Source organism: Pseudoalteromonas sp. EB27, from assembly GCF_001974875.1.
Lineage (GTDB): Bacteria > Pseudomonadota > Gammaproteobacteria > Enterobacterales > Alteromonadaceae > Pseudoalteromonas.
On sequence record NZ_MTQD01000011.1, the window covers coordinates 1 to 57,671 of the forward strand.

The window sequence follows — 57,671 nt, forward strand, 5'->3', positions numbered from 1 at the left end:
CGGATAAAGTACCGTCTCTTCATTGGCTGTACTATAGTTTAGCGAAATTGGGAGGGTGGTATGACAGTAAAAGAAATGGTCGAGTTGGCGTAAAAGCACTCTGGAAGGGGTGGTTGAAATTAGCAGAAATGGTCGAATCTGCCGAATTGTTAATATCAATTCAGCAGACAGAAAAGTTGTGATCAAGAGACAGGGTTGTAGGTAAGGGGCGTGAGCAGGACGCGGAAGCTTTGCTCGGTTTTTACTTATTCTTAAATGGATGTAAGCCAGTAGAATAACGCAGGAGCAGTTATCGAGCCCACTAGGTTACAAACCTCACGCCGCGATTAAATCGCCCCTAGATTGAATAAATTTCAATCCACAAAAATCAACACGCCCTAGGTTTATTCCTACTCAAAGCACTTACTACTAGCCCAATTCCCATCCCAAGCGCTGGCCATACTACCCAGATATAACTAGGCGAAGTTAGTAAATTTATAACGCTTAGCAAAGTTAAAATAAGTAAATATGCTTTAACTTTTTTGCCTATTGTAATTGTATTGCTCATTTATATTCTCCAAGTAATGTATGTCGCTATTATTGTTTTAATAAGCAACGTACACACCTGCCAAATGTCACTAAGTGATCTGACATTAGTCATTATTTTTCATTTAATTACATAGTTATTTATTACGTATAAAAACATAAAAAACAATACTTTAATCTATTTGTGTTAGAATCTAATCTCAACTAACCTAAACAAATATGCATAAGAGGATGAGCTAAATGAGCGAAAAATCAAAAGATTGCGAAAAAGTGACGTGTAGTAACTGTGCTGACGCTAACGATCTCGAATTTGATTTTTCTATGGCTTTTCAACCGATTATAAACTGTAAAACTAATCTCATTTACGGCTATGAAGCGCTGGTTAGAGGTTTAAATGGCGAGTCTGCCTATTCAATTATTTCAAAAGTGAATGAAGACAACCGCTATGCATTTGATCAGCTTTGCCGTATTAAGGCCATTCAACTAGCTTCAAAGCTAGGCATAACATCAATGCTAAGTATTAATTTTTTACCTAATGCTATTTATAAACCAGAGCGATGTATACGCACCACACTAGAAGCTGCAAAAAAGTATAACTTTCCAATTCAAAATATTATGTTTGAATTTACTGAAGTAGAAAAAATAGAAGACACCGCACACATTAAACGCGTTATTGATTACTACCAGTCTCTCGGATTTAAAACGGCTACCGATGACTTTGGTGCAGGTTATTCTGGTTTAAATCTACTGGCTGACTTTCAAACAGATATTATCAAGCTTGATATGGCGCTAATACGCGATATAAGCAACGATAAAAAGCGCCAATTAATAGTAACTCATTGCTTAAATATGTTTCGCGACTTAAACATTACCGCACTGGCTGAAGGAATTGAAACAGTAGAAGAATATACATGGCTAAAGAACGCAGGTGTTGAGCTTATGCAAGGGTATTTATTTGCCAAACCAATCTTTGAAAACTTGCCCGAAGTAAATTTTGAGGACATAGGTGCTGATTAATGCCCAACACCTATTATTTATATCTTATTGAATCTAAGTAATGCTAAAACTACATATTACCCAGCTCTATCATCATAGCTGTATACATACGCAAATTAAGCTCTAGTTGCTCAAGTGTCATAAATTCATGCTCTGAGTGACCTGTGTAGCGCTTACCTGGCATTGAAGGACCAAACGATACCGCGTTATCAAAAAGCTTTGCGTTAGTGCCACCACCAATCGATACAAAGTCAGCTTTTTCGTCACCCGTAAAATGCTTGAAAATATCAAGTAGCTTTTGCGCATGTGGCGCGCCATCAAGTAGCATAGGTGTGCCAATAATTGTTTCTATGTTAGCAAGCGTTACATTGTTAGCAGCCTGCCAATTCGCGAGTGCATCATCAATTTGCTTTTGCAGTACAGCTTCGTCTTTACCCATAGGGCGACGTGCATTTACAGCAAGTGTTAGCGCATTACCATCGCGCTCAATAACTGTTGGTGCAACCGTCATCGGGCCCATAAAGTCGTGCTTATAGGCTATTTCGCCAAATTGTTTACCGTGAATGTCTAACCCAATTAACTGGTTTACAAAGTCGATTAGCTCGCCGTCGCTATTATTTTCAAGCTCCACGCCTTTAAATAATTCAGCCAAATACGCAATGGCATTTATACCTGACTCTGGCTCTGATGAATGTGCCGACATACCTTTAACACTTATTGCTAAGCCATTGCTTTTTTCACTAAAGTTAAATTCAACTTTATCTAATCTTTTAGCTTTTGCCTTTAATGTATCAATAAGTACCGCGTCTGCATTGTGCAGAACTAAGCTTGCGTCTTCTGGAATTTGGCTTCTAAACGCACCACCAGTAACATCACTTACATACACACCCGATTGTGGCGATGTTGCATTAAAGGTAGGCGCAATTAAACTCCAGCCTTTCTCAGCAACCACTACAGGGTATGATGCATCAATCGTAACTGCATATTTTGGCTGCTCGTACTTTTTCATAAACTCTGTAAGCGGACCCCAATCAGACTCCTCAGCAAGATAAATCATTAGCTCAATACGATTATTAAGCGTTATGCCTTTATCTTTAATTGCTTTCATGGCGTAAAGCGCTGTCGCTATTGCGCCTTTGTCGTCCTCAGTACCACGGCCAACTAATTTACCTGGCTCAGACGTATCAATAATAAAAGGACTTTGTTTCCATTTGCTGGCATTAGCCGGTTGCACGTCGCCGTGCGTTACTACCGTTACTTTTTCGCTTTGCTCGCCCATACCTATTAATACGGTGTAACCTAAATCTTGATAGTCAAAACCAAGCTCTGCGGCTTTCATTTTTAACAGTGCTTTAAAGCCAATAAAATCGGGATTTTGAGGAGCTGTAATGTCGCTTTTATTAACCGTCGGAAAAGCCACTAAGTTAGTTAGTGTGTGTATTTGAGCATTTTGGTAGGTATTTACTGCGTAATCGGCAACGCTATCAATATTTTTATTTAACTGCGCATGAGCACCAAACGCAAATAAAGCAATACTGGCTAAAGCTAACTTTTTCAAAACAATTCCCATTTAATTAATAACTAAGAGCGGTAATTATAACGCTATGAAGCGCTTACTTATAGCTCTTTACGCTAAACACACAGGTAACTTAAGCTGAATATTTATATAGCAGCTTTTATAGGGTGGTTGTATAATGCGCGACTTAAAATTAACAGGGCATTTAATTGTGAACCGTCGTAAAAAAATCGTCACTAAATTTCAAAAGAAAGATAAACGCACTAACGCTAAACTACACAAAAGCAACAAACCTGGTTATGTGTCAAAAGCTGAGCGCGAAAAACTAGCTGAGCAAGAAAATAATGAGCCACAGGTAATCCAAGAGTAACTTTACGTTACCTGTTGCTTTGATAATTTAAAGTGGCAAAAGTACCGACCACTTACATAACATACCACTGCCGTGGCAACTATAAGTTCAAACGTAGCTAAGTAATTAACTGTATCTACATATGGCATTGCGAGGTTTATACTTTGCATCCAGTCTTTCATTTTAAATAATGCAGTTGCCCCAATAACCATTGGAAATGTAAAAGCAGCGTAGCTCGGCGTAAAAGGTCTGCGTAATAACTTTATAAATAACACATAAACAATCAGTGTTTTTATTATCGCTAATATAAATAATGCGCCCACTATAACAAGTGATGGATTAGCTACAATATGAAAATACCCCGCTAATGTTAAACTGGCAGGCGCCGCTAAAATGGCAAGTGTAGGCTGTATTTCGTAGTCACTTTTTAAGGCTAATAAAAAACGATAAAACATAATTGGCAGCATTATGGCGTACGTTGATATACCAATAACTAACGCACTATAAGCTAACCATGCTAATGTCGGATTACCCGAAAAAGTAACATCTGCAATAATTATCCCCACTGGTGGCACAAACCAGCTAGGTGCCATATCTTCAAAATCAAACTTTTTTGCCCGCTGGTATAAAAAGCTCACCAAAAATGTGAGATGCAGCACAAAAGCTAAAACCCACATAATATCACCAGCTAATGGGTTGAATTGCCCAACTGAGTTTGAAATAACAAGATTAGCCATTGCAAATGTAGGGATCACACTTCCTGCAACTGGGTGTGCTAAATCGGCTTTTAATAAATGAGGGTGTAGTAAAAACTTAGCAGCCAAAAGTAAAACTAATACGCCAGCTAGTACCGCTCCCAAAAATTGCCCTTGGGAGTTTAAATTAAAAACGTTTTCCCATGTCCATCCCATACTAGCAATACCTAAAGCTAAACCGGCCATGGCTGTTGGCGCACCCATCACTTTATTTTTAAATTGCTTAAACACTGTATTTCCTAATCATTGGGTGATGAACAAGTTACTGCTTTTTACAGCATTGCCTTATAGTAACGCTGTAAAATTAGTATAAGCGTGCTTAATAGAACGCTTTTTGCGTACAAACATTTCATAAAATAAGTTTACGGCTTACGTATTAGTTATTAGTTATTAGTTATTAGTTATTAGTTATTAGTTATTAGTTATTAGTTATTAAAGCGCAAAAAAAGCCATAACGTGGTTATGGCTTTTGCTTTATTTTAAATTTGAATATGACGTTAATTAAAACGCGTAACTAACACTTACATTAAATGAACGCCCCTGCCCTGCAAGTTGTTCAAACCCGCTGCTACTACCTTGCTTAAGTGCCGCAATACTTACACCACCGAGTGGGAGTTGGTAATACTCATCAAACACATTACTCACTTCTGCGCTTAGCGTTAATGCATCCCATGTGGCTTTAGAGCTTAAATTAACCAAGCTGTAGCTGTCTGTTTGGTTTTCAAAACGATTATTATCTACACGGCTTTTAGTATCTACCCACTGCCAAGATAATGCATTTTCAAATCGACCTAGTTGCTGGCTAATACCTAGCTGGGTTTGCAGTGGTTTAATTTGATAAAGCGGCTGGTTAGTATCGTCGCGCTTGCCTCTAGTGTTAGTAACATTGGCGCGTAACTGCCAGTTACCTAAATCCTTAGATTCATAAATGTTGGCTGTTAAATCTATTTTTGCACCATACAAAATGGCATCTACATTAGTGAACTGAAAAATGTTACGCGCCGTGTTGTCCAAGTCATAACTATTGAAGCTTCTTACAATATCAGCATCAATATAGTCGCTCACATCGGTATACCACACATTGGTACTTAATCGCCAACGGTCATCTTTAGCCGATTTAATATAAGTAGCACTTATTGTATGCGCAGTTTCAACGTCTAAATCAGGGTTACCAATATAGCCATTACCATCGCCATACCAACCAATCATGGTGGTTGCCATGGTGCTTACACCCCAACTGTATCGCTCGTATAAATTAGGCGCGCGGTTTTTACGGGCAAGACCAAATTGCAGCTCATCATAATTTGTTATTTGGTAGTTAATTAATAAGTTAGCATCAACTATGGTGTCGGTTTTATCTCTGTCTCCAGCATTAAATGTCTTAGCTGCAACAGCATTATTTATAGAAGTATCCATAACCATACCGCCCATGCTCATCATACTCATACCATCGTTGTATGATTGAACCTCTCCAACGTGGGTATTAATACTTTCAATACGTATACCTGCGTTTAACCATAACTTTGTATTTACTTGGCTCTCAAATTCTGCAAATGCCGCTATCCGCTCTCGTTTACCGTTATTTATATTTATGTAATCGTTGGGGCCCATCATGGTTGAGCCTTCAATACCTGGCCACCAATCATCAATGCTGTAATTGTAATATTCTTGACCGATTAAAATGCTGCTGTTTTTATCAAGCGCGATACGCCATTTTAGCTGCGTACTTATATCTTGTGCATCAGTTTTCATTGGCATCATGCCTGTTTTTTCTTCACTGAAAAAACCCATTTCGTGCTTTACGCTATGCCAGTTAACTTGCCCTTCAAGCTCGCTGTTTTCAAAGAAGCGCTTGTATTGAGCTATTGCACCGTAACTGGTGTTATCGGTCATATCCATATACTGATTTGCAAATCCCTGATACGGGATTTTTTGATGGGTTAGCTTTATAACTAATTGCTGTTTATCATCGCGTATAGCTGCGGTTAAACTGTGATTTTGTGCTCGGTACAATGTATCAAGTACTACGTCGCCGTTACCGTCTTCATAGCTATCTGCGTCACTAAACGAACCTTGATAATTAAGGCTAAACGTATCACTTGCTAAACGTGCACCCACGCCAAGTTTACGTCCGTTATCAACGCTACTGTACTTTGCTGACACATAACCTGAGTGCCAACCTAATTCATTGCTATCGCTATACTGTGGTGAAATAGAATTAACGCTTATTACACCGGCAATATTATCTCCGCCCGCGCTTACTGGTGACACGCCTGCAACCACATTGTAAGACGTAATTTGATTAGCCGAGATATACGAAAGTGGGGGGTTCATATGATTAGCGCATGCAGCGGTTACATCTGCACCATCAATTAACACTTTAACTCTGTCGCCCATTAAACCATTTAAAATAGGTAGATTAGATACGCCGCCCGCTGCTGAAAAGTCGACACCTAAATCACTTAATAACGATTCTGACGAACCAAGTGCTAAATGCTTATTTTGAGCATGTCCGTGTACTTCAATTACTTCTAAAGGCGTATCGTCGGCAAATGCAAAAGGAGATAGCACACCGCTAATAAAAAGTGCGACAGGGGAAAGTAAGTAAGTTTTTTGAGTTTTGCTTTTATAAACCATTGTTAATTTATGCCACTGTAATAATTGGCGTAATTATAGTGTGAACTGCAAAAGCAAAAGCGCGACATATTGTCGCACTTTATCAATTTAGAACGTTGTTAGGTGTGTTTTATCTAAAGGTCATACAATAAATTAAGCATTTAACTTAGCGACTGTTTGAGAAACTATATCAGCTCCGCGCTCAATCTCTTTAATAACCTCAGATACATTAGCAATAAGCTCTCGCCCTTGCTCTGAAGAGTCTGAAACTGACGTTATTTGCTTTGATATATCGTTGGTTAACTCTTGGTTATTTTTAACAACCGTTGCTATTTCATTAGTTGAACTACTCGTACTAGCTGCCAGCTGCCTTACTTCATCAGCTACTACGGCAAAACCTCGGCCATAGTCACCAGCACGCGCTGCTTCTATTGCGGCATTAAGAGCCAGTAAATTAGTTTGATCGGCAATGCTGCTAATTGTAGAAACAATGGAACCTATTACAGCGGATTGTTCATTAAGGTTTTTAATTAAATCTACCGATTTAAGTACTTGGCTTACAATCGCGTCGGAGTTTGAGACAGAGCTTTGTAATATTTCAGAGCCTTTTTTAGCAGTTTGCGCAGTAGATACCGCCGATTCATATGCTATTGCAGCAGCTTCAGTTACAGCACTATTATTTTTAATACGGGCAGTGATATTCGACGCAAACTTAATTATTTTAATTACATTACCTTTGCTATCTAAAATTGGGTTATAAGTTGCTTCTAACCAAATTTCTGAACCATCGGCGGCAATACGTTTAAACTTTCCTGACTTAAATTGCCCCTGTGCCAACTCATTCCAAAAGTGTGGGTTTTTCTCATAAAATACTTCAGTACAAAACATTTTATGATGCTTACCTACAATATCTTTTAAGCTGTAACCTACTGTTGCTAAAAAGTTTTGGTTCGCCTTTAAAATATTACCTTCAGGGGTAAACTCTATGGTGGCTAATGCTTTATCGAGTGCGTTTGCAATAGCTTCTTGCGCTTTTCTTTGTATGTAACTATTTGTAATATCAGAGGCTATTTTAATAACTTTGGTAACGACGCCGCGCTCTTCTACCGGGAAGTAAGTTGCTTCAAGCCAAAGTTTATCGCCATTCGCTTTATATCTTAGAAACGCTCCTGCTTTAGAGTCACCAGCCTTTAATTCTTGCCAAAACTTACTGTATTCGTGTGAGCTGGCATACTCACTTTCGCAAAACATACGATGATGCTTACCTATTATTTTCTCTTTACTGTAACCAATGGTTTTTAAAAACAATTGGTTTGCGTCTAATATTATTCCTTCAGGTGTAAATTCTATATAAGCTACATGCTTATTAATTGCAGATAATACAGACTGCTTTTGAATTAATTGAAGCTCCATTTCTTCAATTTTTGCGTTTCTTTTAGAAATACCAAACATATAAAAACCTTAAGGAGTAAATTAGTACAAACATTAGCAAATCAATGTGATATCAATATGTAACTATACTGTAAATATAAGCTTTAAATAGCCTTTCTGCTAATATTTAATACCTTATAGGCACCTGCTTTATAAATAGTTTTTTTATTTTATAAATATTAAGTAGTGTTTTCTTCTAATTAACATTTTAAAAACCTAACAAAACCACTAATTTATGCATGACTCTGTACTTTTTTTAACTTAAAATAACGCTCTCACAGACTACCCTCTCACACCAAAATTTAAGCATACATATAATATTTTCTATTCAGAATTTATTGTGCAGTTTTATTTTTAAATTAAACCTAAGGGATCATCTATGACATCAGATGTAACGTCGGCATCTAGTCAACTTAACAGAACTGCTATTTTACTCGTATTAGCGCTTGGCACATTTATTTTAGGATTATCTGAATTTTCGATGATGCCTATGCTGCCATTAATTAGCGAAACATTTGGCTCAACGCCATCACAAAGTGGTTATGCAATTAGTGCTTATGCCATTGGTGTTGTAGTGGGGGCGCCTATTTTAATGCTAACAACTGCTAATATGAGAAAGCGCAAAGCATTGCTCATTTTTATAAGCTTAATGTTTGTCTCAAATGGGCTCAGTGCAATGGCAACCTCGCTTGAGCAGTTGGTTATATTTAGATTTTTAAGTGGCTTACCTCATGGTGCATATTTTGGCGCGGCTATTTTATTAGCATCTGATATTGCCCCAAAAGGTAAACGTGCTAGCTTTATGTCAAAGGTGTTTATGGGTTTAACTGTGGCTACTATTGTTGGCGTGCCTATAGTCACACTTGTAGGTCAAAATTTAAGTTGGCGTTATTGTTTAGCTGGCGCTGCAGTACTGGCCTTTATTGCTTTTGTTTTTGTTTATAAAGTAGTGCCTAGTATCGATAACGCTAAGCCTTCTAACTTACTAAACGAGTTTGGCGTACTTAAAAATAAACTGGTTTGGTCCATTTTGGGTATTGTAATTATTGGCTTTGGCGGAGTGTTTTGTATTTATACTTACATTGCCGACACCATATTAGTGGTAACAAAAACAGCTCCGTATACTATTTCTATCGCAATGGTAATGTTTGGTATCGGTTGTACACTCGGTAACTATGTACTGGGTAAAGCTGCCGATAAATCAGCAATTAAAACGACTGGCCTTGCGCTTGTATGTACTATTGTATTTGCCTTTGCATATGTAACGGCAAGCCATAATATTTGGGCTCTTTACGCGGTGATCTTCTTTATTGGTTGCAGTGTGGGCTTGGCTACGCTGATTCAAACGCTTTTAATGGACGTTGCGCCCGAAGGCCACGCTATGATTGGTGCCTTAGTACAGTGCGCATTTAATACTGCCAATGCTATAGGTCCTTGGGTTGGCGGAATAGCAATAGCGCAAGGTGCTGCACCTAATCAAACAGGTTACGTAGCAGCTGCATTGTTTTTAGGTGGTTTGGGTATGTGGCTATTAAGTTACTTACAACTAAACAAACAGCAACCAACAGCGCAAGCTACTAATTAACTGAGTTCGAGTTAATTTAAAATACAAAAAGAGCCGCTAATTAGCGGCTCTTTTATTTTTAATTTACCTAGTAAATTAAGCGTTTAACGATGCCATATCAATAACAAAGCGGTATCGTACGTCAGATTTTTCCATACGCTCGTATGCCGTGTTAATTTCGTCAATGTTGATCATTTCGCACTCAGGTAGCACGTTGTTTTCACCACAAAAGTCGAGCATTTGTTGTGTTTCTGCAATACCACCAATAAGTGAACCTGCAATACGACGGCGACCCATTAATAATGGCACCGTGCTTAGCTCATCTACAGGACCAACTTGGCCAACAATAACTAATGTACCATCTACATCAAGTAGCGGTGTGTAAATAGATAAATCATGTTTTACAGGGACTGTATCTATAATGACGTCAAAGGCAGATTGCGAGTCTTTCATTTCGTCATCATTAGATGACACTAAATAGTGCTGAGCGCCTAATTTAACCGCATCATCTTTTTTAGACTCACTACGGCCAATTACCGTAACGCTTGCGCCCATTGCAACTGCATTTTTAACGGCCATGTGACCAAGCCCACCTAGACCAACAACACCAACACGGCTACCTTTTTGTACTCCCCACTTATGAAGTGGCGAATACGTAGTAATACCTGCACAAAGTAGCGGTGCAACGCGTGAAAGGTCTAAATTTTCTGGTACAGAAAGTACAAATTCTTCGCGTACAACAACATGCTTAGAATATCCACCTTGGGTCATTTCACCACTAACGCGGTCTTTGCCTGCGTACGTACCAACCATGCCTTCGCGGCAAAATTGCTCTTCGTCGTTATCACATTGATCGCAACTTTGGCACGAATCAACCATACAACCCACAGCAACTGTGTCGCCTTGCTTATATTTTTTAACGTCGCTACCTACCGACATAACTTTACCAACAATTTCGTGCCCAGGTACTAGCGGGTAGTCACTGCCACCCCAATCATTTCGTACGGCGTGTAAATCTGAATGGCACACACCACAGTATAAAATTTCAATTTCTACATCGTTATTTCGCAAATCGCGGCGCTCAAAAGAAAACTCTGTCAATTCAGAACCTTGGCTTTTTGCTGCATATCCTACTGTTTTCATAATAACTCCATAGTGGTTAAAAATTTAAATCATCAACAGCATAGTCCATAGCCCGTGAATAGAACCTGACAATATAAAATAGGCACAAAAAAGCCCAAACAGTGTTTGGGCTCAATCGTTAGTACTAGGGCGCTAAATTTAATTATTTTGCAAGTAAGCTGTTTAGTTCATTAATAATTGAATGAATGCGCTCTGCATTTTTTCCTAAATCACTACGCCCTACTCGCGATTTACTACGAATATCAACAAAACGCTGGCTGCCTTCATCTTTAATACGAATTACCACATCGTCTTTAAAACCAAACCATGTGGTTGTATCAGTAGCTTCTACAATACCTGTAGCCGTGTTTGCACTTACCACTGCAAAACCAAGATTTTTAACTGCTTGTTCGCTTGCTGCCATCAAATCGGCTTTAGATTGTGCAAAGCTTAACGTTGCCAGTTCAGGGTATGCTTTGCGTTGCTGTACTGCCGTTTCTTCACCTGCGTACTCTACTGGATTTGGTGCTTCAACACGCAGTGGCGCAATTGCTACAAATTTTGGTGGGTTAACTAAATCTGTTGAAATATCATGAATTGCCGGTACGCTTTTAGCTTTGTTCATCATGTTAAGTGGCATAGCAATAGCCACAACCGAAAACACAAGCGCAATAACACCACTGCTTAGCGTTAACGTTTTACGCATAAATAACGCTTGTACTATAAGTAGCACCAATGCAGCGCCACCAGCGTAAACACCAAATTTAAAACCAGCAAACGCAGTTCCTAGCTCTACAATACCAAATTTATACAAAGGCCCCGGCAGTATGACGAGTAAAAAGGCGATTAGACTAACTAAGCTCACTAAAACTTTCATTTTATGATTCCTATATTGTGTGATTTTTTATTATTAAAACAATTAAGCACTATTAAACAGTAGCTTATACTACTAACAAGCGCTTTTAGATTACTATTAGCGACTAATTACACAAAAAAGTCCAATGTTGTGTGATCAAAGTTACTCAAGTTTGGAAAAATATCAACAAGCTCAGAGCTTGGCACACCAAACCACTGAGCCAATGTGGCAAAGTACTGCTCATTAGCAACACTTGGAATTAAACGCCCGCCACCGGTATCTTGTGCGCCATCCAAATGTTGAGTTAATAGCTCGCCATATATATTGCCGCCTTTTACTGCGCCGCCCATTACTATTTGGTTCCCTGCCCAACCATGGTCAGTGCCATCGCCATTTGAGGTCAACGTGCGACCAAAATCAGACATAGTAAACGTAGTCACTTTATCAGCCATATCAAGCTCTTTCATCGCACTATCAAATTCACTTAACCCTTGAGCTAACGTATTTAATAAAGCAGGGTGCGTTGTTAATTGGTTGTCGTGGGTATCATACCCCCCCATAGAAACAAAAAACACTTGGCGTTGAGTACTCAACTTTGCCTGTACGCTAATTGTTTTAGCGACTGCGGCAAATTGCTCACTAAGGCTATTATCGCTAAATGGGGTAATAAGTGCAGGCGCGCTTTCTAACGCGCTGTTCATTGCTTGAGTGTTATTTATCGCACTTGTTAAGCCATTGGCATAAGCAGTACTTAACGGATGGCTCGTATTGCCTAGTAAGCGGTTCATAATAGCGGTTACGTGCTCGCTACGAGGTTGATACCCTCCAAACGCGTTAATACTACTAATGCCGCTTTTGTTAAGCGCAAATGCATTGCTAGCACTTCCCGTTTGCCATAAATTAGTACCGTCGAGTGATACATTAGCTGCAAACTCATCTTGTAACTCTAAACGCTCTAAAAGTCGTGCGCCCCACCCGCTATTAAGTGATTGTTTTTCTCGACCATACATCCACGCAGCTTGCTGATCGTTATGCGAAAACAAATGCTTAGGCAAACCTATTGTTTTATTTTTATAGTCATTCAATGTTGTGGGAGCGAGTAAAGTACCTACCCCGCCTATAAATGCTAAATTTTGAGATTCAAACACATTTTGTATCGGTTCAAGTGAAGGATGAATACCTACGCCACCTGCAAACTGGCTTTTAATGCTTAGCTCAAGTGGGCTCTCTACCGCTAGGTTTTGCCTGCTTTGCTTGTACAAACTCCGTTGCTCGCCTTCAAGCGGAACGAGCATATTTAACGAATCATTCCCCCCGTATAAATACACACACACTAATGCTTTATAATCACCTAGCTCAACGGCATTAGTCGCTCCAGTTAATGCTTGTAATTGCAGGCTCGTTAACGCGGCAGCCGATACGCTGCCTTTTACACATAACGACAAAAACTCTCTTCTATTAATGCTCATTATGCGCTCCTAATACTGCACGTTAAATTCAGGTGAAATAGCAATCATATATAATAAATACGAAACCCGTTCACGGTATTGCTCTTCATTAAAGTAGGCATCTAAATCAAGTAATGCTTGGCGTGTGCCACTGCTCATTGCGCCTGCAAAATATAACGTGTTGTACTGAGTTAATAGCGCACTAACACCGTTTTTCTCTAAAACATTCATGTCGTCTTGAATATAAACATAAATACCATTTGAATTTAAATCACTGTGTGCTTCAGCGGTACTCCACACTAAACTTGCGTAAAGCGCGTTCATGGTGCCAATCAGTGTCGCATCGTTTGCTATTTGTAACTCTGGCGCAACAATACCTTCATTTCGCAAAGCTGCGGTTTGATAATCAGGCCTAAAAAAGTTAAATACCGAAGCCGACTGCATGGGTCCTTGCCCGTAGCTATTTATTAAATTCCATGTTTTATAGTAACCAGCCAAAGATTTAGCATCGAGATTTCGCCAAAACTGTACGGTTTTTAAAATAGGCTCTTTAATTTTACCTTGATAGTTAAGCACTGAGCCAAAATGCCGTGCTTCATCATCTAAATATATAGCCTTTACTACAGCCGCTAAATCGCCGCGTACACCGGCGCCATTATCAATAAATACATTAGCTACTCGTTCAACGTATTGGGGGGTTGGATTTGACGTAATTAATCGCTGAATAAGTTGCTTAGTAATAAATGGCGCAACATTTTGATGGTTAAATAAATTATCGAGCGCTATTTGCAATGACTCTTCTGCTGTATAACCTTGTGGTATAACCTCGCCATTTAGTAAGGTTTTTTGTTTACTAGAATGGTACTCGTCAAATGCTTCCATTGGTTTAATATAGTCACGACTTTTACGCTTAAATGTTTCACTATCGGCAAACGTCCAACCAGTAAATACGCGTGCAAAACCCTCTATTTCGACCTGTCCGTAAGTAGCAATAGTATTACCTTGTGCATCAAGCTTGGCGCTGCCATCTAGGTTTAGCTCTTCAAGGCCAATAGTAAATAACTGCATTACTTCACGTGCGTAATTTTCATCTGGGCGAATATTAAGTGCATCGTCTGCTTTTTCGTTACCCAAATGGCTTAAGTAAGTTCCCATAATAGGCGAAAGCGTGACCTCTTCGAGTAAGTCACGATAATTACCAAAGGCATGCTTTAGTAGCAAATCGTAATAAGTGATCATGCCCTCAGGTTGGCCTCTTAAGGCACTGTTTTCATCCGACACTACTAATATTTCACTTAACGCAAATGCAACACGTTGACGAAGTTGATCGTCACTTTGCATTACTGCCTTCCACCATGCGTCTATGCGGCTTATGTATTTAAAGTCATCATCGTCATTTAACTTTACTAAATAATCACGGTGATAATTAATAGGTAGCGCTATTTGTTTATCAAGCCATTGCTGCTCGCTTAAACCTTGTGCGTTTTGTATTTCACTAAGCTTAGGTCCCATTGTTGCTTGGTGTAGTAACCGTGCGGCGCTAATGTCATCCATATTATTACGTGCAGTAAAGCTTAGCGTTTTTACACTGCTTGCCCCTTCGTTATCGGTTGCTGTTACCGAAAAAGCATAATCAACAGGCTTGTAACTTTGCGCATTTAGCAGTGTTACTGAAGTAGTTGTTGCCTCTAAAGGCCCACTAATTAGTTCAGGCCCTTGCGTTTGTTGCCACACAACAGATGTAATAGTGCCGTCTTTATCACTGGCTGTTGCTGTTAGCTCAATTGTTTGGCCTTTACTTAATTCACTAGGAATATCAGCGACTGACAAAATGGGGATTTTATTTCCGTTAACGGTTGGCGTATCATCGGAGCCTGAACCACCGCAAGCGCTTAGTATAAAAACCGAGCTTGCGATAAGGGCAAATTTATAATGCATGTAAAGTCGTCATCATTTGTTAATTAAAGTACGTTAGTGTGTACCGAGTTTAATGCATTTATTGAAACACAAAATTTACAATTTAACTCTTTATTTTTTGTAACCGAATCATGAACGCCCCATTAATAATGCGCTAGCAGCTGGGGTAAACAGCCAGAGCTTTATTATTTATGAAAACAGAAATTCGCTATTGTTTTGAATCTTCACAAGTTGCTAACCGATTTTTACACGAGCTCAAAGACTGGCCGGTTAACGATGTAAAAACACGACTTTTTAATGGCGGCGATAGTGTAAAAGTGATATACGAATACGACGAAAGTGGTTTTGATTACACCTCAGCAGAGCTCGACGACCTAGCAGAAAAGCATGGCGGTAAAGAAGTTTAAATTAAGTGATAACAATAACTAAAGGCAATCTAATGAAAAATAAAATGTTAAGTTTATTTACAATAATATGTTTAGCTTTTAGCTTATTAAGCCATGCAGAACCGATTAAAACAAAACCTTTTAGTATTGGTGAAACCTTTACCTTTAAATCAACCACGCTTGAGCAGCAACGCACTATAAACGTTTACTTACCTAATAGTTATGAGCAATCAAGCGATAAGCATTACCCTGTTATTTACTTACTCGATGGCTCAAAAGATGAAGACTTTATTCATATTGCAGGGCTTGTACAATTTGCTTCTTTTCCGTGGATAAACCATATACCCGAAGCCATCGTTGTGGGTATAGCAAATATCGATCGTAAACACGATTTTACATCACCGAGTAATAATGCCCTCGATTTAAAAGACTTGCCAACGCACGGTGGCTCAAAAAAGTTCATTAGTTCTATAAACGACGAACTACGCCCACTGATCAATAAAACTTACCGTACCAACTCAACAAGCACTTTAATTGGTCAGTCGTTAGGTGGCCTATTAGCTACCGATATTTTGTTTAATCACCCTGCAATGTTTAATCATTACGTAATAATTAGCCCAAGCCTATGGTGGGCCGATAATGAATTACTAAATGGCCCTTTTGAGCCAACTGCCTTTCCTCAATCGGTTTATATTGGTGTAGGTAAAGAAGGTGAGCTAATGGAAGGTTTAGCAAAGCAATTACATAAAAAAGTCACGCCTATTCTTAGTAGTAAAAGCCAAGTACAATTTGGCTATTTTGAAAACCTAGATCACACTGAAACACTACATTTAGCTGTATACGACGCTTTTAAAAAAATGAACTATCATCCCGAATAGTTAAATATAAATAATTTCATATAAAAACGCCAATAATGCACTGCATCATTGGCGTAAAATTATATTGTAACTAACAAAATAATTTTACTCTTCTACAGAAAATTCAACTTTTGATGGAGACGAACTCGCAAGATCCAGTACTTCGTAATAATTTAAACCATCTATTTTTTTGCCAATAATAAAGTAATTCATTTCCCCCATCATGGTCGGGTCGCCTATTATATCTTCTGCGCTTTGCACGTCAGAAAACTGAATTGCGATTAAAGCGCCTAAAAAACGCATGGAATCTTGAGGCTTTAATGCTTTTAAAACTTTATTAACTCCCACTTGAGTTGTCTCTGGTGTGGAGCCATCAAATCTAAAATCATTTTTTGTGCTAACGCATGCACTGAGCATTAATATTGATAATGCGATAAGTAAATGTTTCATATATATCCTTATTTGTTATTCGTGATACTTGCGGATCATCGCCACTTTACCGTTTTCAACTTCTATTACTTCCATCATTGTGGAGGTGTATTCTATTGGCTGCTTACTTTGCGGATGAATACCTTTTACATAGTTTTTATAACGAATAGCAAAGCCTGTATTGTTAAACACAAATGTATTAAGCAGTGTGCTCTCAAACAACGTGTGCGCACCTAAGTAAAAACTCATACCTTTGCGCATCTGCTCTTTGCCATCAGGAGTACGTGAGTCATCCGGTTGATACGGAATATGCTGATTGCCAATATCATCGGTTAACAATGCAAGATAAGCCTCAAGCTCTTTAGCACCTGCGTTAGGTGCTTGTGTGGCGGTCATTGTTTTATAGTATTGCTGCGCAAATGCATTTAAGTCGAGTGGCTTTTCAGCATAAGCCGAAAAAGCAGTTACTAGAGCCAAACCTAACGTTAAAAGTAACCTCATTGACTATTCCCTGTAGTTAAAAATATTTTATAGGTACATTACCTTAGTAAGTTCAATAATCAAACAAAATCAGTTTTAAGTAAATTAACACCTACATTTTGCTCTTTACTCTATTTGTTGCAACGCTGTTGGCTGGGTCGTCTGGCCAAAAATGTTTAGGGTAGCGGCCTTTCATTTCCTTTTGCACATCGCGGTAACTGCTAGCCCAAAAGTGGGCTAAATCTTGAGTAAGTTGCAATGAACGTTTACCTGGCGATAGCAGCTCCATAAGCAATGGCAATTTACCATTGGCAAGCATAGGCGTACTGGTCAAGCCATAAACTTCTTGCATACGCACGCTTAGCTTTGCGGGGCCATCAAGTTGGTATTCTATTTTTATATTTGAGCCACTGGGCACCGTTAAGCGCAAAGGTAACAAAGCTTTTAACGTGGTTTGTTGTTGCCAATCAAAGCAGTTTTGTAATGCTTCAAAGTAGTTAAACTTTTTAAGCTGCGTGAGCGTTTTAATATCTTCTAAAAACACGCCTAGCCACTGCGCTGCATTTTGAATAAGTTGTTGCTCGTTTATTTGCGGGAATTTATCGGGCATTAAATTACTTGCTAGGCTCATACGTATCAGCAATTGTTGCGCATCAGGTTGCTCGTTAAATAAATCAAAACCGTGTTTAGTAAATAAGCTAAGCCACGCTTTAGCACGCTCGCTCTTATCTAGTTTTTGTTTACTAGGCTGGCTGCTGAGCGTTATAGCCCCGAGTTTCACTTCATCTTGATGAATAAAGCGCGCTGATTTTTCATCAAACTCACAACGAGTAAGTTCACTAAATAAATGCGGTAAAAATTCTTGTAACTCAAATGGGTTAAGTGCGGTGGCTGCAAATATACGCCCACCTTTGTGCCCGCCCATGGTTGCTATGGCTAAGTAATCGTCGTTGTGCCAGTAATCTGCATTTAACTCAGCACCTGCACCATTGGCAAGTAAATAACCATTACCGCGTTTTTTAGCGATGCGATCGGGGTAAGCGAGTGCCACAAGCAAACTTATATAATGCGTATTTAATTTTCTGGTTTCGTCTTTTACTTTTAAGCGGCTTTGCCAATATTTTAACTGTTGTTTAAATACCGGATGCGGACGTTGCTGCTGGCTATGCAGCGCTAAACTCAACTCGTTTGCACTATTTACTCGGCTCTCAAGTAATGCCACTAAATAAATAGCGAGCCTAAAAATACCAGGGAGTTGGTCATCAAGTATTTGTGCTTTTAATAGCATATGCGCCAAACGAATATCAGCACCAAAACCTAACATTTTACTGCCAAGCGGTGTGAGCTTACCTTTGCTATCAATAGCTTCAAGCATATTAAGCAAATTACTTGCTTGCTCGCCTTGTTGCTCAGTGGGCTTATCAAGTAGGGTTAACTCATCAATACTGGCTCCCCACTGCTTTGCCTCAAGCATAAGTTGGCTTATGTCTGATGTGAGTATTTCGGGATTGTCGTGGCTATTACGTCGCTCAAAGGTTTGCTTTGAGCCAAGCCTATATACAATACCCGGCTCTATTCGCCCCGCACGCCCAGCACGCTGCACAGCAGACGAGCGCGATATACTTTGTGTTGTGAGCTCAGTAACCCCTGTTTTTAAATTAAAGGTAGCTGCACGGCGCTTGCCGCTGTCAATTACAATGCGTATGCCTTCAATAGTTAAACTGGTTTCGGCTACATTGGTGGTAAGCACTACTTTGCGCATACCGTTTGGTGCAGGGGCAATAGCAGCTTGCTGATTAGCTTTATCTTGCTCGCCAAATAGCGTGGCAACTAGGCAGTTACTAGGTAAGTCGGTGAGTGCTTGTTGCACGCGTAGTATCTCAAATTGCCCAGGTAAAAATACCAATGCACTACCTGTTTGCTCATTAAGTGCTTGTTTTATTATGGTAGGGATTGCATCAAGCCAGCGGCTTTCATCTTTTATGGGTATGTATACTTCGTCTATTGGGTAGCTGCGACCATTTGATTGAATTACAGGGCAATCAAAAAATGCTGTGTAACGCTCAGTATCTAGCGTTGCCGACATAAGCATGATGGTTAAATCTTCGCGCAGCGCACTTTGGGTCTCTAAAGCAAAGGCAAGTGAAGTATCGGCTGCAATTGAGCGCTCATGGAATTCATCAAATACTAGTAAATCTATATCGCTTAATTCGGGGTCGTTTTGCAGCATGCGTGTGAGCATGCCTTCGGTGACTATTTCGAGGCGCGTATTAGCGCTTACTTTACTCTCGCCCCTAATCCGCAAACCTACACTTTGCCCAACACTCTCGTTTTGGCACTTTGCTAAATAACTGGCAATATTACGTGCAGCTAAACGGCGAGGCTCTAGCATTACAATACGTTTAAAATGTCCATCGCGCATAAGTTGTAACGGCAACCATGTAGATTTACCCGCACCAGGCGGCGCTTGTAATAACGTAATAGGATTACTTTGTAATGTAGTAACGAGTTGTTGATATATGTCTTGAACCGGCAGCACAGCTATTTACCCTAAATTACTTTGCAGGCATTGTAGCAAAAACCAAGAATAAACGCGCCGCTAAAGCTATGTGGTTATAAAGAGCATCATAATCAGAAATAATTACAGACCGCTCTGTATATTTTTTAAGGATGTGCTCACAGCATTAATCATTACTTGCTCAATAAAAACATAACAATATGATTACAAACGAAAAATGAAAATTTTACTTATTGGTACACGCCTTGCTCCTTTTATACTGAACGTTAATTAAATCTAAGTAAGGAGAAACTTATGAACAGCGATCGTATGAAAGGTAATTGGAACGAACTTAAAGGTAAGGCTCAACAAAAATGGGGCGATCTTACCAACGACGATTTAGACAAAATTGAAGGTAGCCGTACAGAGCTAGTTGGTAAAATCCAACAGCAGTATGGTAAATCTAAAGAAGAAGCAGAGCGTGAAGTTGATGAGTTTGAAAAAACTCACTAATCGCTAACTTCTAAAAAAACCGCCATTTTGGCGGTTTTTTTGTTTAAGCTGTAGGTTATTTAGCTACGCTTTTAATTGGTTACCAATCGGTAACTGCCTAATACGCTTTCCGCACGCTGCAAAAATAGCATTACATAATGCTGGCGCATAAACTGGTGTAGATGGCTCGCCTACCCCTGCTGGTGGTGCATCACTTTGTACTATTTCAACTTCAATCTCAAGAGGTGAGTCGCTCATACGCGGTACGCGATAATCATGAAAGTTACTTTGCTGCACGCGGCCTTTATCAAAGGTAATACCATCGCTGATTGCAGTTGTAATCCCATAAATAGAGCCACCTTGGGTTTGGTTTTTAACGGTGTCGGTGTTTACAACCGTACCCGCATCAATGGCAACCCACGATTTAATTACGTTTAAATCGCCAGCATCCGACACTTCTACTTCAACTACCGTAGCTACGTAAGTTAAAAAGCTTCTGTGTGCTGCTATGCCTAAACCTCGCCCTTTAGGAAGTTCTCGCCCCCATTTACTCATGTCAGCTACTTTTTCAATAACATGGCGCAGTCTGCCAATATCTAAAGGGTAAACCTCTTTATCGCCACCGTAATTATCGTATGTGGCATTTTGCTCAGTTACATCAACAATGCGACTCGGACCTATGGTGTCTAGTAAATAGTCTTTTTGGTCGCGACCGGCTTTGTGCGCCGCTTCGCCAATAAATGACTGAATAGCAAAGGCATGAAAAATATTTGATACAGAGCGCATCCAACCAATTCGTGCTTTGGCTTGCGCATCACCGTTTTCTAACTTCATGTTAGGTGTGTTAATTGGGTTATCGGTAAACCCTAAACGCAGTTCAAAGCTTCCTGGCGTAGTCGCCCCTTCTGAAAAGGTAGACGTAATTGGTGAAAACGCGGTGCGGTGTAAATAAGATTCTATAGCGCCATTTTTATCTAGCGATGCTTCAATATGCTGAGCCGAAACCGCATGGTAAAAACCATGTTGTATGTCATCTTCACGCGTCCATTGCACACGAATAGGTTTGCCTACTTTCATTGAAAGGTAAGCTGCTTCTGCTGAAAAGTCAGGTTTTGACTTACGCCCAAAGCCGCCTCCTAACATGGTAACGTGAACATTAATTTTGCTCTCATCCATGCCAAGCATGGCAGCCACTGTTTTCATATCGGCTTGTGGATTTTGCGTAGCAGCCCATATATCAACACTGTCTTTGTTGTACATAGCTGTTGCACACGGCGGCTCCATTGGTGCTTGAGCAAGATGCGGCGCGTAATAATCAGCTACGAGTTTATTGCTCGATTTAGCCAACACGCCCATGGCATCGCCTTTATCACGTATGTTTGCCTGTGGAGTTTGTACTGTGTTTAGTAATGACTTTTTAAATTCTTCTGAATTGTAATCGCCATTTTTGCCATCATCCCACACGACTTTTAATGCTTTACGCCCTTGCCATGCAGCCCATGTGTTTTTAGCTATAATCGCAATACCGCCTTTTGGCTGAAACTGCGGTGCGCCTTTTGGTGCAGGAATTTCAATAACATCTACAACGCCGTTTATCGCTTTTGTAGCACTGGCATCAAATGACTTAACAACACCGCCTACTACCGGCGGGCGTTCAATTATAGCCACCAGCGCTTTTGGTTCGCGTACATCGGCTGCAAATATTGCTTTACCTGTTACTAAATCGGCTAAATCTATGTGCGCCATGCCAGTATTAATGTAGCGCCATTCTTTGCGTGTTTTAAGTGTTAGTTTGTCAGCTTCTGGTGGCGTTATTGTAAGCGCTAAGTCTATTAAATCTTTATAAGTAAGCGATTTACCTGAGCTGTGTGTAACAACGTGTTGATTGGCTGTACAGGTCTGCGGGTCAACTTTCCAATACTTAGCGGCAGCGTGCTGCATCATGTAACGTACACTTGCGCCCATTTCACGCAGGCGTTGCATGTTGTAGCGAATACTGCGCGAGCCATCGGTATTTTGATCGCCATATTTAGGGTCGCCCTTACCCTGAATAACAATAACCTTATCCCACGCGGCTTCCATTTCATCGGCAACTATTTGTGCAATCGCGGTGCGAATTTGCTGACCCATTTCAGAGCGATGACAGGTTATTTCAACCATGCCGTCTGGGCGCAGTGCAATAAATAAGTTTGCGCGCTTTGCTTGCTCAGATGGCTGCTCTAACACACCCGCGAATGCTCTTGGCGCACTGCCTACAAAATAAGTACCAAGTACCAATGCACCTATTGCACTGGTTTTTAAAAACTTACGGCGGTTTAAATCAAAATATTTGTTATCTTGGCTCATACTTCTTCCCCTTGTTCATTTGGGTCAAAATATTGAACACTCGCCATTGTTTTAGCGGCTGATTTAATTGCTTTATGAATGCGCGGGTATGTACCACAACGGCAAATATTTCCCGACATATTACTTACTATTTCATCGTCAGTTGGGGTTGGGTTTGCTGCTAATAAACTCGCAGCTTGCATCATTTGGCCGCACTGGCAAAAACCACACTGCGGTACTTTATGCTCAACCCATGCTTGTTGCACTGGATGGTCGCCCTGCTCGCTTAGCCCTTCAATTGTCGTAATTGAACGCCCTGCTGCTGCCGCTACAGGTAATACACACGAGCGCTGAGCTACCCCATCAATATGCACGGTACACGCACCGCACTGAGCCATACCACAGCCAAATTTAGGCCCTGTTAAATTCAATTCATCTCGGAGATACCATAATACTGGCGTTGACGGATCGCCAGAAAACTCATGTTTATTACCATTAATGGTAAGCGTGATCATACTAAACTCCTTGGCAAAGCGCTTTACAGGAGGGTTCCTTGTTGCGCGAGAACTATTTTTAATTACTTACTATTTTATACTTACTACTTTTAGCCTACCACTTAGATCTGTTTTATAAAAATACTAATTATTAGAACGTTTTACTGTTAAAAACAGATCTACATTATCAAGCATACTAAAACATACATTAATAAGTGCTCATAACATCTTCAGACAACAATTGCTCATCGTCTTTATAGACTTCAAGCCAACCTGGTGGTGATGTATCACAGCCAATAATGGTTACATGTAGTATGTAACTATAACGTCCATTTTTAAACGTATAATGGTGATTACCGCCAGTGCCACTAACCGTTACATCGCCGTTAAATAAAACCATATCAGGCTTATCCTTTGCTCTTTTATCAATATTCCACACTGCATATCGATAATTATGATCGCCTAAATCATCAACACGAATATGGTAGTTAGCTGTTCTCCAATCGAGTACTGGTTTTTCAAAGTTATTAATACTTGAATGCAAAGATTGCTTATCGTCTTCGATTAAGCTTTTTGCAAGTGTCTGCTCTTTAGATGTTCCGCTATTTATACCGATAATTTTACCATCAGTATCAACCCACATAACGCCGTTATTTAGCATAATGCCGCGCCAACCTACTTTCTCCCAATCAGTTTTAATGTTTGAACTGGCAATAACTGCCGCTAGCTCATCATTAAATACTTCATCAAAGCGGTTAATAAACTCGGCTTCATTTTTAATGTCAGGTATGGGATATCGTCGTTTTAGCGGGTAGCGAATAAGTGCTGCAATCGCAGTTTTATCATGCGCTTTAAAAGCAGCAATAACAGGTAAAACACTCTCGTGATACTTTTGCTCAAGCGCAAATATGTGTGATGTGAAAAGTAGTGATAAGCAAAAGAAGATGAAATTTAGATACTTCATTCTTAGTCCTTTAGTTTTTGATTCGCTATTATTTTCTGCAACTTATCGACCAGATTTTTTATATCAGTAATAGCCTGATATAAATCATGAGGAAGAATATCAATTACCTCATTTTCTTTGGTATACCCATTTCTATGAACAATATCATGCCTTATGTCGATGATTAATTTCACTTTAGAAGTGTCTATATTTATTTTACAACCAAGTACTTTTTTGTACATTTCCATGGTTTTATCAATTTTGTGAAATAATACCTCGCTAACGCACTTAATTGCCAACCCACTTAAATCCATTCCTGATTTAGATAAATCAAATAATGAATATTTCGTATTTCTTATTTGATCCACACGCTCTAACGCATTATTTAGATAGACACTATTTTCAGATATTAAGGCTTTTATTGTGTCCCCTAAAAAAGCTTCAAGAAGTGTTACTGAGTATGAATAACACATTTTAATTATTAAATTTTCATTAAGAGGTATAGGTTCAGAAAGTGAATTTTCAGCAAGTTTTTTGATATTGGTTAACTCAGTCACAAAATTTTGATAGATATCAACTGAGCCATTTTCTTTTAACCATTTTATCTCTGAAATCCATTCATATTCATCATTTAAATAATCTTGATAAGCTGAATAGTCATTGAGTAAACTTTGCCACTCCTCAGATTCAACTGTTAAATTTTGATCAGTAAGCCTTTCGCGAACCCATTTTTCAGCCTGTTTCTCTTGTTCACCAAATAAAACTTCTTTTATAGAGCTCAAAATATTTCCTTATAATTTATGTTTAAATAATGAATATATTAACTATTTTTAATACTTTAAAATTAAGTTTTCTTAATAAAAAATAAAAAACGAGCCAAATTAGGCTCGTTTTTTGTTTTAACTGATAGCTAGAAACTAACCGTTTCGCTTTACTCCGGATCATACCCCAAATTAGGCGATAGCCATCTTTCAGCTTCTGCTAGCGTCATATTAGTTCGTTTAGCGTAGTCTTCTACTTGATCGCGTTGTACCGCTGCTACTGCGTAGTATTTAGCCTCAGGGTGTGAGAAGTACCAACCCGAAACAGCAGCACCTGGCCACATGGCGTACGAGCTGGTTAGCTGCATGCCAATGCGTTTTTCGGTGTCGAGCAACTGCCAAATTTTCTTTTTCTCAGTGTGCTCTGGGCACGCAGGGTAACCTGGCGCTGGACGAATACCTTGGTAGTTTTCGCGTATTAGCTCATCGTTTGCTAGGTTTTCGTCTGGTGCAAAACCCCAATACTCTTTACGTACTTTTTCATGTAAGTATTCTGCAAACGCTTCGGCGAGCCTGTCGGCAACGGCTTTAACCATTATTTTGTTGTAGTCGTCTTGCTGTGCGTCAAACGCATTGGCTAAGTCGTCTTCTTCTAGGCCGCCCGTTACTGCAAACGCGCCAAAGTAATCAGGCGTGCCTTTGGGTGCTATGTAGTCGGCTAGGCAGTAGTTAGCAAAGTCGGTTTTTTCGGTTTGCTGACGTAAATGGCACGAAGTAGTTAATACTTCTTTGCGTGTTTCGTCGGTGTATATTTCTATGTCGTCCCCAACGCGGTTTGCTGGGAATAAACCAATTACGCCAAGTGGTTGCAAACTACCTGCTTTTTCAAGGTCGTCTAACATGTCGTTAGCGTCTTTAAATAAGCTTTGTGCTTGCTCGCCTACTACTTCGTCGTCCATTATGCGTGGGTATTTACCGGCGATTGACCACGTCATAAAGTATGGCGTCCAATCTATGTATTTACGTAAAGTCGCGATGGATACGTTTTTAAATTCAGTCACACCCAGCTTTTTAGGCACTGGTGGCGTGTAGTTGTCCCAATCAAGTTGTGCAGCGTTATCGCGGGCGCGCCCAATGGTAACCGGCTTAGAGCGTGGTTTTTTACGCGCTTGCTGCTCGCGCACTTTTACATATTCAGCTTTAGTTTTAGCTAAAAAGTCAGGTTTAATATCTTTTGATAATAAGTTTGAAACCACACCAACCGCACGACTGGCATTATTTACATACACAACGCCTTTGTCATATTGCGGCTCAATTTTTACTGCGGTATGCGCTTTAGAGGTAGTTGCACCACCAATTAGTAGCGGCAGTTCAAAACCACGGCGTTTCATTTCTTTTGCTACGTGTACCATTTCGTCAAGCGATGGGGTAATTAAGCCCGATAACCCAATAATATCGGCTTTTTCGTCGATGGCGGTTTGTAGTATTTTATCAGCCGGTACCATTACGCCTAAATCGATTACTTCATAGTTATTACATTGCAGTACCACGCCCACAATATTTTTACCTATGTCGTGTACGTCGCCTTTTACGGTCGCCATCACTATTTTACCGTTAGTTGAGCCTTCTTCTTTTTCAAGCTCAATGTATGGGTCTAAGTAGGCTACAGCTCGCTTCATTACGCGCGCCGATTTAACCACTTGTGGTAAAAACATTTTACCTGCGCCAAATAAGTCGCCTACTACGTTCATGCCGTCCATTAACGGCCCTTCAATTACGTGAATAGGTTTATCGGCAGCAGCACGGCATTCTTCGGTATCTTCATCAATAAAGGTAGTAATACCTTTAACAAGCGCGTGCTCAAGGCGTTTTGCCACGGGCCATGTGCGCCACTCTAAATCTTCTACTCGCTCGGCTTGTGCCATGCCCGAATACTTAGGTGCAAGCTCAACTAAGCGCTCACCTGCGCCTGGGTCGGTGTTAAGTATTACGTCGGTAACGGCTTTACGAAGCTCTGCTGGTATATCATCGTAAACGGCGAGTTGCCCCGCATTTACAATACCCATGTCCATACCCGCTTGAATGGCATGATATAAAAACACCGAGTGAATAGCTTCACGTACGGGGTTATTACCCCTAAACGAAAACGATACATTTGATACACCGCCCGACACTTTACAGTGCGGCAAATTTTGCTTAATGCGGCGTGTACCTTCAATAAATTCTACGGCGTAGTTGTCGTGCTCTTCAATACCGGTGGCTACGGCAAAAATATTAGGATCGAAAATAATATCTTCTGGCGCAAAGCCAATGTCTTCTACCAATATTTTATAACTGCGCGCACATATTGCGAACTTTCGGTCGGCGGTATCTGCTTGTCCGTCGGTATCAAACGCCATTACAACAGCGGCTGCACCAAAGCGTTTTATTATTTTAGCCTGGCGAATAAACGGCTCTTCGCCCTCTTTTAACGATATTGAGTTAACAATAGCCTTGCCTTGAATACACTTTAAGCCGGCTTCTATTACTTCCCACTTTGAGGAGTCGACCATAATTGGTACGCGTGAAATATCAGGCTCTGAGGCTATTAAGTTTAAAAACTTAACCATGGCGGCTTTTGAATCCAACATGGCTTCGTCCATGTTTATATCAATAACCTGTGCGCCGTTTTCTACTTGTTCACGTGCAACTGTTAACGCTGCTTCAAAATCTTCTTCCATGATTAGGCGTTTAAACATAGCCGAACCAGTTACATTGGTACGCTCACCAACATTGGTAAATACTGCTATTTGCTGTGTCATGCTGGCTCCTTAATTTAAGTTACAGGCTTCAAGGCCCGATAAACGCATGCGTACTTCAAGCTCTGGCAATTGGCGAGGCTTAACGCCTTCAAGCCCTTTTGCAAACGCGCGAATATGCGCAGGTGTTGTACCGCAGCATCCGCCTACTATATTAATAAAGCCCGATTTACCCCAGTCAATAATCTCGGTTGCCATTTCAGGCGCTTCTAAGTCATATTCACCAAACTCATTAGGCAAGCCCGCATTAGGGTGTACCGATGTAAATGTTTCGCACACGCGTGATAGCTCTTCTACGTATTGACGCAGTAAATCAGGACCAAGCGCACAGTTTAGACCAATCGAAATAGGCTTAATATGGCGAATAGAGTTATAAAATGCTTCGGTTGTTTGCCCTGAAAGCGTACGGCCAGAGGCGTCGGTAATAGTCCCCGAAATCATAACTGGCAATGTGCGCCCTGCTTGCTCAAAAGCTTCTTCTACGCCAAACGAGGCGGCTTTTGCATTAAGGGTGTCGAATATAGTTTCGATTAATATTAAATCGGCGCCGCCTTCCATTAATGCAAGGGTAGACTCCACATACGCAGTAACTAGCTTATCAAAAGTAACATTTCGATAACCCGGATCGTTTACGTCTGGCGAAATTGAGCACGTTTTCGATGTCGGCCCTAAAACACCGGCTACATAGCGCGGTTTTTCTGGCGTTTTAGCCGTAAATTCATCGCAAATTGCGCGTGCTAATTTAGCTGACTCTACGTTTATTTCGCGGCTTAGGCTCGCCATATCGTAATCTTCCATCGAAATAGTGGTCGAGTTAAACGTGTTGGTTTCGATAATATCTGCGCCTGCTGATAAAAAACCACTATGAATATCAGTGATTAAGTCGGGCTTGGTTAGGCTTAATAAATCGTTATTGCCTTTAATTAATACATGCCAGTCTTTAAAACGCTCGCCGCGATAGTCTTCTTCTTCTAGCTTATGATCTTGGATCATTGTGCCCATAGCACCATCTAAAATTAAAATGCGTTCTTTTAATGCTGCACTTATTTCGGCGTGTTTATTATTTGTAGGCGCGTTATTCGGCATAGTTGTTAGTCCTCACATCTTGGCTAACTAAATTAATATCATACGGTGTGGTTTGGTACACGTAGTAATTTAACCAGTTCGAAAAAAGTAAAAAAGCATGGCTTTGCCACGTTTTTGAAGGTTGTTTGGTTGCATCATCATCTGGGAAGTAATTTTCGGGTTTTGGTGCATTAGGACTTTTTTTACAATCGCGCTCGTATTCTGCTTTTAGCGAGTCGGCGTCGTATTCTGGGTGACCAGTTATAAACACTTGGCTACCCGATTTATTTTTAAGTAAGTAAGCCCCTACTCGCTCAGAACCAGCCAGTACAACTAGCTCATCGCAGGCGTTTATTTTATTTATATCAATGTGGCCATAACGTGAGTGCGGTACTAAAAAGGTGTCGTCGAATCCGCGAGTCAGTGCGCCGTGATCAAAGTAACATTGGTGGGTAAATACGCCACACAGTTTGTCGTCTTTTAAATCACGCTTTAAATTGTAACGGTGATATAGCGCTGCATGTGCTGCCCAGCACGAAAATAACGTAGAGGTAACGTGTTGCTCAGCCCAATCAATAATAACCTTTAGCTCATCCCAATACGCTACATCGTCGTATTCTAAATGAGCAAGTGGCGCACCGGTTATAATTAACGCATCGTAATTGTTGTCTTTAACCTCAGAAAAATAACGATAAAAGGTATCAAGGTGTTCTTCTGAATTACTGCTACTGCGGTGAGTGTCGAGGCGCAGTAGCTCTACGTTCACTTGCAAAGGCGAGTTGGCAAGCAAGCGAATAAACTGAACTTCGGTTTCTACTTTATTAGGCATTAAGTTTAAAATAGCCAAACGCATTGGGCGTATTTCTTGCGTTTTTGCACGTGTTTTTGGCATTACAAATACGTTTTCTTGACGTAAACGTGCAATGGCCGGCAACTCGTCTTTTACTGTAATTGGCATACTTTACTCCTGCTCATAAAAACCGAAGGTTAATTATGAACTGAAAGTAAAAAATATCAACCTCTAGATGTATAGATGTCTAAATGAAATTTATTCATTCTATTAAATTAGGATTTACTGAGGTGGTATGTATGAGGAAAAACGTCTTTATTATAAAATAACCTGTTTTAATATTTTGAAGTAGCGCTACTAAAAACGAGTAGCGCATATGCAGTTAAAAACGGTAAATCACAGATAAATTAAGTGCGTAAATATCGCCTTGGTCTGCATCAAAATATTGATATTCTGCACTTAATTGCCAGCGTTGAGTTAGCCTAAAGTCAACGCCAGTTCCGTACGTTACGCCGCCTTCGTCGTAGTTTTGCTCCGTTATTAGCGTAGAGTTTGTATCTGTACCAGTTATTGATTCTGCCAGGTTTTTTAAGTCGCCTTCATTGTAACTTAATTTATTTCTACCATAGCCACCAAATAAAAACACATCAGCGCGAGATGAAATTGGATAATTAGCTTTTACAAATATACTTGTTTGCAAATCAAGGCTTGAATCGATTTCGCTCTTAATGAATTCTGAGCTAAGCGAACCGTCCTGTGGGTTCTGAGTGTAAACAATTCCGTTTAGAGGAGTTGACTCATCATTTAACCCAAAACCTATACGCCCTTCTAATGCAAAGTATCGCGAAAACTGATACCCAAACCGGCCGTAAAGCGTTGTAAACTGTATGCTATCACTCTCGTATACATCAATTTGCGTAGACCCTATCCCTACTCCTTGGTAATAACCATTTACGTGGAGTATGTCTGCTTCGCTCGAAAATGAGTATAAACCTAAAAGTAATGCCCCTAACTTTGTAACTATTTTCATGTTCATTCCTTTAAACCTTTGTAATATTAACAATATGATGTCTAACAACAAACTAAGTGTGGCCTGCCTATATAATTTACTTATACTTTGCAGCTTGTAAATATTCTGTACCACTTTTGTTAAAAATGGAATGTATTTGAACAATATAAAACAATAGATTACAGAATTTTACACAATAGAAATCCTGTAATAATAGTGTTTAAACGAGCAATCAAAACAAAGTACCGCTTAGGTAAGCGTATTGTTCTATTCAGCATTCGTTGACTGTTTAACCCCTCAACAACTACAATACAACATTGAAATTTTTATTATTATTTGAAGGCTTTCCTCCATGGTTTTACCTGATAAATTTATATTCTCGATGAGTCGAGTATCTAAGGTTGTGCCACCTAAGCGCACTATCTTAAAAGATATTTCGTTACACTTTTTCCCTGGCGCTAAAATTGGTGTGCTTGGTTTAAACGGTTCTGGTAAATCTACGTTACTACGTATTATGGCCGGTGTTGACCAAGATTTTGAAGGTGATGCACATCCTCAGCCTGGTACAAAAATTGGTTATTTACCGCAAGAGCCTGTTTTAGACGAAAGTAAAACAGTTCGTGAAATTGTTGAAGAAGCTGTTGGCGAAGTTAAACACGCACTTAAACGTCTTGACGAAGTGTATAACGAATACGCCATGGAAGACGCTGACTTTGACGCACTTGCAAAAGAGCAAGGCGAGCTTGAAGCTGTTATTCAAGCGCACGATGGACACAACATTGATAACGTTTTAGAACGTGCTGCTGATGCACTTCGCCTGCCAGAATGGGATGCTAAAATTGAGCACCTTTCAGGTGGTGAGCGTCGTCGCGTTGCTATATGTCGATTATTGCTTGAAAAACCAGACATGCTTATTCTCGATGAACCAACTAACCACTTGGATGCTGAGTCGGTTGCATGGTTAGAGCGCTTCTTACACGATTACGAAGGTACTGTTGTGGCGGTAACGCATGACCGTTACTTCCTTGATAATGTAGCTGGCTGGATATTGGAGCTTGACCGTGGTGAAGGTATTCCATGGGAAGGTAACTACTCTTCTTGGCTTGAACAAAAAGATGCGCGCTTACAGCAAGAACAAAAATCTGAAAAAGCACGTCAAAAATCAATTGCGCAAGAACTTGAATGGGTTCGTTCAAATCCTAAAGGTCGCCAAGCTAAGTCAAAAGCACGTATGGCTCAGTTTACTGAGATGCAGCAGTCTGATTACCAAAAACGTAACGAAACTAACGAGATGTTTATTCCACCTGGCCCGCGTTTAGGCGACCAAGTACTTGAAGTAACTAATCTTCGTAAGAGTTTTGGCGATCGCGTTTTAATTGACGATTTAAGCTTTAGCATGCCAAAAGGTGCCATTGTGGGCATTATCGGTGCGAATGGTGCGGGTAAATCAACGTTATTTAAAATGATCAGTGGTGAGCAAGAGCAAGACAGCGGTAGCATCACCGTTGGCGAAACTGTACACCTTGCGACAGTTGATCAGTTCCGCGATGGTATGGACGAAAGCAAAACTGTTTTCCAAGAAATATCAGACGGCCAAGACGTACTAAAAATTGGTAACTTTGAGTTCCCAAGCCGTGCGTATGTAAGTCGCTTTAACTTTAAAGGTAACGATCAGCAAAAGTTTGTTAAAGACCTATCAGGTGGTGAGCGTAACCGTTTACACCTTGCTAAGTTATTAAAAGCTGGCGGCAATGTGTTACTACTCGATGAGCCAACCAATGACTTGGACGTTGAAACACTACGTGCACTAGAGAACGCTATTTTAGAGTTCCCTGGTTGTGTAATGTGTATCTCGCATGACCGTTGGTTCCTTGACCGTATTGCTACGCACATTTTAGATTACCGCGACGAAGGTCAAATTAACTTCTTTGATGGTAACTATACTGAATACGAAGAGTGGCTTAAAAAGACACTAGGTGCAGCAGCAACTGAACCTAAACGTATTAAGTACAAAAAAATCGGTTAATAGCTGATTTTAGATAAATTCTTAAGCCCTGCATTTATGCGGGGCTTTTTTATGCCACCAGCATTACAGGAGCATATATTGCTAGCATGTAGAGAATTACCCGCTATGCTTAATTTATTATAAAAACAGTAAGGCTAAATTGGGTTATGCAAAATCGTCGTCAGTTTTCTCGTGTGTTATTTTCGACTACCGCTTTGTTATGTTTTGATGACCACAAGTATCCATGTAAATTACTTGATGTATCGTTACATGGCGCATTGATTACAAATTGTGATGCTTTTATTGGCAACCAAAATAGCCAAGCTGCTTTGCATTTTTCGCTTCCTCAAAGCGATATAGAAATTAAAATGGAAGTGGTAATTTGCCACATTGAAGCCGATCATATTGGTTTAAAATGCCATCATATTGATATAGATAGCATTACCTATTTAAAGCGTTTAATAGAGCTAAACTTAGCTGATGACGAACTATTACATCGCGAACTCGCCATGTTGATTCACGACACACAAGAATAGACTCATTTGGATTAGTTGATTACCATAGTGCAAACTTTTTAACTTGTGCAAACATGACTTTAAATCCACATTTACCTTTGGTATATCACCCTAACTACTCGTTTAATTTTGATCCAAAGCATCGTTTTGCAATGAGTAAGTTTGCACATTTATATCAGCATGTTGCAGAGCTTGGTTTAATCGGCAGTAACCTGGTAGAACCAATTCTCGGTACGCCAGAGCCGCTTGAGCTAATACACTGCGAAAACTATATACATGACTTGTGGAATAACCGCCTAGATGAAAAAGCAATGCGCCGCATTGGCCTACCTTGGTCAAAAGAGCTTATGGCACGTACCTTTACAGCACCTCAAGGTACGCTGCAAACAGCTCGTTTAGCACTTAAACATGGTATAGCGTGCCACTTAGCTGGTGGTACACACCATGCGCATACCGATTTTGGCTCAGGCTACTGCATGGTTAACGATTTAGCCTTTACTACGCAAACTTTAATTGAATCGGGTGAAGTAACTAACGTACTTATTTTTGATTTAGACGTGCACCAAGGTGATGGCACAGCCGCAATGTTAGAGCATCAAGCATACGCTTATACTTGTTCTATCCATTGTGAAAAAAACTTCCCCTTTAGAAAGTCCGCTAGCGATTTAGATATTGGTTTAGCCGACAACATGAAAGACGACGAATACCTTGCCATAGTTGACGAAACCTTGAGTTATTTACTAAAAGAGCTAAACCCAAGCTTGGTACTTTACGATGCAGGCGTTGATATTTGGCAAGGTGATGGCTTGGGTAAATTAGATATCAGTTGGGATGGAATAATCAAACGCGACCACTTAGTGCTTAAACGCTGCCTTGAGCACAACACGCCCGTTGCCACAGTAATAGGTGGTGGCTACGATAAAGACCACCTTCGCCTCGCTAAACGCCACGCTATTGTTGTTGAGCAAGCTGCTGGCTTTTAGTTTGAAATAAAAATGTTAAATTCTCGTTCTTATTTAATATGTAAAATAAGAACGAACATATTATGAAACAACTATTTATTGCCATCGCACTAATTTTTATAAGCTTTACAAGCTATTCGCAAGAAGAAAGCACGCAAGAAACATACCCTAAGCTACCTACATTAAATTTACAAATGGCTGATGGTTCTGCTCTCAATACTCAAGATTTATTAGGCCAACCTTACGTTTTACACTTTTGGGCAACGTGGTGTCCGTACTGTAAAAAGCTACAGCCAGCACTTCAAAAAATTGATGATATGGGCTTAAAAGTTATTGCTGTGAGCTTTAAAGAAGATGACGGTGCTACTCCCGCTAAAACGCTTAGCGATAGAGGTTATACTTTTAAAACAGCCGTAAAAGCCGATGCAATAGCACTGCAATTAGGTATACGAGGCACACCTACTACATTATTTGTAAATAAAGAAGGCAATGTAATTTGGCTGACTAATACGTCAAACCCAGAAGATCCAAACCTACATTTAAAGGCACGAACTTTGTTGCACTCCATCGATATGGCAACTGAGTGACTTATTGCGTTTTTAATTGATTAGGTGTTAGACCTGTCCAGCGCTTAAAGGCTCGCCGAAAGTTAGGTATATCGTAAAAAGCTAAATGCTCAGCGACTTGTTCGTTATGTTTAGCGCACAGAGTAAGTAGGTAAATAGCTTTGTGCTTATTTTGCTCATCTATTAACGCTGAAAAGCGTACCCCATTGAGTTTGAGCCTGCGCTTAAATGTAGCTGAACTCATAGCAAAGTGCTTTGCGGTACACTCTAAATTAGCACTTGGGTGAGAGTATAAGTATCTGCAGACGGCTTCAATAAAAGTCATGCTAACTACGCTTTTATTATGCAGCTGTGACTGCGCTTGCATAAATCGTAATTGACTCGCATGCGGGTTTTTAGCCCTTAACATGGTTTTATTTAATACCCAGCGAGTACATGGCTTATCAAAACTTACCTTTAGCCCTAAATTTTGCTCGTACTCTTGAATATGCCTAGGGCGTTTAAAAGCAAAGTCGAACTGACAATGCGGGTAACTTTCGCTCACTCGTTTAAGTAAACTATAAAATGCAGTGCTATATATCTCTAGCACATAGCGGTAAAGGCTTTCATCAAGCCCATGTGCTGGCTGAATATAAATATAAACGTTATCGTTTTTAATATACGTTTGACTAAACAGCAATGGTGCTAATTGCATTCTTAAAAGTGATAATTGCTTTAATACTTGAGCTAAATTATCGCTATATATTAATGCCTGTGCTTCGGCTCGAGTGTCGTTAATAAGTTGACTACCGAGTAAAAAACCACTGTCAGTACTTTTCATCAATAACTTAAATTGAGCTAATAAACGCACCTGCTGAGACACACTAAATGCATGTTGAAAATTAAGTAAGTCTTGTTCAAAAATGCCGGTACCGCGTAGCAGTTTATGTAAATTTATATCTCGGCTTTGAGCAAGCTCTACAGCTGACGTAATAAGCCCTTGAGCGCTTAAATATTTATCGTCTTGGCTAACAAACGTATGCACGGTGCACTACTTTTTGTTGATGCTTTTTTTGTTGTAATTGACTATGCAGTTGGCTTGTTAGTTTACTTGTACTGCTATGCTTATTACCTTGTATTAAGGCGGTAGTGACATATTGAAATTTTGCTTTTTTAGATGCTTCAACTTTAAATGCACAGTGTTTTAGCGCTCCTTTAATTTGCGCCATCAGCTCTTTAGCTTGCTGCTCTGTAGTGGCTGGCATTAATACCATAAAGCAATCTCCTGCGTAGCGGCACACTACATCACTTAGTCGGCAGTTCATTAATAATAACTCGCTAATTTCACGTAGTAACCGGTCGCCTTCACTAAAGCCAAACTCACTATTAAAATGAGAAAAGTCGCGTATATCAATAGCTCCCAACCAAAACGGCTGTGTGTTAATTGATTGCTCATTAATTGCTGAATCTAGATACTGCGCCTTATAAAGACCCGTTATTGAACACACCTTATCGTGCTCACGTAAATGCGCTTCACGGCGGCGTAGCTGACGATTTAATACATACTGCTCTTGATGCCAATAATACAAACCTATACTTGTTAATAACATGCCTAACGGAGCGGGCAGAGATTCAATCCAACTCAGCCATTGGTGCGCGGGGTGCATTAGCCATTCATCAAGTAAATCGAGCGTTGCCGAGAACATAAATAGCCCAACACCTATCACTAAGTAAGTGGTTACTTTACTCGGTGGTCTTGAAATTAATAACGCGATAATCCATACAAGTGTCATTAATACAATACCGCCCTCTCCCATAATATCGAGCCACTGAATACTGGCGTAAGTTTTTAATACTCCTAAATAACTACTTAAAAACACAGCGCTAAAAAACATCGCAATAATAGCGTTTATTAGTAATCGGTGGCTGATAAAAGGGTTAAATCGCATGTGCAGTATCTCGTTTATAAATGAGCTTTAAAGTTAGTTCATACAAGCTTGTGTTAGCAGGGTCATATTAGCTCAGCTATGTGACAACTAGATGATACATACCTTAAAAACAGCCCTGCACAGTAGATAACACCAGCCTTTACAGGGAGTGATAAAAGCTCAATACGCTCTACATATTGCTCAAGTACCTCTAAATACATGTATTTAAAATAAACCCTGTCACATTTACGTAATCAATTATCTTTAGCTTGCTCGCCATACCAAGAAACAACCCTGTAATAACCAAGAGCAAATACAATGAAACACTTTAAAATAAAAGCACTGGTAGCCGCATTAGCTTTATGTAACTTAACGGCTTATGCAGAAGATGATGCAAAAGAAACTACAAAAAAAGATATAGAAGTTTCTGATAAAATTGTTGTATACGGTGAAATTGGTTATAGAAATCGCTCTGACGAACTCGCGCCAACCTTAGAATACTCACAAGAGTACTTTCAGCGTTTTGAGCCATTAACTGCGGGCGATGCATTAAAGCGTGTACCTAGTGTTACATTTTTATCGGATGTACTTGAATCTGACGGTGCACGTATGCGGGGCTTGAGCCCTGCTTATACAAAGGTACTTATAAACGGTGAAGAAGTACCTGGCGCAGGTGCCGACCGTTCATTTTTTGTTGACCGAATTCCGGCTGAATTAATTGAACGCGTTGAAATTATTCGCTCATCAAGTGCCAATCGTTCAGCCGATGCGATAGCGGGCACATTAAATATTGTACTGCGCGATGGTTACAGCTTAGATGGTGGTTACTTACGCGCTGGTGGCTTGCTTTATGATGATGGCGAGTTTAAAGAAAGCTTGGCTGCTGTGTACGGTACTGAATTTGCGGGGGGTCGTTTATTACTTGGTGCAAATTTACAAGGCCGATATAACCCAAAACAAAAAACGAGCCTGCGCTACGGCGATAGCCCAGAAAACAATGTAAATTTTCAAACCGAAGAGTTTGATAACCGCGAAGACCAATCTGACACTCGCGATGGCGACGACACATCACTAAACGCCAGTTACGAAATTGTTTTTGATAACGATAGTCAGTTTAATATTAGCGCTATGTGGGTTGATACAGAGCGCACTGAAGATGAACGTTCGTTTGAATACGACGATACCACTGCAACCAGCAATGATATTGTAAATGGCGGAAACCTAGAAACCGATAATGCCAATGTTAAGTATATTGACCAAACTAATTACAACATCAATACCGCCTATGAATTTCCACTGCTAAACGGCACAAGTAAATTAAAGTTTGGTATCGCCAAATTTGACGAGTCGGTATACGAGCAAGAAGTAGAGCTTGATACGTCAGAGCTGCCAATGATATTTGAAGAAGAACAAGCTCAAAGTGACATAGACGATAAAGAATGGACCCTGCAGTGGCAACATAGCCAACCTTGGGGTGACAGCAAAGAAATTCAGTTTGGTGCATTTTTACAAAATAAAAAGCGCGATAGCAATATTTTTGAAGCCGAAGACGAGCTTGAATTAGCACTTACAAGCTGGGATCAATATGCGGGAACACCTTTATCTTTGGCTGTATTTACCAGTGAATTTGAACCGGTTTTTGGTGGCGTAAACACGCTAGAGGAAGACCGCTTTGATGTGTTTGCCCTTATTAAACACCAAGATGATTTATTTGCCTGGGAATTGGGCGTTCGCTGGGAGTCTACTGATTCAAAAATTAATGATAAAACAATTGGTGTAACCGAAGATAACAACTACGATTTTGTTCTACCTTCAGCACATTTTCGTTATAACGTGAGTGAAAATGGACGCGTTAGCGCCTCTGTTGCGCGTAGTTTACGACGCCCCGAGTTTGATTTTTTAACACCAGCACTTATCGAAAAAGAACTTGGCGATAACGACCAACTAGGTAATCCAGAATTAAAACCAGAATCAGCTTGGGGTATGGATTTAGGCTACGAATATCGCTTAGGTAAAAGTGGCGTTGTAGGCATTAATTTATTTTACCGCAAAGTAAACGACCTAATAGAAATAGCAAATACAGGACAAGAAGGCTCTGAAGGAGAAGGTACATTTGTATTGCAGCCTCGCAACACAGGCGACGGTAACGTAAAAGGAGTTGAGCTTGATTTATCTACTCCGCTTGGCGCATTTAGCATGCCTAATACGGGAGTATTTTTAAATTACTCATGGCTTGATAGTGAAGTAACCGACTTTTTTGGGTCTCGAAAATTTAACGATCAATCAGACTACGTTTATAACGTTGGGTTTATTCAAGACTTACCCGATCTCAAAGCTGCATTTGGTGCAACTTACCGTAAGCAAGGTGATGCTTATGGGCGTATTGTAGGTGAAGAAGTAACAACATCTTACAGTGCCGATTTTGAAGTGTTTATAGAAAAACGCTGGGAAAACGTAACGCTGCGTTTAGTGGGCTCAAACCTGCTTGATGCAAGTAAAGACGAAACCTTTAATAAGTTTGATACCGTATCAGATCAGTTCGATCGTAGCTTTGATGAGTACGAAATTGAATCTGAAGAAGCAGGTCCTGTTTATCAATTAATGCTGCGTTACGCATTTTAAGTCATGGTGTTTGCGTGGTAACAATGAAGTGACTTTCGATACGTTACTCAGAATGCTCTGATCAGCAAAGGAATTATAATGAATTTTAAATTAAATAAAGCAAAAGGTTTAGTGCTTACAAGCCTGCTAATAAGCACCTTAAGTGCTTGTAGCTATAACATATCAACTAAAAAAGCATTTGAGTCTATCGAGAGCAATGCCTTTGGCCCAAGCGAGAATATGCAAGGCTCGCAAGCCGTATGGATTAATGACAACAACTGGCTACTAGCAAGCGAAAGCCAAGGCTTGGTAATGGTAAACAGCCAAAACCAGCAGAGTAAAAACATTGCTAAAGGTAGTTTTGAGGCGCTTTCTATAAGTGCACTTAATAACTCCACTTATTTATTAGCGACCATTGATAATGACCAAGATAATGTCGTTATTTTTAAATTACAGCAAGCCAATAACAGCTGGAATTTAAAAGAGTTAACTCGTATTAGTCCACCACAAGCTCAGCCCGATACAGTGTGTTTATTTAATAATAAAAACAATAATACCGTGTCGGCATTTGTGCCTGATGTACGTGGTTTGATCACCGAAACTGTTATTTACGATACAAGTAATAATGAAACAACAAATGTAAGCATGCGTGAATTTGCAGGAGTAAGCGAAGCTGCAGGATGCGCTGTGAGCGAGCAAAGCAACACACTTTTTGTAAGTGAAGGTGAAGTGGGCATTTGGGCTATAAATGCCAATACAGAGTCGCAAGCTGATAAAAAACCAATAGCACTCGTTGCTCCTTTTGGCTCACTAAATAGCGAAATAGGCGCTCTTTTTACATCAACCGACGGCACGCTGTGGTTTACAAGTACACATGATAATACAATGTATGCCTATAACCCTGTTACTAAAAGCATTAATAATTGGCAACTAAATGGCAATTTAGCTTTAGAGTCTGTTGCGGTTAAATACACCGCAAACAATAAGGCTATTGCGGTGTTATATAACGATGAAACAGGCGCATATACACAAAGTACAATACCAGCAACACCAGTTAAAAATGCGGGTAAAAACATTGTTAAAAAATTGACACATATACATGCCAGTGCACAAACAACGCCAGTACAAGCATTTGGTGATGCTGCAGATGATCCCGCTATTTGGGTAAACTCAAGTAACCCTGCAAAAAGCTTAATTTTAGGCACAGATAAACGTCGAGGCTTAATGGTTTACAACTTACAAGGCTGGCTTGAACAATCAATTGAGATTGGTCGCTTAAATAATGTAGATGTTCGCCAACACCCTAGTATTAAAAATAGTACGAATACTTTAATAACCGCGAGTAATCGGACAAATAACAGCATAAGTGTTTTAACAGTTGATAATAACGAGGTAAAACACCTTAATGATATTTCAACCAATCTCAGCGAAATATATGGCATGTGTATGTATTCATCAGCAACAGGGAATTATGTATTTGTTAATGATAAATCAGGTCTTTATCAGCAATATAAACTCAACGAAAGTGGCGATAAAGTAACAGGTAAATTAGTTCGAGAATTTAATCTACCTAGCCAACCAGAAGGCTGTAGTGCAGATGATGCGCGTGGTGAACTTTTTGCAGGTGAAGAAGACGCCGGTATTTGGTATATAGGCGCTGAGCCTACAGCTGATAATACACCGGTTATGCTACAAGGCATAAATGAGCAACTTGTTGATGATGTTGAGGGTATGGAAATTTACCACGGCACAAACGCACGTTACTTAGTTGTTTCAAGCCAAGGCGATGATAGCTACGTGCTATATAAAATAAGTAATAATACTCAGGATGTTAAAACACCCAGTTTAGAGTTTGCAGGTAAGTTTAATATAGTAAGTGACTTGGTTAACGGTATTGATGGCGCATCAGAAACTGATGGGTTAACCGTAACATCGAAAGCGCTACCGGGTTATCCTGAAGGTATTTTAGTCGTACAAGATGGATATAACCGACTACCGCAGCAACCACAAAACTTTAAAATAATAGATTGGCGAGAAGTGAAAAAAGCAATTAAGTAACGTTTATTTAATTGTGATTACCCTCAATTGTAAAAGGCTCATTTGAGCCTTTTACAATACGCCTAACATTTGAATATTAAGTACAATTAGCTAAATGTAATATATATTTTTATACTACAATTTAAGCTCATAAATTAATTGAGATTATAATGCGCCTACTACTTACTTTATTACTAATCACTTTAAGTGGCTTTGCCGCAGCTGAAGAAGAAAAAGCAGAACTTCCACCGGTAGACCCCGCTTACAATGCTGAGCATCCAATGGTGTTGGTTAATCAAGGCTCGTCTATTATAGCAATGAATTTACCTACTTATAATTTACCCAATAATGTGCAAGTAGTTTATAAAATAGGGAACCCCGATGTTGCATTTTTGGGCTTTGTTAGAAATGCAGAACTAATCACCGTAAAGCCACAAGCGTTTAATATTCAGCATTTAATGCGTGGTGAGGAAATTACAATTACTGCCGATATTTACGAGGGTGATTATCAACAAGGTGGCAGTTTAATTTATTCAAAAAAAGAACTGGTCTTGGATAAGCAATTGTATGCTAGAGAGCTTAAAGAGTTGAGTGAATCATCACAATGGCAAGACTACGACATGATCACACTAAACGGTACTGAGCGTATTTATATTCATAAAATCCAAAAAGCGCCGAGCTATAACCATCTTATTTTTGTCGATTTAGTTAACGCCTGTATGCAAAAGTTTCGGACATCTAAACGTGTACCACCTGAAAATGAGCTTACCTATAAATTTATTAATTGCGGTACGCTTAAACCACTTTATTACAATGCGGATGATTTTAAAAAGTAAAAGAGCGAGAATAAAAATGTTCAATTACTTTAATATTTAGGCATAAAAAAAGGCTCTTTCGAGCCTTTGGATTAACTTTGGAATAGTTAAAAATTTTTAAATTAGGTAAGCGTTAATAGCTGTGGAGCAACGCTGTGATAATCAACAGCCATAGCAATACTTAACGCTGTAATATTAATAATCGAAAATGCGAACACTTTACGTGCCCAACTGCTCATATCAATATTACGACGATAACCGCGCAGCGCCATTAACAACCACCAAAAGCTGGTAATACAAGCAACAGCCATAAAAGCAGCACCTGTGTAGCCAGTAATTGGCAATAACATCACAACTAATGCGTATACAGCGATGTAAAGTACGATATGGCGCTTTGCTTTATCAATACCTTGCGCTACTGGTAATACAGGAATACCTGCAGCTTGGTAATCTTTAAAGCGAAAAATAGCGATAGCGTAAGAGTGCGGCATTTGCCACAAGCTAAACATAACTAGCAGTATTAATGCGCCCATATCGAACAGCCCTGTTACGGCGCAGTAACCTACTACTGGCGGTACAGCGCCAGAAAGGCTGCCTACAAAAGTGCCATATACTGAGTTACGTTTCATGTAGAGACTATAAACCCCTACATAAATTACGTAGCCAAAGGCTGCAAAAAATACCGCGGCTTGAGTGGTATAGGCGATAAGTAAACCAAAGCCAATAACGCCCAATAAAATACCGTGGCTAAGTGCAGCAAAGGCCGACATTTCGCCTGTTACTGTTACTCGCGTACGAGTACGAGCCATGGCTACATCTATGTCTCTATCAATTACATTATTGATAGCACAACCCGATGCAACCACTAGCGACAAGCCAATTAATGTGGCAATCATTAACCATGGATCTATATCACCGCGCGAGGCAAGTAAAAACCCGCCCGCTACGCTGATTAAATTGCCCATGATAATACCCGGCTTAGTCACTGATAAATAACGACGAAACATCTTAAACTCCTAGTACATCATCATTGCGTTAGATTCATAAATGATCCAAACAGATAACCCAACCACCATTACGATGATCAGGGCACTGAATAGGAATGAGAAAGTACTTGCACGGCCATTTTCGGTCGTAAAATTAAGGTGTAAAAAGTATTTTAAATGCACCCAAATTTGTACGATTGCCAAAGTAACAATGCTCCAAAGCGTTGTTACTTTTGAGAAGTCACCTTCCATTACCATGTAAAACGGTATAGCAGTTAAAATTACCGATAGCACAAAGCCAATTAAGTAAGTTTTAACACTGCCATGAGATTCATCATGATGATCACTTTGCGTTTGCTTTAACGCATGCGTTTCGCTGTGGCTCATTACATTGCTCCCATCAAATAAACAACGGTAAATACACAAATCCAGACAATGTCTAAGAAGTGCCAAAATAGGCTTAAGCAGCTTAAACGCGTTACGGTTGCTTTACCTAGACCACGTTTAGCAACTTCAATCATCATTATGGTCATCCAAATTAGACCGGCTGTTACATGTAAACCATGTAGGCCAACTAATGAGAAAAACGATGTTAAAAAGGCACTTTGTTGTGGGCCATTACCGTGCACAATTAGATGATGAAATTCGTATACTTCCATACCAATAAACACAGCACCTAAACAAAACGTAACAAATAACCAAGTCAGTGTTAGTGCCTTTTTTTGCCCTTGAGCGGCAATCATGGCAAAGCCAAAGGTAATACTACTAATAAGTAGTGCAGCAGTTTCTACTGCTACAAAGTCGAGTTCAAAAATATCTTTACCCGATACACCACCTGCTGTGTTCATAAATAAAACAGCGTAAGTGGCAAAAAACGAGGCAAACAATAGGCAATCGGTCATTAGATATAACCAAAAGCCAAATATCGTATCGCCAGATGTGTCGTGATGATCATGCGCGTGGGCATGGTCATCGTGTGATACAGAGTCTAAACTTGCTGATTCTAAATTTGCTGAAAGTGTACTCACGCTTTTAGCTCCTTATTCCCACTTGAATTATATGCAGCTTCAATGCGTGCAATTTCATCAGGTTGTATGTAGTAGTCAACATCGCTGGTGTAACAACGCTTGATAAATATGGCAATTCCGCCCACTAGCCCTACAACAGCTAACCACCAAATGTGCCAAATCATTGCAAAACAAAAAGCGGTTAGGCTGGCTGCCATAAATACACCTGCGGAGGTATTCTTAGGCATATGAATTGGGCTGTAGCTTGCTTTTGTTTGATAAGCTTGGCCTTTTTCTTTCGCCTCGGTCCATGCATCAATGTCATCAATGTGTGGAATAGTTGCAAAGTTATAAATTTGTGGCGGAGAACTTGTAGCCCACTCAAGTGTGTGGCCGTTCCACGGATCACCTGTTGTATCGTCAAGCGCTTCGCGGTCTCTAAAGCTCACATATAGTTGAATAACTTGGCTAATAATACCGAACATAATAATTACAGCGCCGCCTGCAGCAATGTATAACCATATGTTCCAATCTGGATTATTAGTGTGGTTTAAGCGACGTGTCATACCTAAGAAACCAAGTACGTACAGCGGCATAAATGCTACGAAGAAACCAATAATCCAACACCAAAATGATGCTTTGCCCCATTTTTCGTTAAGTTTAAAGCCCATTGCTTTAGGGAACCAAAATACAAAACCGGCAAGATAACCAAATACAGCACCACCAATAATTGTGTTATGGAAATGTGCAATTAAAAATAAGCTGTTATGCAGTACGTAATCGGCACCTGGAATAGCAAGTAATACACCAGTCATACCGCCTACGGTAAAGGTAACCATAAAACCAAGAGTCCAAAGTACGGGTACACTAATACGTAAACGACCTCGGTAAATGGTAAATAACCAGTTAAACAACTTAACCCCAGTTGGTACGGCAATAACCATGGTCATTACCCCAAAGAAAGCGTTAACGTTAGCACTCGACCCCATCGTAAAGAAGTGATGTAGCCAAACAATAAAACCTAAAATTGAGATTGCACCGCTGGCGTAAACCATCGATTTGTAACCAAATAAACGCTTACCTGCAAAGGTCGAAATAATTTCAGAGAAAATACCAAACGCTGGTAATACTAATATGTATACCTCGGGGTGACCCCATGCCCAAAACAGGTTGATGTACATCATGGCGTTACCGCCCGCTGCATTGGTAAAGAAGTGAAAGTCGAGATAACGGTCAAGCGTTAGCATTGCAAGTACTGCAGTTAAGATTGGGAATGATGCTGCAATTAAGATGTTTGCCCATGTACATGCCCATGTAAAAATAGGCATTTTCATTAGGGTCATACCTGGTGCACGCATTTTAAACACGGTCGCTAAAAAGTTTACTGCTGTTAGAAGTGTACCGAGCCCGGATATTTGCAAGGCCCAAATATAATAATCTACCCCCACCCCAGGGCTAAAGGTCAACTCCGAAAGCGGCGGATAGGCCACCCAACCTGTTTTAGCAAACTCACCAAACACTAGCGACATATTAATTAAAATGGCACCGCTGGCTGTAAACCAAAAGCTTAAGTTATTTAAAAATGGGAATGCAACATCGCGAGCACCAATTTGAAGTGGTAATACAATGTTCATTAAGCCAATCATAAATGGCATTGCCATAAATATGATCATAATTACGCCGTGGGCAGTAAATATTTGGTCGTAGTGCTCAGGTGGTAAGTAACCTGGCGCACCACTGGTAGCAAGTGCCAACTGCGCACGCATCATTATTGCATCAGAAAAGCCACGAAACAGCATTATTAGTGCTAAAAGAATATACATTACGCCTAAGCGTTTATGATCAACAGACGTGATCCAGTCGCGCCAAAGCACGCCCCACTTTTTATACTTTGTAATAAGCCCAGCAATAATAAGCCCAGCTATCGCAATAACCGACATCGTGAACACAAGAATTGGCTCATGAAACGGAATTGCGTCGAGAGAAAGATTACCTAATAACGACATTATTATTCCTCGCCTTGGCTGTGAGATGAAGGCATTGAATGCTCATCCATTTCATGATGTTTTTTACTCATTTGCCCATGTTCGCCCATTGCATGATGTTTTTTATTCATGTCGCCATGTGCCTGCATGTATTTCATAACGATGGTATGAAATAAGCCGTCATCAACTTTGCCGTAATAAGCAACAGGGTTATTTTCGCTCGCTTTTGCAAGCTCAACATAATTTGCATGAGTTAGGTTATTAGCATTTGTTTTAATGTTACTAACCCACTTATCAAAGTCTGCTTGAGTAGGGGTAGCAATGGCATTAAATTTCATACCAGTAAAACCAGCGCCACTGTAATTTGCCGAAAAACCTTTAAACGTGCCGGGCTCATTTGCAATTAAGTGAAGCTTGGTTTCCATCCCAGCCATTGAGTATATTTGACTACCCAATTGCGGAATAAAAAATGAATTCATTGTGCTCTCTGAAGTGATTTTATATTCAACAGGTACATTTGCCGGAAAAACTAGTTCGTTCACCGTAGCAATACCTTGCTCAGGATATATAAATAGCCACTTCCAGTTTAATGAAACCACTTCAACAGTAAGATGTTTACCTTTACCTTCAATTGGTTTGTATGGGTCAAGCTCTTGAGTAGACACCCAAGTAATAACACCTAAAATGATTACAATAACAACAGGGACTGCCCAAACTGCGGCTTCAATTTTATTTGAATGAGCCCATTTTGGAGCATAAATTTCATGAGTTTGCGTGTCTCTATATTTCCATGCGAAATACAAAGTCATCACAATAACGGGAACGACTACAAGCAACATAAGCACGGTTGCGATGATGATTAAATTTTTCTCATCAATGCCTATCTGCCCTTTTGGATCGAGTATCCCGCCTTTACAGCCTGACAACGCCAGCACTGTACTAGCTAAAGCAATATTACAAAGGTTACGAATTAACAAGGGAGTATCCTACAAACCTAGAGTTTCAATTTGCTGCTTAAAATAAAAACCAAAGCAACGATTTTTCAATAAAAACCCAAGTTAACTAGAATTAAATTATAAAAATAAGGGGGCTATTCAAAACCTAAAGCTCATGCCATTAATGACCTAGCAACAAACCCAGCTTTCTAAACGCATTTATATAACGTAATAAAAGTTAACTTGGGTGAGTGGTGGTTGGCTGAAATGTGTTTAAAAAACACAGAGCTACTTTGTTTTAGCTAACTTTAATTATTTACAGCAAGAACAAATAATTAAAACCAGCAACAAGGTGTAACCTTACAGACAACCTGTAAAGCTAGGTGGAGCACGACAACCATGTGAAGAGATCACAGGCTGAAGAATTTTAGCCTCGCTTAAAGCAAAGGCTGCTTTACGGAGGATAATTCCAGCACGACGCGCTGGAAAAATATGGAACAATAACCAACAAAGGCCAATAAGTAACTGACTTGAAATGATTGGATGAGCTAAAAATCCAGCAATAGTAAGTAACAGGGGCTCTACAATAAACCCATCACTCAATAATGCTTCAAGCTTGAAGGCATCTTCTAATGCACCGCTTAGCAACATTACAGTATTAAACACTAATAAAGTTATAGCTACACATACGCCCTTACCCGCTTTATTCAAGCGCTCACACGTAACTGGTTCGCTTGGGGCGAAATCAGTATTAGTATGACGTAAAGAAAGTATGTTCAAAGACATTAACCTACTAAAATGACTATAACAAAATTAGAGTAATACAGTTTGCAATGGAAAAATTAAAAAAACATTGCTGCTGTAAGCCCTAAAACCAGGTGCTAAATACGATCAAATCCGGTTAGCACAAATTCACCTTGTGAAAATTGATCCGTATCAATCAAACTTTCAAAACTTACTGAAAGTTCGAACGTGAGTATAACAAAGAGAATTTTCTGTTCAACTAAAAATCAATTAATTTGAGTTAAGCTTTCGAAGCTATTTTGTTAATAAAAAATAACACGATAAAAAACAATAAATTAGATCAAATAAAAAACGATTTAAATAGAAATATTTAATAGAATTATAGCTTTTTAGGAGGGAGTAATAATTGTGTGGCACAAATAAAAACAGCCCAAATTCAGTCACCACCGAACTTGAGCCGCCTTTCACACTGACAACATCTTCACACACAATATAAAGATTTTTGGTTTACACTGCGTGGCATTGTAAGGAATAAAAACAACTCAAATACAGTCACCACCGGATTTGAGCTGCCTTTCACACTGACAACATCTTCACACACAATATAAAGATTTTTTGTTTACACTGCGTGGCATTGTAAGGAAATAAAAACAACTCAAATGCAGTCACCACCGAATTTGAGTTGCCTTTCACACTGACAACATCTTCACACACAATATAAAGATTTTTGGTTTACACTGCATGGCAATTGTAGGGAATAAAAACAACTCAAACTCAGTCACCACCGAACTTGAGTTGCCTTTCACACTGACAACATCTTCACACACAATATAAAGATTCTTGGTTTACACTGCGTGGCATTGTAGGGAATAAAAACAACTCAAACTCAGTCACCACCGAACTTGAGTTGCCTTTCACACTGACAACATCTTCACACACAATATAAAGATTCTTTTAAGCGAGGCTAACTTATGCCTCAAGCTTATGACGAGAGCCTTGCTCTTTGTCTATGGTTAAACTTTAGAGTGTTAGCTCCAATTTGACAAACGAGAAAAATAAACCTAATAAGTGAAAAAAACTAAACTATATACTTTCGTCTAATACATTAAGATTGGATTGCTTTGGAAGCCAAGGAGTTGATGAGTTTTACAGGCACAAAAAAAGCGCTATAAAGCGCTTTTTAATATTTAAGACGGGCTTAAATAATTTGATTTTCTTTCCAAGCTTGCTCTTTTGCTAAACGGTTTTTGCGTTTATCACATGGATCATCGCAATCACAGGCTTTATCAATACCGACCGAGCCTAAACCACCACAGCTACTCGCCATAGATTTTTTTTGCACGATCATACCAACGGCCATAGCCGAAACTATCAAAATTAGTAAGCCAAAAGTAAGAAGAAAAAGTGACATTGCTTAGCCCCTATTGATCAGCAATTAATTAAACTCAAACATTTTTGAGCAACTGCTATTATATACCCAAATAACGTGAAAATAAACAAGCCAGCGCCATACTACAAATAAGGTTTGAATGCAGGGCTTGAGTAAGTAACTAAACCATCTTTTGATTTACCTATTAAGTACACTGGTAAATCGTGCTGCTGAGCATAGGCTTGCGCTTTCTCCATACCCATCACAGTAAGTGCAGTTGCTAAGCCATCTGCTGTCATAGCGCTTGGATGAAGCACTGTTACTGACACTAAGTCGTGCTTAATAGGCATGCCGGTTACGGGATCAATTAAATGAGTATAGATCTCGCCATCCATTTTATAAAAAATACGGTAATCACCCGACGTAGCAATACCATTTGTACCTGGCGATAAAACACGATGTACTTTACGCTCACCTGGCGCTGCATCTGGTTGCTCTATCGCAATTTTCCAATCCTGATTATTTGGCTTTTCACCTGCTATACGCAGCTCTCCACCAATCTCAACCATGTAATTGGTAATACTGTGGCTTTCTAATAACTGCGCTATTTTATCAATACCATAGCCTTTAGCCGTTGCCGAAAAAGAAAGCTCTAGTCCATTAACTGTTTTAGCCAAGCCTTGCTTATTTAAAATAAGTTTATCAATACCTATTTTTTCGACCATACTCGCAAGCTCTTCATCACTAGGGCGATTTGTTGGTTTTTTATCAGGACCAAAGCCCCATAAATCAATTAAAGGCCCCATAGTGACATCGAGTGTTTTAGTTGACTCACCTAAGCGGATGGACTCACTGATAACGGCCCTAAAATCTTCGCTAATTGGCATAACTTGATTTGCTGGTAATCTGTTAAATGTATTTATTTCAGAGTCTTCTATATAAGTAGACATAGACTGATTCACATCTTTTAAAACAGCATCTATTTGCAGCTGTAACTGTGAGGCAGATAGCTGGCCCTGCTCATCGTAATATTTAATATGATAAGTGGTGCCCATAGTCTTACCTTCTAAAAAGGTTTCTTTCGACTCTGGTTTTTCACCACACCCAGACAGTAATAAGGTCAGTGTGATTAGTAAAAAGGCCATTATGCCTTGTGAAGTACTTACTCGATTCATAACAGCTCTACTTAATAGATTGATAAAATTAAAGAATAAAAAAAGCCTCGTAACACAAGTGCTACGAGGCTGGTATTTTAACCAAAACTAAACTGTTTTGGTATTAGTGTTAGCCACCGAAGTCATCTAGTAAGATATTTTCGTCTTCAACACCTAAATCTTTAAGCATAGTAATAACTGCCGCGTTCATCATTGGAGGACCACACATGTAGTACTCACAATCTTCCGGCGCTTCGTGATCTTTAAGATAGTTCTCAAATAACACGTTATGGATAAAGCCAGTATAGCCTTCCCAGTTATCTTCAGGTTGTGGATCTGAAAGTGCTGTATGCCATACGAAATTAGGATTTTCAGCGGCTAGGCCGTCAAAATCTTCTACGTAGAACATTTCACGTTCAGAACGTGCACCATACCAAAAGCTCATCTTACGTTTAGAGTTCAAACGTTTAAGTTGGTCAAAGATATGTGAACGCATTGGCGCCATACCAGCACCACCGCCAACAAAGATCATTTCAGCATCTGTGTCTTTAGCAAAGAACTCACCAAATGGACCTGAAATAGTTACCTTGTCGCCTTTTGTAAGTGACCAAATGTACGAAGACATTTTACCACATGGCAAGCTTAGGTTTCTTGGAGGCGGAGCAGCAATACGCACGTTAAGCATAATGATGCCTTCTTCTTCTGGGTAGTTAGCCATTGAGTATGCACGAATTGTTTCTTCGTCTACTTTTGACTCCAGATCGAAGAAACCAAAATGGTTCCAATCGCCACGATATTCTTCAGGAACATCAAAATCTGCATATTTAACATGATGAGGTGGCGCTTCAATTTGGATGTAACCACCCGCACGGAAAGGCACTGACTCATCACCAGGGATTTGCAGTTTAAGTTCTTTAATGAACGTTGCTTTGTTATCGTTAGAGATAACTTCACAATCCCATTTTTTAACACCGAAAATTGACTCTTCAAGTTCAATTTCCATGTCGTTTTTAACATTTACCTGACACGCTAAACGACAGCCTTCACGGGCTTCACCTTTAGAAATGTGATCAAGTTCAGTTGGCAGGATATCGCCGCCACCTTCTTTAATGTGAACACGACACTGACCACAAGAGCCACCGCCACCACATGCAGATGATACGAAAATACCTGACTCAGATAATGCACTTAAAAGCTTATTACCTGCTGATGTAGTAATGGCTTTATCTTTGTCGCCATTAATACCGATGATGATGTCGCCGCTTGCAACTAACTGAGATTTAGCACCAATGATCACTAAAACTAGTAGTACAACGATAGCGATGAAAACACCAACGCCTAAGAAAATCTGATAATCCATGATTTATCCTCGCTACCTTTACAGTGAAATACCAGAGAATGACATAAAGCCAAGTCCCATTAAACCAACAGTGATAAAGGTAATACCTAAACCACGTAAGCCGTCTGGCACGTCTGAATACTTCAGTTTCTCACGGATACCTGCAAGTAATGTAATTGCAAGCGCCCAACCAACACCAGCGCCAATACCATAAACTACAGACTCGCCGAAGTTATAGTTACGCTCAACCATGAATGATACCGCACCAAATATTGCACAGTTAACTGTGATAAGTGGTAAGAAGATACCTAACGCGTTGTATAGTGCAGGGAAAAACTTATCTAATGCCATTTCAAGAATTTGCACAAGTGCTGCAATAACACCAATGAAAGTTAAGAAACGTAAAAAGCTAAGATCCGCATCTGGGTAACCTAACCAAGTAAGTGAACCTGGTGCAAGTACCGCATGATAAACCAAGTTGTTAACAGGTACCGAAATACCCAATACAACTATAACCGCTATACCTAGGCCAATTGATGTAGTTACTTTTTTAGATACTGCTAAAAAAGTACACATGCCTAAGAAGAATGACAACGCTAAGTTCTCAATAAAAACGGCTTTTACAAATAAACTAATATAATGTTCCACTATTTGCCCCTTACGCTTTAGCTTCTACTTGGTCTTTCTTATAAGTACGAAGTACCCATATGAATAAACCAATGATGAAGAATGCACTCGGTGGTAAGATCAATAGACCCATTGGCTGATACCAACCGCCATCTTGTACTAATGGGATAATATCAACACCGAATAGTGAACCCTTACCGAATAGCTCACGAATGAAACCAACAGTAAGCAGTACTACAGAGTAACCTAAGCCATTACCAATACCGTCAAGGAAAGACATAATTGGTGGCGACTTCATCGCGTATGCTTCAGCACGACCCATTACAATACAGTTAGTAATGATTAGACCAACGAATACAGAAAGCTCTTTTGCCGTAGCGTAAGAGAAAGCCTGTAATACTTGGTCAACAACGATTACCAATGATGCAATAATTGTCATTTGTACGATGATACGTACAGATGATGGGATCTGGTTACGAATAAGCGAGATAAAGAAGCTCGAAAATGCTGTTACTAGTGTCAATGCGATTGACATGATTAATGCATTTTTTAAGCTAGACGTTACCGCTAGCGCCGAACAAATACCAAGTACTTGTAGTGCGATTGGGTTGTTAGCTAAAACCGGACCAAATAGGACCGCCTTCATTTCTTTAGTATCAGCCATTATTTCAATGCTCCTTTACGTACTTTCGCAAGGAAAGGGCCAAAGCCATTTTCGCCAGTCCAAAAATCAACTGCATGATCAACACCGTTAGACGTTAATGTAGCACCTGAAAGACCATCGATCTTATGCTCATCATTGCCCGCAGTACCTTTAACAATTTGAATTGGAAGCTCTTTACCTTCCCATGTAGCAGTCCATTGTGGATTTTGGATTTCGCCACCTAAGCCAGGGGTTTCATTATGCTTGTAAAAGATAATGCCCTTAACTGTTTCACCATCGCTTTCAAGCGAGATAAAACCGTACATTAAGCCCCATAAGCCGTAGCCTTGGATAGGAAGAATGATTGCATCAACTGAGCCATCTTCTTTCTTAGAGATATACACCGGCGACTCTTTAGTCACACGTTGAATACCAGCAATATCCTTAACGCCTTTCTCTTTAAGAGAAACACTTAGCGCTGCATCATATTTGCTTTTTTCAAAGTCGAAAATTGTTGGGTCTGTATCTACAAACTCACCTGTAGTCATATTTACAACGCGCGCTTCGATTTTTGCATCAAATGTTTCTAAAACATTTTCAACTTTATCGATACCCGCAGCAGCCAAAATATTGCTTTGAATATCTTTTTCTTTATTAGCTTGCTGTAAAGGACGAAGCTGTACAGAAGCAAACGATACAATGATTGCGCACACTAAACATAGTGCGACAACAACTGTTAACGTTTTGCCGATTGATTCGTTATTACTAGACATTACGTGCCAACCTCCGCTTAATATTAGCCTGCACTACAAAGTGATCGAACAGTGGAGCGAATAAGTTAGCAAATAAGATTGCTAGCATCATACCTTCTGGGAAAGCAGGATTCACAACACGTATCATAACCACCATAAAGCCAATTAATAGACCATATGCTAATTTACCTTTGTCAGTAAATGCAGCTGATACAGGGTCAGTAGCCATAAAGAACATACCAAACGCAAAGCCACCAAGTACTAAATGCCAATACCAAGGCATTGCAAATACAGGGTTAGTTTCTGAGCCTACAGCATTTAACAAAAATGCAGTCGCTACCATACCTAGGAATACACCTAGTACAATGCGCCAAGAAGCGATGCGAACATAAATTAAGAATAAACCACCTACTAACAATGCAAGTGTAGATGTTTCACCTACAGAACCTTGAATGAAACCGTAAAACGCATTCCACCATAATTCCATGTTTGCAAAATCAAGTGTGCCAGCAAATGCTTGGCCTAGCATAGTTGCACCAGAGAAAGAATCTACTGCTGTCCATACTGTGTCACCTGAGATTTGAGCTGGGTATGCGAAGAATAAAAACGCACGGCCGGCTAAAGCAGGGTTTAAGAAGTTACGGCCAGTACCACCAAAGATTTCTTTAGCGATTACTACACCAAACGTAATACCTAACGCAACTTGCCATAAAGGAATTGTTGCAGGCAGAATAAGTGCAAATAAAACTGAAGTAACGAAGAAACCTTCGTTAATTTCATGCTTACGCACAGAAGCAAATATTACTTCCCAAAAGCCACCCACTGCAAACGTTACCGCGTAGATAGGTAGGAAGAAACATGCTCCATAGAACATTTTAGCGCCCCAGCCTGCATCAGCGGTTAATTCACCACCGAATAACTGGAACAAACCAACTTGCCATGTGTTTGCTAGTTCAAAGCCTTGTGCTAAAGCACCTGCGGCCTGATGACCGATATTGAACATACCAAAAAACATAGCTGGGAACGTCGCCATCCACACTAAAATCATCATGCGTTTTAGGTCGATGTTATCGCGTACGTGTGTCGCGCCTTTATTTACGTAGCCTGGTGTATAAAAAATAGTTGCAGCTGCTTCATACAGTGCATAAAACTTTTCATATTTACCACCGGCTTCAAAATTCGGCTCGATATCTTCTAGATATTTTTTTAAACCCATCTCTCTAGCCTTCCTTCTCGATCGTAGTTAAGCAATCGCGTAGGATAGAACCATACTCGTATTTGCCAGGACAAACGAAGGTACATAACGCTAAATCTTCTTCATCAAGTTCAAGCGCGCCTAATGAAATTGCACTGTCTAAATCGCGTGCAATTAAGTCACGTAACAATAGAGTAGGCAAAATATCTAACGGCATTACGCGCTCGTAGCTACCAATTGGAACCATGGCACGTTTTGAACCACCTGTTGACGTTGTCATTTTAAATAAACGACTCGGCGCAAGGTGAGAAAGGAATGTACGCGTTACAGAGAATTTATCACTACCTGGTGCAATCCAGCCAAACAATTCTTTTTCGCGACCTTCAAGTAAAACAGATACTTGAACGTGGTAACGACCTAAGAATGCATGAACACCGTTTGAAATAGAACCCGATAAAACAGAACCAGAAATAACGCGGTTATCTCCGTCTTCTAGCTCACCAGCTACTAAATCATCCAATGAAGCACCTAATTGTGTTTTCACTAAACGTGGGTTTTTAACGCGAGGACCTGCAAGCGAAATAACACGATTTGTGTAAATTTCACCAGTAAGGAATAAGTGACCATACGCAATAACGTCTTGGTAACCAATATGCCAAACTTGTTTGCTAACAGAAACTGCATCAAGATGATGGATATGAGTGCCAACGAGGCCAGCCGGATGCACACCACCAAACTCATGTACTTCTACTTGAGCTATAGATGAGCTAGGAACTTGGCTACCTGCTTTTTTACACACAAATACTTTGCCATCGGTCAAACGCGAAATAACAGCAAGACCCGCTTCAAATGCTTGCGCATTTTCGGCAATTATCACTGCAGGATCTGCAGCTAATGGGTTTGTGTCAGTTGCGGTCACAAAAATAGAACTAGGATTTGCATCCACAGCCGCTACTTTACTGAATGGGCGAACACGAAGTGCTGTCCATTGACCAGACTGGATAAGTACTTCTTTGGCTTTTTCACGCTCTAAGCTCGCAAGCTCGTCTGCTTTGAAAGAGTCAAAGGTGATTTGCTCACTGCCTGCTACTTCAATAACAACAGATTGCAGCACACGTTTAGCACCACGATTTATTTCTTTTACTGTGCCAGAAGCTGGAGCAGTAAATAGGACGCCTGGGTTCTTTTTATCTTCAAAAAGTACCTGGCCTTTTTTGACTTGGTCATCCACACGAACATGCATGGTTGGACGCATACCGATAAACTCTTCGCCAAGCACAGCTACACGTTTGACAGCAGAACCGTCATGTATAACTTGCTGTGGCGCGCCCTCTAAGGGTAAATCCAGACCTTTTTTTATATTGATCATACGCACTTGCATTACATTAAAGGAAAGAAACTGAAAAATCGTATCAACCACGTCGCCATTTGAGTTATTCCAAGTTATATCAAGGTACAAAAGAGCAGCTTGCTAGAAATATTAAACAAGCAACGTAGTAAAACTCATCACATATTGTCGAGATTTTAACATCATTTTAGATGACTATGCGAGTGTATTTATGAAAATTATACGACAGAAACACTTATTTAGTTTTGTTAACTGATTTAAATAAAAATCAAGGTAGACCAAAGTGGTAGCCTAAGCAATTATCATTCCTGATTTCATCGTAAATTAAACAAATAGCATAATACAAAAAAAGCCGCTATTGCGGCTTTTTATATCTAAATTCTGTTAGTCAATCATATTAGCAATTGGCTTAACTGAATCTATGTCTTGATCGTAGTCAACACCGTCTATACCAAAACCAAATAAGCGTAAAAACTCATTATGGTAACCAACATAGTCTGTTAGCTCATCAATGCTGCTTGTATCAACACTATCCCATACAGCTTGAACTCGTGCTTGCACATCGTCTTCTAGCTCTTTATAGTTTTGGAATAAATGCCCACCGTCGTCAAAGCGAGGTGATTCACCATATAGGTTTTCACTAAATAATGCGTGAATTTGCTCAATGGTGCCTTCATATGTGCCATCTGCTTTCATAACTTTAAATAAAGCAGAAATATATAACGGCATAATAGGAATAGCAGAACTTGCTTGTGTCACTACTGCATTAAGTGATGAAACATACGCCTCACCATTTAAATCTTTTGTTGATTCTTTAATAGCAGCCGTTGCACGGTCTAAATCTTCTTTAGCTTTACCAATAGTAGCGTGTCCGTATATTGGCCATGTTAGTTCTTTACCAATATAAGTATAAGCAGTCGTTTTAAAGTTATCAGCAAGTACATCGGCTTCTTTTAAAGCGTCAATCCACATTTCCCAATCTTCACCACCCATTACTTTAATAGTGTTGTCGATATCGTCTTGGTTTGCTGCTTCTACCGTAATTTCATCAATTTCACGCTTTGATGTATTTAGGTTTTTAGTAGTAACGGCACTGCCAATTGGTTTAAGGGTAGAAGAAAACACTTCACCAGTGTTTGGATCAGTACGACGAGGCGATGCAAGGCTGTAAATAATGCAGTCTATTTTACCTAAATCGGCTTTGATAGTATCGATTGCTTTTTGCTTGATTTCGTTAGAAAACGCATCGCCATTAATATTTTTAGACCAAAGACCTGCTTCGTCTGCAGCTTCTTGAAAAGCAGCCGTATTGTACCAACCGGCAGAACCTGTTTTACGATCGGTACCTTCTTTTTCAAAGAAAATACCTAATGTTTTAGCACCACCACCAAACGCAGCAGTAATGCGCGATGCCAAGCCGTAGCCTGTTGATGCGCCAATAACTAATACATTTTTTGGTGCACTTTTTAATGCGCCTTGTTGTTTTACATAGTTAATTTGTTCTTGAACATGCTCTGCACAACCAGCTGGGTGTGCGTTTGTGCAGATAAATCCACGAATTTTAGGCTTAATGACCATTGATCATCCTATATCTTTTACAATAAAAATTAGCGCTAGTTTAAAGGCTAATACTAAAAACACTGATCTGATCAGTTAAACACTCATCAAATACTCTAAAACATTACTTAGCTAATTTTAGAGCCACCCATACAATTAGGTGAATCAGGCGCTTCGCCGCCCTGCTCTGTATACTCATCT

General features: G+C 39.8%; 51 protein-coding genes and 1 pseudogene (1 of these 52 running past the window's edge). 14 read left to right on the plus strand and 38 right to left on the minus strand.

Translation table 11 applies throughout. The annotated features are described in order from the left end of the window. Positions 1-182, plus strand: a pseudogene (locus BW142_RS13000) (IS4 family transposase); the annotation flags it as partial. A 185-nt stretch (positions 183-367) separates the two neighbouring features. On the opposite strand, the gene BW142_RS13005 reads toward BW142_RS13000, so the two are convergent. Then, entirely contained in the window at positions 368-547 is a 180-nt protein-coding gene (locus BW142_RS13005; RefSeq protein ID WP_076925119.1) for a 2TM domain-containing protein, read from the minus strand. Positions 548-765: 218 nt separating this feature from the next. On the opposite strand from BW142_RS13005, the gene BW142_RS13010 reads away from it, so the two are divergent. Then, positions 766-1,542 (plus strand): EAL domain-containing protein, encoded by a 777-nt coding sequence (locus BW142_RS13010; protein WP_076925120.1) that lies wholly within the window; start codon positions 766-768, stop codon positions 1,540-1,542. 49 nt (positions 1,543-1,591) lie between these two features. Here BW142_RS13010 and BW142_RS13015 read toward each other — a convergent pair whose 3' ends face one another. After that, positions 1,592-3,079: a dipeptidase gene (locus tag BW142_RS13015; RefSeq protein ID WP_076925232.1), complete on the minus strand. Its 1,488-nt coding sequence runs from the start codon at positions 3,077-3,079 to the stop codon at positions 1,592-1,594. A gap of 136 nt (positions 3,080-3,215) precedes the next feature. On the opposite strand from BW142_RS13015, the gene BW142_RS13020 reads away from it, so the two are divergent. Further along, on the plus strand, positions 3,216-3,407 hold the full coding sequence (locus BW142_RS13020; protein WP_083707585.1) for a DUF2986 domain-containing protein: 192 nt from the start codon (positions 3,216-3,218) through the stop codon (positions 3,405-3,407). Positions 3,408-3,409: 2 nt separating this feature from the next. On the opposite strand, the gene BW142_RS13025 is transcribed toward BW142_RS13020, so the two are convergent. From BW142_RS13025 to BW142_RS13035, 3 genes are all read right to left on the minus strand, one after another. Then, positions 3,410-4,372, minus strand: a complete 963-nt coding sequence (locus tag BW142_RS13025; protein WP_076925121.1) for a TDT family transporter — start codon at positions 4,370-4,372, stop codon at positions 3,410-3,412. Between the two features lie 270 nt (positions 4,373-4,642). Beyond that, complete coding sequence (locus tag BW142_RS13030) at positions 4,643-6,778, minus strand: TonB-dependent receptor (RefSeq protein WP_076925122.1); 2,136 nt, start codon at positions 6,776-6,778, stop codon at positions 4,643-4,645. Between the two features lie 132 nt (positions 6,779-6,910). After that, positions 6,911-8,209, minus strand: coding sequence for a PAS domain-containing methyl-accepting chemotaxis protein (locus BW142_RS13035; RefSeq protein WP_076925123.1), 1,299 nt, complete (start codon positions 8,207-8,209; stop codon positions 6,911-6,913). 358 nt (positions 8,210-8,567) lie between these two features. Between BW142_RS13035 and BW142_RS13040 the strand changes: the two genes are divergently transcribed. Then, positions 8,568-9,773, plus strand: coding sequence for an MFS transporter (locus BW142_RS13040; RefSeq protein ID WP_076925124.1), 1,206 nt, complete (start codon positions 8,568-8,570; stop codon positions 9,771-9,773). A 75-nt stretch (positions 9,774-9,848) separates the two neighbouring features. On the opposite strand, the gene BW142_RS13045 is transcribed toward BW142_RS13040, so the two are convergent. From BW142_RS13045 to BW142_RS13060, 4 genes are all read right to left on the minus strand, one after another. Continuing rightward, entirely contained in the window at positions 9,849-10,895 is a 1,047-nt protein-coding gene (locus BW142_RS13045) for an NAD(P)-dependent alcohol dehydrogenase (RefSeq protein ID WP_076925125.1), read from the minus strand. A 142-nt stretch (positions 10,896-11,037) separates the two neighbouring features. Then, on the minus strand, positions 11,038-11,751 hold the full coding sequence (locus BW142_RS13050; protein WP_076925126.1) for a DUF1499 domain-containing protein: 714 nt from the start codon (positions 11,749-11,751) through the stop codon (positions 11,038-11,040). A 107-nt stretch (positions 11,752-11,858) separates the two neighbouring features. Then, positions 11,859-13,199 (minus strand): DUF1501 domain-containing protein, encoded by a 1,341-nt coding sequence (locus BW142_RS13055; protein ID WP_076925127.1) that lies wholly within the window; start codon positions 13,197-13,199, stop codon positions 11,859-11,861. Positions 13,200-13,208: 9 nt separating this feature from the next. Further along, the gene (locus tag BW142_RS13060) at positions 13,209-15,116 is read right to left on the minus strand and encodes a DUF1800 domain-containing protein (RefSeq protein ID WP_076925128.1); all 1,908 of its coding nucleotides are present in this window, start codon (positions 15,114-15,116) and stop codon (positions 13,209-13,211) included. 170 nt (positions 15,117-15,286) lie between these two features. Here BW142_RS13060 and BW142_RS13065 point away from each other — a divergent pair, with 170 nt between their 5' ends. Continuing rightward, the gene (locus BW142_RS13065; RefSeq protein ID WP_076925129.1) at positions 15,287-15,502 is read left to right on the plus strand and encodes a hypothetical protein; all 216 of its coding nucleotides are present in this window, start codon (positions 15,287-15,289) and stop codon (positions 15,500-15,502) included. 32 nt (positions 15,503-15,534) lie between these two features. Beyond that, positions 15,535-16,359: an alpha/beta hydrolase-fold protein gene (locus BW142_RS13070; protein ID WP_076925130.1), complete on the plus strand. Its 825-nt coding sequence runs from the start codon at positions 15,535-15,537 to the stop codon at positions 16,357-16,359. Positions 16,360-16,443: 84 nt separating this feature from the next. On the opposite strand, the gene BW142_RS13075 is transcribed toward BW142_RS13070, so the two are convergent. The 3 genes from BW142_RS13075 to hrpB form a co-directional block, all read right to left on the minus strand. Further along, complete coding sequence (locus BW142_RS13075; protein ID WP_076925131.1) at positions 16,444-16,788, minus strand: hypothetical protein; 345 nt, start codon at positions 16,786-16,788, stop codon at positions 16,444-16,446. Between the two features lie 15 nt (positions 16,789-16,803). After that, on the minus strand, positions 16,804-17,268 hold the full coding sequence (locus tag BW142_RS13080) for a nuclear transport factor 2 family protein (protein ID WP_076925132.1): 465 nt from the start codon (positions 17,266-17,268) through the stop codon (positions 16,804-16,806). A 91-nt stretch (positions 17,269-17,359) separates the two neighbouring features. Continuing rightward, positions 17,360-19,786: an ATP-dependent helicase HrpB gene (hrpB, locus tag BW142_RS13085; protein WP_076925133.1), complete on the minus strand. Its 2,427-nt coding sequence runs from the start codon at positions 19,784-19,786 to the stop codon at positions 17,360-17,362. Between the two features lie 273 nt (positions 19,787-20,059). On the opposite strand from hrpB, the gene BW142_RS13090 reads away from it, so the two are divergent. Beyond that, on the plus strand, positions 20,060-20,257 hold the full coding sequence (locus BW142_RS13090) for a CsbD family protein (RefSeq protein WP_008132353.1): 198 nt from the start codon (positions 20,060-20,062) through the stop codon (positions 20,255-20,257). Between the two features lie 63 nt (positions 20,258-20,320). Here BW142_RS13090 and BW142_RS13095 read toward each other — a convergent pair whose 3' ends face one another. From BW142_RS13095 to BW142_RS13130, 8 genes are all read right to left on the minus strand, one after another. Further along, complete coding sequence (locus BW142_RS13095) at positions 20,321-22,582, minus strand: molybdopterin cofactor-binding domain-containing protein (protein WP_076925134.1); 2,262 nt, start codon at positions 22,580-22,582, stop codon at positions 20,321-20,323. After that, on the minus strand, positions 22,579-23,076 hold the full coding sequence (locus tag BW142_RS13100) for a (2Fe-2S)-binding protein (protein WP_007376163.1): 498 nt from the start codon (positions 23,074-23,076) through the stop codon (positions 22,579-22,581). The genes BW142_RS13095 and BW142_RS13100 overlap by 4 nt, the downstream gene beginning before the upstream one ends. A gap of 187 nt (positions 23,077-23,263) precedes the next feature. Next, complete coding sequence (locus tag BW142_RS13105) at positions 23,264-24,019, minus strand: hypothetical protein (protein WP_076925135.1); 756 nt, start codon at positions 24,017-24,019, stop codon at positions 23,264-23,266. A 2-nt stretch (positions 24,020-24,021) separates the two neighbouring features. Further along, the gene (locus tag BW142_RS13110) at positions 24,022-24,780 is read right to left on the minus strand and encodes a HEPN domain-containing protein (protein ID WP_076925136.1); all 759 of its coding nucleotides are present in this window, start codon (positions 24,778-24,780) and stop codon (positions 24,022-24,024) included. 149 nt (positions 24,781-24,929) lie between these two features. Further along, the gene (gene metH, locus BW142_RS13115; RefSeq protein WP_076925137.1) at positions 24,930-27,560 is read right to left on the minus strand and encodes a methionine synthase; all 2,631 of its coding nucleotides are present in this window, start codon (positions 27,558-27,560) and stop codon (positions 24,930-24,932) included. A 9-nt stretch (positions 27,561-27,569) separates the two neighbouring features. Further along, complete coding sequence (locus tag BW142_RS13120; protein WP_076925138.1) at positions 27,570-28,643, minus strand: homocysteine S-methyltransferase family protein; 1,074 nt, start codon at positions 28,641-28,643, stop codon at positions 27,570-27,572. After that, entirely contained in the window at positions 28,633-29,580 is a 948-nt protein-coding gene (metA, locus tag BW142_RS13125; protein WP_076925139.1) for a homoserine O-succinyltransferase, read from the minus strand. Before metA ends, BW142_RS13120 begins: the two co-directional genes overlap by 11 nt. 214 nt (positions 29,581-29,794) lie before the next feature. Continuing rightward, positions 29,795-30,442: an outer membrane beta-barrel protein gene (locus tag BW142_RS13130; RefSeq protein ID WP_076925140.1), complete on the minus strand. Its 648-nt coding sequence runs from the start codon at positions 30,440-30,442 to the stop codon at positions 29,795-29,797. Between the two features lie 331 nt (positions 30,443-30,773). Here BW142_RS13130 and ettA point away from each other — a divergent pair, with 331 nt between their 5' ends. The 4 genes from ettA (at position 30,774) to BW142_RS13150 (ending at position 34,490) form a co-directional block, all read left to right on the plus strand. Beyond that, complete coding sequence (gene ettA, locus BW142_RS13135; protein WP_024598271.1) at positions 30,774-32,447, plus strand: energy-dependent translational throttle protein EttA; 1,674 nt, start codon at positions 30,774-30,776, stop codon at positions 32,445-32,447. 146 nt (positions 32,448-32,593) lie between these two features. Next, positions 32,594-32,962 carry a PilZ domain-containing protein gene (locus BW142_RS13140; RefSeq protein ID WP_024598272.1) on the plus strand — a complete coding sequence of 123 codons (369 nt, stop codon included), beginning with the start codon at positions 32,594-32,596 and terminating at the stop codon, positions 32,960-32,962. 53 nt (positions 32,963-33,015) lie between these two features. Next, positions 33,016-33,924, plus strand: a complete 909-nt coding sequence (locus tag BW142_RS13145; protein ID WP_024598273.1) for a histone deacetylase — start codon at positions 33,016-33,018, stop codon at positions 33,922-33,924. A 62-nt stretch (positions 33,925-33,986) separates the two neighbouring features. Then, on the plus strand, positions 33,987-34,490 hold the full coding sequence (locus tag BW142_RS13150; RefSeq protein WP_076925141.1) for a TlpA disulfide reductase family protein: 504 nt from the start codon (positions 33,987-33,989) through the stop codon (positions 34,488-34,490). Between the two features lies 1 nt (position 34,491). Here BW142_RS13150 and BW142_RS13155 read toward each other — a convergent pair whose 3' ends face one another. Both BW142_RS13155 and BW142_RS13160 read right to left on the minus strand, forming a co-directional pair. Continuing rightward, complete coding sequence (locus tag BW142_RS13155) at positions 34,492-35,493, minus strand: AraC family transcriptional regulator (RefSeq protein WP_076925142.1); 1,002 nt, start codon at positions 35,491-35,493, stop codon at positions 34,492-34,494. Next, the gene (locus BW142_RS13160) at positions 35,477-36,397 is read right to left on the minus strand and encodes a GGDEF domain-containing protein (RefSeq protein ID WP_076925143.1); all 921 of its coding nucleotides are present in this window, start codon (positions 36,395-36,397) and stop codon (positions 35,477-35,479) included. Before BW142_RS13160 ends, BW142_RS13155 begins: the two co-directional genes overlap by 17 nt. A gap of 297 nt (positions 36,398-36,694) precedes the next feature. Here BW142_RS13160 and BW142_RS13165 point away from each other — a divergent pair, with 297 nt between their 5' ends. The 3 genes from BW142_RS13165 (at position 36,695) to BW142_RS13175 (ending at position 41,850) form a co-directional block, all read left to right on the plus strand. Then, positions 36,695-38,998 (plus strand): TonB-dependent receptor, encoded by a 2,304-nt coding sequence (locus BW142_RS13165; protein ID WP_076925144.1) that lies wholly within the window; start codon positions 36,695-36,697, stop codon positions 38,996-38,998. Positions 38,999-39,076: 78 nt separating this feature from the next. After that, positions 39,077-41,035: a phytase gene (locus BW142_RS13170; protein WP_076925145.1), complete on the plus strand. Its 1,959-nt coding sequence runs from the start codon at positions 39,077-39,079 to the stop codon at positions 41,033-41,035. A gap of 149 nt (positions 41,036-41,184) precedes the next feature. Continuing rightward, a complete protein-coding gene (locus BW142_RS13175) occupies positions 41,185-41,850 on the plus strand; it encodes a hypothetical protein (RefSeq protein WP_076925146.1) in 666 nt (221 codons plus the stop codon). 101 nt (positions 41,851-41,951) lie between these two features. Here the strand turns inward: BW142_RS13175 and cyoE are convergent, their stop codons facing one another. From cyoE to BW142_RS13255, 16 genes are all read right to left on the minus strand, one after another. After that, a complete protein-coding gene (gene cyoE / locus BW142_RS13180) occupies positions 41,952-42,836 on the minus strand; it encodes a heme o synthase (protein WP_076925147.1) in 885 nt (294 codons plus the stop codon). Positions 42,837-42,845: 9 nt separating this feature from the next. After that, positions 42,846-43,202: a cytochrome o ubiquinol oxidase subunit IV gene (cyoD, locus tag BW142_RS13185; protein WP_076925148.1), complete on the minus strand. Its 357-nt coding sequence runs from the start codon at positions 43,200-43,202 to the stop codon at positions 42,846-42,848. Next, a complete protein-coding gene (gene cyoC / locus BW142_RS13190) occupies positions 43,202-43,843 on the minus strand; it encodes a cytochrome o ubiquinol oxidase subunit III (protein WP_076925149.1) in 642 nt (213 codons plus the stop codon). The genes cyoD and cyoC overlap by 1 nt, the downstream gene beginning before the upstream one ends. After that, a complete protein-coding gene (gene cyoB, locus BW142_RS13195; RefSeq protein ID WP_076925150.1) occupies positions 43,840-45,828 on the minus strand; it encodes a cytochrome o ubiquinol oxidase subunit I in 1,989 nt (662 codons plus the stop codon). The genes cyoC and cyoB overlap by 4 nt, the downstream gene beginning before the upstream one ends. 2 nt (positions 45,829-45,830) lie before the next feature. After that, on the minus strand, positions 45,831-46,784 hold the full coding sequence (cyoA, locus tag BW142_RS13200) for a ubiquinol oxidase subunit II (protein WP_076925151.1): 954 nt from the start codon (positions 46,782-46,784) through the stop codon (positions 45,831-45,833). Between the two features lie 318 nt (positions 46,785-47,102). Then, positions 47,103-47,522, minus strand: coding sequence for a hypothetical protein (locus tag BW142_RS13205; RefSeq protein WP_076925152.1), 420 nt, complete (start codon positions 47,520-47,522; stop codon positions 47,103-47,105). Positions 47,523-48,684: 1,162 nt separating this feature from the next. Next, complete coding sequence (nqrM, locus tag BW142_RS13210; protein ID WP_007376137.1) at positions 48,685-48,897, minus strand: (Na+)-NQR maturation NqrM; 213 nt, start codon at positions 48,895-48,897, stop codon at positions 48,685-48,687. A 101-nt stretch (positions 48,898-48,998) separates the two neighbouring features. Continuing rightward, positions 48,999-50,030, minus strand: coding sequence for an FAD:protein FMN transferase (locus BW142_RS13215; protein WP_076925153.1), 1,032 nt, complete (start codon positions 50,028-50,030; stop codon positions 48,999-49,001). Positions 50,031-50,139: 109 nt separating this feature from the next. Further along, positions 50,140-51,369: an NADH:ubiquinone reductase (Na(+)-transporting) subunit F gene (gene nqrF, locus BW142_RS13220; RefSeq protein WP_007584893.1), complete on the minus strand. Its 1,230-nt coding sequence runs from the start codon at positions 51,367-51,369 to the stop codon at positions 50,140-50,142. A gap of 18 nt (positions 51,370-51,387) precedes the next feature. Next, positions 51,388-51,996: an NADH:ubiquinone reductase (Na(+)-transporting) subunit E gene (nqrE, locus tag BW142_RS13225; RefSeq protein ID WP_002958896.1), complete on the minus strand. Its 609-nt coding sequence runs from the start codon at positions 51,994-51,996 to the stop codon at positions 51,388-51,390. A gap of 10 nt (positions 51,997-52,006) precedes the next feature. Further along, a complete protein-coding gene (locus BW142_RS13230; RefSeq protein WP_007584891.1) occupies positions 52,007-52,639 on the minus strand; it encodes an NADH:ubiquinone reductase (Na(+)-transporting) subunit D in 633 nt (210 codons plus the stop codon). Next, positions 52,639-53,391, minus strand: coding sequence for a Na(+)-translocating NADH-quinone reductase subunit C (locus BW142_RS13235; RefSeq protein WP_076925154.1), 753 nt, complete (start codon positions 53,389-53,391; stop codon positions 52,639-52,641). Before BW142_RS13235 ends, BW142_RS13230 begins: the two co-directional genes overlap by 1 nt. Continuing rightward, positions 53,384-54,586: an NADH:ubiquinone reductase (Na(+)-transporting) subunit B gene (locus BW142_RS13240; RefSeq protein ID WP_010555189.1), complete on the minus strand. Its 1,203-nt coding sequence runs from the start codon at positions 54,584-54,586 to the stop codon at positions 53,384-53,386. The genes BW142_RS13235 and BW142_RS13240 overlap by 8 nt, the downstream gene beginning before the upstream one ends. A 4-nt stretch (positions 54,587-54,590) precedes the next feature. Beyond that, entirely contained in the window at positions 54,591-55,934 is a 1,344-nt protein-coding gene (locus BW142_RS13245) for a Na(+)-translocating NADH-quinone reductase subunit A (RefSeq protein WP_010555190.1), read from the minus strand. Between the two features lie 363 nt (positions 55,935-56,297). After that, positions 56,298-57,491 (minus strand): enoyl-ACP reductase FabV, encoded by a 1,194-nt coding sequence (gene fabV, locus BW142_RS13250; protein ID WP_024598284.1) that lies wholly within the window; start codon positions 57,489-57,491, stop codon positions 56,298-56,300. Positions 57,492-57,598: 107 nt separating this feature from the next. Further along, positions 57,599-57,671: the 3' end of a BolA/IbaG family iron-sulfur metabolism protein gene (locus BW142_RS13255; protein ID WP_024598285.1), read on the minus strand. It continues 239 nt past the right edge of the window; the window shows 73 of its 312 coding nt (coding positions 240-312); its start codon lies off the right edge, out of view; the stop codon is at positions 57,599-57,601.

Bases quoted from the DNA above. Each gene is read 5' to 3' on its own strand.
- BW142_RS13005 (WP_076925119.1), bottom strand. From the start codon at position 547: ATGAGCAATACAATTACAATAGGCAAAAAAGTTAAAGCATATTTACTT.
- BW142_RS13010 (WP_076925120.1), top strand. From the start codon at position 766: ATGAGCGAAAAATCAAAAGATTGCGAAAAAGTGACGTGTAGTAACTGT.
- BW142_RS13020 (WP_083707585.1), top strand. From the start codon at position 3,216: ATGCGCGACTTAAAATTAACAGGGCATTTAATTGTGAACCGTCGTAAA.
- BW142_RS13030 (WP_076925122.1), bottom strand. From the start codon at position 6,778: ATGGTTTATAAAAGCAAAACTCAAAAAACTTACTTACTTTCCCCTGTC.
- BW142_RS13035 (WP_076925123.1), bottom strand. From the start codon at position 8,209: ATGTTTGGTATTTCTAAAAGAAACGCAAAAATTGAAGAAATGGAGCTT.
- BW142_RS13040 (WP_076925124.1), top strand. From the start codon at position 8,568: ATGACATCAGATGTAACGTCGGCATCTAGTCAACTTAACAGAACTGCT.
- BW142_RS13045 (WP_076925125.1), bottom strand. From the start codon at position 10,895: ATGAAAACAGTAGGATATGCAGCAAAAAGCCAAGGTTCTGAATTGACA.
- BW142_RS13050 (WP_076925126.1), bottom strand. From the start codon at position 11,751: ATGAAAGTTTTAGTGAGCTTAGTTAGTCTAATCGCCTTTTTACTCGTC.
- BW142_RS13055 (WP_076925127.1), bottom strand. From the start codon at position 13,199: ATGAGCATTAATAGAAGAGAGTTTTTGTCGTTATGTGTAAAAGGCAGC.
- BW142_RS13060 (WP_076925128.1), bottom strand. From the start codon at position 15,116: ATGCATTATAAATTTGCCCTTATCGCAAGCTCGGTTTTTATACTAAGC.
- BW142_RS13065 (WP_076925129.1), top strand. From the start codon at position 15,287: ATGAAAACAGAAATTCGCTATTGTTTTGAATCTTCACAAGTTGCTAAC.
- BW142_RS13070 (WP_076925130.1), top strand. From the start codon at position 15,535: ATGAAAAATAAAATGTTAAGTTTATTTACAATAATATGTTTAGCTTTT.
- BW142_RS13075 (WP_076925131.1), bottom strand. From the start codon at position 16,788: ATGAAACATTTACTTATCGCATTATCAATATTAATGCTCAGTGCATGC.
- BW142_RS13080 (WP_076925132.1), bottom strand. From the start codon at position 17,268: ATGAGGTTACTTTTAACGTTAGGTTTGGCTCTAGTAACTGCTTTTTCG.
- BW142_RS13090 (WP_008132353.1), top strand. From the start codon at position 20,060: ATGAACAGCGATCGTATGAAAGGTAATTGGAACGAACTTAAAGGTAAG.
- BW142_RS13095 (WP_076925134.1), bottom strand. From the start codon at position 22,582: ATGAGCCAAGATAACAAATATTTTGATTTAAACCGCCGTAAGTTTTTA.
- BW142_RS13100 (WP_007376163.1), bottom strand. From the start codon at position 23,076: ATGATCACGCTTACCATTAATGGTAATAAACATGAGTTTTCTGGCGAT.
- BW142_RS13105 (WP_076925135.1), bottom strand. From the start codon at position 24,019: ATGAAGTATCTAAATTTCATCTTCTTTTGCTTATCACTACTTTTCACA.
- metH (WP_076925137.1), bottom strand. From the start codon at position 27,560: ATGACACAGCAAATAGCAGTATTTACCAATGTTGGTGAGCGTACCAAT.
- BW142_RS13120 (WP_076925138.1), bottom strand. From the start codon at position 28,643: ATGCCGAATAACGCGCCTACAAATAATAAACACGCCGAAATAAGTGCA.
- metA (WP_076925139.1), bottom strand. From the start codon at position 29,580: ATGCCAATTACAGTAAAAGACGAGTTGCCGGCCATTGCACGTTTACGT.
- BW142_RS13130 (WP_076925140.1), bottom strand. From the start codon at position 30,442: ATGAAAATAGTTACAAAGTTAGGGGCATTACTTTTAGGTTTATACTCA.
- ettA (WP_024598271.1), top strand. From the start codon at position 30,774: ATGGTTTTACCTGATAAATTTATATTCTCGATGAGTCGAGTATCTAAG.
- BW142_RS13140 (WP_024598272.1), top strand. From the start codon at position 32,594: ATGCAAAATCGTCGTCAGTTTTCTCGTGTGTTATTTTCGACTACCGCT.
- BW142_RS13145 (WP_024598273.1), top strand. From the start codon at position 33,016: ATGACTTTAAATCCACATTTACCTTTGGTATATCACCCTAACTACTCG.
- BW142_RS13150 (WP_076925141.1), top strand. From the start codon at position 33,987: ATGAAACAACTATTTATTGCCATCGCACTAATTTTTATAAGCTTTACA.
- BW142_RS13160 (WP_076925143.1), bottom strand. From the start codon at position 36,397: ATGCGATTTAACCCTTTTATCAGCCACCGATTACTAATAAACGCTATT.
- BW142_RS13165 (WP_076925144.1), top strand. From the start codon at position 36,695: ATGAAACACTTTAAAATAAAAGCACTGGTAGCCGCATTAGCTTTATGT.
- BW142_RS13170 (WP_076925145.1), top strand. From the start codon at position 39,077: ATGAATTTTAAATTAAATAAAGCAAAAGGTTTAGTGCTTACAAGCCTG.
- BW142_RS13175 (WP_076925146.1), top strand. From the start codon at position 41,185: ATGCGCCTACTACTTACTTTATTACTAATCACTTTAAGTGGCTTTGCC.
- cyoE (WP_076925147.1), bottom strand. From the start codon at position 42,836: ATGTTTCGTCGTTATTTATCAGTGACTAAGCCGGGTATTATCATGGGC.
- cyoD (WP_076925148.1), bottom strand. From the start codon at position 43,202: ATGAGCCACAGCGAAACGCATGCGTTAAAGCAAACGCAAAGTGATCAT.
- cyoB (WP_076925150.1), bottom strand. From the start codon at position 45,828: ATGTCGTTATTAGGTAATCTTTCTCTCGACGCAATTCCGTTTCATGAG.
- nqrM (WP_007376137.1), bottom strand. From the start codon at position 48,897: ATGTCACTTTTTCTTCTTACTTTTGGCTTACTAATTTTGATAGTTTCG.
- BW142_RS13215 (WP_076925153.1), bottom strand. From the start codon at position 50,030: ATGAATCGAGTAAGTACTTCACAAGGCATAATGGCCTTTTTACTAATC.
- nqrF (WP_007584893.1), bottom strand. From the start codon at position 51,369: ATGGATTATCAGATTTTCTTAGGCGTTGGTGTTTTCATCGCTATCGTT.
- BW142_RS13230 (WP_007584891.1), bottom strand. From the start codon at position 52,639: ATGGCTGATACTAAAGAAATGAAGGCGGTCCTATTTGGTCCGGTTTTA.
- BW142_RS13235 (WP_076925154.1), bottom strand. From the start codon at position 53,391: ATGTCTAGTAATAACGAATCAATCGGCAAAACGTTAACAGTTGTTGTC.
- BW142_RS13240 (WP_010555189.1), bottom strand. From the start codon at position 54,586: ATGGGTTTAAAAAAATATCTAGAAGATATCGAGCCGAATTTTGAAGCC.
- BW142_RS13245 (WP_010555190.1), bottom strand. From the start codon at position 55,934: ATGATCAATATAAAAAAAGGTCTGGATTTACCCTTAGAGGGCGCGCCA.
- fabV (WP_024598284.1), bottom strand. From the start codon at position 57,491: ATGGTCATTAAGCCTAAAATTCGTGGATTTATCTGCACAAACGCACAC.